Raw genomic sequence first — 57671 nt, forward strand, 5'->3', positions numbered from 1 at the left:
ACCCCGGGCGTCGCTCCCCGTCGGCCCGCGTGGACACCGTGATCAGCGATTCCGACGCGCCGTAGCGTTCGATGGGCTGATGCCCGGTGAGCCCGGCCAACCGGTCGAACACCGGAACCGGCAGCGGCGCGCTTCCCGAGACCAGCAGCCGCGCGCGGCGTAGTGCGCGGGCGGCCGGCTCGTCAGCACCCACCCGCGACCACACCGTGGGAACCCCGAAAAACAGCGTGCCCCCGTGCTCGGTTGCGGCCTGCGCGTAGCCCGCCGGTGTCGGCTTGCCGGTGTGGATGAAGCGGTTTCCGATCCGCAGCGAGCCGAGCAGGCCCAGCACCAGGCCGTGCACGTGAAAGAGCGGCAGGCCGTGGACCAAGACGTCATCGGCCGTCCATTGCCAGGCTTCCGCCAGCGCATCGAGGTCGGCCGCGATCGCCCGTCGGCTCAGCACCACGCCTTTGGGCAGCCCGGTGGTGCCCGAGGTGTAGATGATCATCGCGGTGGCGTCCGCCGACGGCTCGGCATAACGGTGCCAGGATCGGGCGTGCAGCCGCACCGGGATGTGCGGCAGGCCCTCGGGCTCCGAGTCTTTCGGGGGCGCTGCCCCAAGCCAAGCCCGCACCCCGGAGTCGGTGAGCATGTGCCGGCGTTCGACCGCGCCGACGTCCTCGGGCACCGGGACGAACGGCACCCCGGCGATGAGGCACCCGGTGACGGCGAGCACGGTCGCGGCGGTCGGGGCGGCGAGGATGGCAACTCGGCCCGCGCCGCCCGCGCGTTCGGCCACCGAGGTGGCGGCGCCGACGAGGTCGCTGCGGCTGAACACGGCGCCGTCGATGCGCACCGCATCGGCGATATCGGTGGCGGTGAGCGCCGCGGGATTCAGGGACGCCAGCAGCACGTGAGCAGGCTACCCGGAGACGGTCAGCCTCGCTCGTCCCAGATCTTCGTCAGGGTGGACAGGATCTCCTCGCCGCGGCCCAGCCCGCCGAGGTGGCTTTCGCCCGGGAGCACGATCAGCTCGCAGTCCGCCAGCTTGGACACGACGTGCTCGCCGTGGGCGAACGGCACGATGTGGTCGCTGTCGCCGTGCCACCAACGCACCGGGACCTTGACCTCGTCGAGCCGGAATCCCCAGTCCTGGGTGAACAGGATGATGTCGTTGAACGGGGCCGCCAGTTGCTTGCGGCTGCCGTTGAGCAGGTCGTCGAGGAACATGGCCCCGAACTCGGGCCGGGTCAGCAGGCGCCGGTCGCCCTCGGGCGATATCGCGGCATAGAGATAGAGCGCGGGATTCGCGACGGGGCGGATCGCCCGGACCACCAGGCTCGCACCGATCCGCAGCGGGTCGCCGCCCAGTTTCAGCAGGGGCGCCAGCCGCTTGCCCAGGTTCATCAGGCCGCTGGTGATCCCCTCGTCGCCGAGGAAGGGCGCGACGCCACCGAGCACACCGACGGCTACGACCCGATCGGGCAGCACCGCGGCGGACGCCAGCGCGTAGGGGCCGCCGCCGGACAGGCCGATGACCGCCATGTTGTCGATGCCCAGAATGTCCGCGATGGTCCGCAAGTCGTCGCCGAACGCCCGGATGTTCTCGTACCGATGCGGCGTCGACGAGCCGATCCCGGGGCGGTCCAGGCCTATCAGCCGGATCTTGTGCTGTTCGGCGTACAGGCGCGCCTCGGTGGGAATCTGGCGGCGGGCGCCGGGGGTGCCGTGCAGCCAGAAAAACGCCCGGCCCTGCGGGTCGCCGAACTCCGCGAAGCCGATCTGGCGGTCCTCGCCTACGGCGACGTTTCCTTCGAGCTTGGGGCGGGCGATCTCGATGACCATGTCGAGCAGCTTGGCACGTCAGGTGCGGTTCACGAAAGCGGGCTTAGTTGCCGGCGCTGGGGCCACCGGCGGCTATGCGTTGAGCACCCGCTCACCGATGATCCGCCGGTGCCGCAGGTCAGCCACCTCCGCCTCGGGCAGGCCCAGCTCGCCCAGGACCTCGTCGTTGTGCTGGCCGAGAGTCGGCGGGGCGGTGCGGTGGTGCCGCCGCGGTCCGGGGGTGATGCGAAACGGCCAGCCGGGATAGCGGTGCGCTCCGGTGATCGGGTGTTCGAGTTCTTCGTAATATCCCCGCGCGTCGAGCTGGTCGATGTCATACATCTGGTCTCCGCTGATCACCCGCTCGGCGGCAATCCCCTGTGCCTGCAGGGTTTCGACGATCGTCGCGGCGCTCTGCGTGCGGGTCCAGGCGGCGACGAGCTCGTCGAACAGGTCGTGGTCGATCGGCTGATCGGGCACGGACAACGCCACCCATTGGTCCTGCTCGGCGGTCGGGTAGACGCCTTGCAGATAGCCGCGCCGTCGGTTGCCCTCGCGCGGGCGGACCACACCGTTCATCGAGTACTCGATCACCGGTTCGGCCGTCACCGCGGCGGCGACCTCGATCTGGGCTATCTCGATGAGTTGTCCGGCGCCGGTGCGGTTGCGGTGCTCGAGCGCGGCCAGCAGCGCGACCCCGGCGTGCACGCCCACGATCGGATCGGCGGGGCCCTGCGGATTGCAGGGCGGACCATCGGGATAGCCGGTGGCGGCCGACATGCCCGACGTCTGCTCGAAATTCAGCGCCCAGCCGACATAGTCGCGCCACGGGCCGTGCAGACCGTATCCGGGCATTCGCACCACGATCACGTCGGGTTTGAGCGCTACCAGCGAGTCGTAGTCCAGGCCGAACTGCTCGACCACCCGCGGCGAGAAGTTCTCCACCACAACGTCGGCCCGGGCGGCCAGCCGGCGCGCGATGCCGAGGCCTCGCTCAGACGTCAGATCAAGCGTGAGGTCGCGCTTGTTCAGGTTGGTGCCCTGCCAGATGGGGCTGCGCTCATACCAGTCGTCGCCCTCGTAGGCGAAGGCCCCCGAATAGCGATGCCCGTCGGGTCGCTGGATCGACTCGACCTTGACGATGTCGGCGCCGAACGCCCCGAGGTAACAGGTCAGGTACGCCCCGGCCCAGAACGTGGTCAGGTCCAGCACCCGCAGCCCGGAAAAGGGCATCAGCCCCGCCGACTGGTGAACCGACCGGCCGTCCCCGGCCCACTTCGCGGGTGGCGACGTTCGAAAGCGCGGCGCCGGACGCGGCCGCGGCACAGGGGTTTTCGATAGCCTGAACGGCGGTCCGGGACGCCGAAACGACTCGTTTTCGGCGAAGAAGGCCCGCGCGGCGTATTGCGGGCAATCGAGCACGGTGGCGCCGTCGTTGACCGGGGCGGCCGGAATCCGCAGCGCCTGAGCGAGTTCCACGATCTCGGCGACGGTCTGACCGGCCAGCACCGGCTCGGCCTTGGCGAAGAAGTCGTCGCGCTCGGCACCACCCATCATGATCGCGAGCTGATGCTCGCCGAACTCGGGCAGGCCGAGCATCGCGCAGACGTCGAGCCAGTGCTGGCCCGTCAGGCAGTTGATGCCCACCCAGCCGTCGGCGGCCCGGACGACTCCCAGCATGGGCGCCGATCGCAGGTTGGCGGGCAGGCCGAGCCGGCGCATCCGCTGCGCCATCAACATCGGATAGGGCAACGTCGACAGCAGCGATTCCAGTTGTGAGACATCCACTTCGGCGACGCGGCCGGTGGGCCGCATCCGTAGTGCGGTCAGCGCACCGAGCGCGCCGTAGGCGCCGGCGACATACTCGGCGATTCGGGCGCCGACCTGAACCGGCGGGCGATCCGGATCCCTGGAGCTGACCCAGCCCGATGCCGCCTGCAGGGTCAGCGGCGTGGTCGGCCGGTCACGCAGCGGGCCGGACTGACCGAACGCAGAGATGCGCAGTAGCACCAGGTTTGGATTGATCCGCTGCAGGGCATCGACTCCGAGCCCCCTTCCCTCCAGCGTTCCGGGTTTGAGGTCGTCGATCAGCAGCTGCGCCCCGGCGATGAGTTCGCTCGCGGCCGCGACATCGTGTGTCTCCGAGAGGTCAAGCGTGGCAACGTGTTTGCCCGCGTTAAGATATTCGAACAAGCCGGACCGATCAGGGTCGACGACGCCCGAGGCGAACGGACCCCAGCGCCGCAGCGGATCTCCGGTGGGCGGCTCGATCTTGATGACCTCGGCACCCAGGTCGACAAGGAGCTTTGCAGCGTAGGGACCTGAGATCTCGCTTGCGATTTCGACGACGTGCAGCCCCGCGAGGGGTGCCGTCACGCGGGCACTCCGATCGCCATCTGTTCCATGTACTGATGCAACCCGCCGATGCCGCCGCCCTCGCGGCCCAGCCCGCTGAGCTTGAAGCCACCGAACGGCGCCCCACCGGGGCTGATGCCGTTGACCGCGATCTGGCCGGTCCGGATGCGGCGCGCCACGCCGACGGCGCGGTCCACATCTTCGCCCCACACCGCACCGGAGAGCCCGTATTGCGAATTGTTCGCGATGGCCACGGCGTCGTCGTCGTCTCGGTAGCGCAGCACGGTCAACACCGGCCCGAACACTTCCTCTTGCGCGATAGTCGAATTCGGCTCGACGCCGGACAGGATCGTCGGTTCGACGTAGTAGCCAACGTCCAAGCCCGCCGGCCGACCGCCGCCGGTCACCAGCTTCGCCCCATCGCTGCGCGCCCCGGCGATGTGCGCCTCGACCCGGTCGCGTTGCGCCGCACTGATCAGCGGACCCATCTGCACGTCGGGATCGGTGGGGTCGCCCACCTTGATCTCGCGGGCCAATGCGGCAAGGCGATCGACGATGTCGTCATGCAGCGAATCAGGCAACAGCAGCCGGCTGTGCAGGATGCAGGCCTGTCCCGCGTGCAGCGAACAGGATTCGAACAGCATCCGCTGCAGCATCTCGTCGGTGACGTGCGCGTCGTCGAGGACGATGCTGGCCGACTTGCCGCCCAGTTCCAACAGGATTCGCTTCATCGTGTCCCCGGCGGCGGACATGACCTGGCGTCCGACGACCGAGCTGCCGGTGAAGCTCACCATGTCGATGCGTGGATCGGTGGTCAGCAGCTTGGCCGCCTCGACACCCGAGGGCGTGACCACATTGACCACCCCGGGCGGAATGTCGGTGTGCTCGTCGATGAGACGCGCCAGCGCCAGGCCCGCCAACGGGGTCAGCGGAGAGGGCTTGAGCACGACCGTATTGCCCGCGGCCAGAGCATGATTCAGCTTCATCACGTTCAGGCAGTGCGGAAAGTTCCACGGCGTCAGCACCGATACGACGCCCAGGGGCGCATGGCGGAGCAACGTCATGCCGGCGCTGATGCCGCTGACCTCTTGGTCGGCCAGCTGGGTGGCGAGCTGGGCGGCATGCATGGACATGAACCCGGCACCGTCGATCTGCATCATGCGTTCATTGGCGATGCAGCCCCACTCCGCCTGGGACAGCGCGAAGAAGTCGTCGGCGTGCTTGGTCAGCGCCTCGCCCAGCTGGTTCAGGCACGAGGCGCGCTGCTCGGCGGACATCGTGCCCCACGGTCCGCTGTCGAAGGCGCGCCGCGCGGCCGAGATCGCGTCGCCAACCTGCGCGAGGCTCGCGTCGGGCGCGGTCGCGATGACGGCCTCGGTGGACGGGGACACGTCGTCGTAGCGGCCGTCCTGCGGCTCGACCCATTTGCCGTCGATGTAGAGCTGATAGGTCTGGGCGAGAGCGGGCGAATCGGCCATGTGTTCCTCCGGTCATCTGCTCACTTGGTGTACACCCCCGCGTGTCCCCCGTCAATCATCAATCCGGTGAAATCCGAGCTATTCGCAGATTTTGGCCTCGTATTGACAGCACGCGGCAGCGCGGAGTAGACACAGTCGGCAGACAGATTGCACCAATCTGTCGGATCGGGTGTCCTGCGAGAGGGGCTTGCCGTGCAGACTCATCCGCCGCTGCGCTCCCCGAGCTATCCGCTGCACTCGCCCGACTTCTATGCGGGCGACCCGTATCCCGCCTACCGGGAACTGCGCGCGACGACGCCGGTGTGCTGGAATGACGTCACCAACTTCTGGGCCCTGCTGAAATACGAGGACATCCGCTTCGTGTCGAGCAACCCGGCGCTGTTCACCTCGACCCAGGGCATCACGATCCCCGATCCGCAGATGCCCAATCCGGTGCAGCAGGGCAGCCTGATCTTCACCGATCCGCCACGGCACCGGCAGATGCGCAAGCTGATCAATTCCGGATTCACCAAGCGGCGGGTGGCCGTGCTCGAACCGAAGATCCGCGAGATCGTGCGCGGCATTCTCGACGGCATCGAACCCGGGTCCGTGCACGAGTTCGCCGAACACATCGCCGCTCCCCTGCCCACCCGGATGATCGCCGAATTGATCGGAGCCCCGCCCGACGACTGGGAGCAGTTCCGGGCGTGGTCGGACGCGGCCACCGGAACGGCTGATCCGGAGATCGAGCTCGACTCGCTGGTGGCGGCCGGGCAACTCTACGAGTACTTCCAGAAGTTGATCGCGGCCAGGCGCAGCCAACCCAGGGACGACCTGCTGTCGGTGCTGGCCAAAGCCGAGATCGACGAACACCAACTGACCGATGAAGACCTGCTCAATTTCGCCTTCCTGCTGCTGGTGGCGGGCAACGAGACAACCCGCAACCTGATCTCGCTCGGGACACTGGCTTTGATCGCGCATCCCGACCAATGCCGCCTGCTCGTCGACGATCCCGCGCGCATCCCGCTGGCCGTCGAGGAGATGTTGCGGTGGAACAGCCCCGTGGTGCACATGGCCCGCACCGCGACCGTCGACGTCGAGATCCGCGGTCAGCGGATCGCAGCCGGCCAGGCCGTGGTGATGCTCTATGGCTCGGCCAATCGCGATGAGGACGTGTTCGGCCCCGACTCCGAGGAGTTCAACGTGACCCGCCATCCGAACCCGCACATCGCCTTCGGATGCGGCGAACATTCCTGCGTGGGTGCGCAATTGGCACGCCTGGAGGCGACCGTGTTCTTCGACGAGCTGCTGCGCCGCTTCCCCAGCCTGGACCTCGTCGGTGACGTGGACAGGATGCGCGCCACCATGGTGCCCGGAGTCAAGCGCATGCCGGTGCGGATGGGGTCCTGAGCCGATGGACCTCGAATACACGCCAGAGCAGGAGAAGCTGCGCGCCGAGATCCGCGCGACGCTGGAAACCGTGATGACGCCCGAACGCGTCGCCGCGGTCAGCGAGCGGATGGAGGGCGGACCCGCGGTGCGTGAATGCGTCCGCGCCCTGGCCGCGGCCAACCTGCTGGGCGTCGGCTGGCCCAAAGAATATGGCGGACAAGGGTTCTCTGCTATCGAGCAGTTCATTTTCTCCGAGGAGGCGCGCCGGGTCAGCGCCCCCATCCCGCTGGTGACACTCAATACCGTCGGGCCGACGCTGATGCACTACGGCACCGAGGAGCAGAAGCAGCGCTTTTTGCCGGCGATTCTTAACGGCACCGTGGAGTTCGCCATCGGCTACTCCGAGCCCGGCGCGGGCAGCGACCTGGCCTCGGTGCGCACGACGGCGGTCCGCGTCGGTGACGAGTATGTGATCAACGGCCAGAAAATGTTCACCAGCGGCGCCGCCTATGCCGACTTTATTTGGCTGGCCGTGCGTACCGATCCGGATGCCAAGAAACACAAGGGCATTTCCATCCTCATCGTGCCCACCTCCTCGCCCGGATTCTCATGGCAGCCGCTGCACACCATGCCCGGCATCTCGACCTTCTACACCTTCTACGACGACGTCCGGGTGCCGATCAGCGCGCTGGTCGGTGCGGAAAATGAAGGCTGGCAACTGATCACCACGCAGTTGAACTTCGAACGCGCCGCCCTGGGCAACCTCGGCGCGCTCGAGCCGCTGTTCGAGAAAACGCTGGACTGGGCTGTCACCACCGAACTGGACGGCGGCCGCGTCATCGACCAGCCCTGGGTGCAGCAGGCGCTGGCCAGGGTCGAAGCCCAGGTCGCCGCATACAAGCTCGTGAATCTGCGGGTGAACGCGGCGATGACGAAAGGGGCGCTCAGCATGGGCGAGGCATCGGCGGCCAAGGTGTTCGGCACCGAGCTCACGCAGCAGGTTGCCCGGGAGCTGCTCGAGGTGCTGGACGGCAACGGGGTGCGGCGCGGCGCCCAGGCTCCGCTGCGCGGCGCGCTGGAATCCGCCTACCGCCAGGCCGTCATCAATACCTTCGGGGGCGGCGCCAACGAGATTCAACGTGACATCATCGCCATGGCCGGATTGGGCATGCCCCGGGCACCGCGCGACCTTCGGGCCGCGAAATAGCAAGGAGGACAGGACTAAGTGACCGACTCAGAAACCGTCAGCGCCAAAGTGCGGGCCCTCGTCGGCCAGCCGACCGGTGGCACCGGCAAGCCGTCGCTGGCGCCGGACCCGGTGAACCAGCCAATGATCCGGCACTGGGCGTACGCGATGGCCGACATGAACCCCGTCTACATCGATCCGGAGTTCGCCGCGTCGTCCCGGTTCGGCGGCATCGTGTCGCCGCCGGTGATGCTGCAGACCTGGACCATGCCGTCGCCGAAGCTGGAGGGAATCGGCGAGCGCGGCGGCGCGCCCGTCGAGATCCACAGCAATCCAACGGCATTCCTCGATGAGGCCGGCTATACCAGCACGGTGGCGACGAATTCGGAGTTCGAGATCGAGCGATACCCGGGACTGGGCGACGTGATCAGCGCGACGACCGTCTACGAGTCGGTTTCCGAGGAGAAGAAGACAGCGTTGGGCACCGGCTTCTTCCTGACCTGGCTGACAACCTACACCGATCAGCACGGCGAAGTGCTGGGGCGGCAGCGATTCCGGGTGCTGCGATTCAGGCCGGCGAGCTGATGGCGGCCCGTCTGGCTCCGGCGATCACCCCGGACACCGAATTTTTCTGGAATGGGTTGCGGGAGAACAAACTCCTGATCCAGCGCTGCGGTGGCTGCGGGCAGCTGCGCCATCCGCCCCGGCCGATGTGCCCGCACTGCCGGTCGCTGGACTGGGAGGCGATCGAGTCGTCGGGCCGCGGCACGGTCTACAGCTACGTGCTGCCGCACGAGCCGAAGTTCCCGTTCTTCGAGTACCCCTACGTCGTCGTGCTGGTGGAACTCGAGGAGGGGGTGCGGCTGGTGTCCAACCTGACCGGCATCGACCCGGCCGACGTGACGCCCGGACTGCCTGTCGAGGTCTACTACCAGGCTTTCGACGGTTCTGGCTCGCAAGACCTGGTGCTGCACCAGTTTCGGCCGGCCGGCTAGGCGCGTCATGGATTTCTCGTTCACCGAAGAGCAGGAGACGATCGCCAAGCTCGCGCGCGATCTGCTCGAGCGTCGCGCCACCCCCGGCCGGCTGACGGAGGTGGAAGCCGGCGACGTCCGCTACGACGAGGCGCTGTGGAAAGAGCTCGCGGCCGCCGACCTGTTGGGCACCGCCCTGCCGGAATCGGTCGGCGGCAACGGCGGCGGCTTCGTCGAGCTCGGTGCCCTGCTGGCCGAGGTCGGATACGGCGTCGCGCCGGTACCCGCCTACGCCACACTGGTATTGGGCGCCGACCCGATCGCGCGGCACGGCAACCACGAACAACAACAGCGATTCCTGCCCGGCGTGATCGCCGGATCCCGGATCCTGACGGCGGGATTGACCGAACCCGGCCGCTCGGACCCGGTACTCCCGGTCACCACCGCCCGTCGTGACGGCCTGGATTGGCGACTCGACGGCGCCAAGGAGTTGGTGCCGGCCGCGCAGCTCGCCGACACGATGCTCGTTCCCGCCGCTACTGATGACGGCGTGGTCCTGTTCCTGCTCGCGACGGACGCCGCCGGTGTCGAGGTTCGTCCGGTTCGCACGACCAGCCGCGAACCACACGCAGACGTATTACTGGACGGTGCAATGGTTTCCGATGCCGACGCGATCCACGGCGCCGGGCTGGTCGAGTCGCTCCATACCCGTGCCCTGGTGGCGCTGTGCGCGATCCAGCTCGGCGTTGCCGAACGTGCGCTGCGCATCGCGGCCGAATACACCGCGGGCCGTGAGCAATTCGGCCGCCCGATCGGCAGCTTCCAGGCGGTGCAGCAGCGCATGGCCGACGCCTTCATCGATGTCGAGGCCATTCGGTGGACCACCTGGCAGGCGGCCTGGCTGATCGCGCACGGGCGACCTGCCGACCGGGCGGCGCGCATCGCGAAGTTCTGGGCCGCCGAGGCCGGCGCGCGCGTGGCCGCCACTGCACAGCAGGTGCACGGCGGCATCGGCATCGACGTCACCTACCCCCTGCACCGCTATTTCCTGTGGGCCAAGCACAACGAGCTGACCCTGGGTCCGGCTTCGGCCCAGCTGGCACACCTCGGCGCAACCTATTCGGAAGGACCCGCATGACGACCGCCTCCACCCGAACCTTGCAATGGCAGGACATTTCGATCGGCGACGAGGTCGCCCCGCTCGAAATCCCGATCACCACAACGATGATCGTCGCCGGCGCGATCGCCACCCGTGACTTCATGCCGGTGCACCACGACCGCGAGTACGCCAAGCAGCAAGGCTCACCCAACCTGTTCATGAACATCCTGACCACCAACGGGTACTGCGTGCGCTTCCTCACCGACTGGGCCGGCCCAGAGGCGATGGTGAAGAACCTTTCGATTCGCCTTGGGGTGCCGTGCTTTCCCGACGATCCGCTGCGGTTCACCGGCAGCGTCACCGGCAAGACCGAAGGCTCCGATGGCGAGAACTTCGTCGAGGTGACGTTCAAGGGTTCCAACAGCCTGGGCGACCACGTGTCCGGCGCCGCGGTGCTCAGCCTGCTCGACGGGTCGGGCGCATGAGCCGGACGCTGCCCGGCGCCGCGGCCATCGTCGGGATCGGCCAGACGGAGTTCTCCAAGGAATCCGGGCGCAGCGAGCTGCAATTGGCATGCGAAGCGGTGAGCGCCGCACTCGACGACGCCGGCCTGGCCCCCAGTGACGTCGACGGCATGGTCACGTTCACCATGGATGCCAGCGATGAGATCGACATCGCCCGCAACGTGGGCATCGGCGACCTCAGCTTCTTCTCCCGCGTGCACCACGGCGGCGGCGCGGCCGCCGGCACCGTCGTCCACGCGGCGATGGCCATCGCCACCGGTGTCGCAGACGTCGTGGTCTGCTGGCGCGCATTCAACGAGCGGTCGGGTTTCCGGTTCGGTGGCAGCGGCCGCAGCATGGCCGAAACACCCTTGTTCATGGCGCATTACGCGCCGTTCGGGCTGCTGACCCCCGCGGCATGGGTCGCCGTGCACGCCCAGCGTTACATGTCGACGTACGGCGTCACCAACGAGGACTTCGGCAGGATCGCGGTCGTCGACCGCAAACACGCGGCGACCAACCCCGATGCGTGGTTCTACCAGCGCCCGATCACCCTGGAAGACCACCAGAATTCGCGCTGGATCGTCGAACCCGTACTCCGCCTCTTGGATTGCTGCCAGGAGAGCGACGGCGGCGTCGCGCTTGTCGTCACCAGCGCCGAGCGCGCCCGTGACCTGCGCCAACCGCCGGCCGTCATCGCCGCCGCCGCCCAGGGCGCGGCCCACAACGGCGAGATGATGACGAGCTACTACCGCGACGAGATCACCGGGCTGCCCGAGATGGGGGTGGTGGCCCGTCAGCTGTGGCGCGACTCGGGGTGCAAGCCCCAAGACATCCAAACCGCGTTCATCTACGACCATTTCACACCGTTCGTGTTCGCCCAACTCGAGGAACTCGGATTCTGCGGGCGCGGCGAGGCCAAGGACTTCGCCACCCTCGAGCGGCTGTCGCTAGGCGGAGAATTCCCCATCAACACCAACGGCGGCCTGCTCGGCGAGGCCTACATTCACGGCATGAACGGCATCACCGAGGGGGTGCGCCAGGTGCGCGGCACCTCTTTCAACCAGGTCGACAACGTCGAACACGTGCTGGTCACGTCCGGCACCGGCGTGCCCACCAGCGGGCTGATCCTCGCACCGGCAGGCTGAGGGGACCGATCATGCCGAGGCTCGCGCTTTTGACCGCCCATGGCGGGCCCATCGAGCTTGCCGAATTCCCCTTGAGCACACCGGCACCGGGCACCGCGGCGCTGCGGCTGCGGATGGCCGGCATCTGCGGGTCCGACCTGCACATCTTTCGCGGCGAGCTGCCACTGCCGTGCCCATTCGCGATGGGCCACGAAATGGTCGGCGAGATAGCCGAACTCGGCGAGGGCCTGACCACCGATGCGACCGGTCAGCCGCTGGCCGTCGGCGATCGTGTGGTGGCGCCGTACTTTTGGTTCTGCGGCAGTTGTCACGCGTGTGCGCGGGGGCGGTCATACGCCTGCCAGAACCTGATGGCCGGCGAATATCGCACCCACGAGCAGGCGCCGCACTTCGTCGCCGCCTACGGCGAGTACTACTACACCAGCCGCCGTCAGCCGTTGTACAAGGTTCCCGCAGACCTGCCCGACGAGGCCGTCGCGCCCCTGAATTGCGCGCTCGCCCAGGTGCTTTTCGCGCTGCGCGACGTGCGGCTCGGGGACACGGTCGTCATTCAGGGCGCCGGCGGGCTGGGCATCAACGCCGCTGCCGTGGCGCGGACGGCGGGCGCCGCCGCCGTCGTCGTCATCGACAAGATCCGCGAACGACTCGACGTCGCCGCCGACTTCGGCGCCACCCACTGCATCGACGCCAGCGGCGTCTCGGTCGCCGAGGTCACCGAGCGGGTGCGCCAACACACCGACGGCATCGGCGCGGACTGGGTGCTCGAGGTAGTGGGCGTCCCGGGCGTCATCCCGGAGGGGATCGGGTTTCTCAACAACGGCGGCACGTTGCTCGAGGTCGGCAACGTCGGAATGGGACGCACCTTCGAGCTCGACCCGAGCGCATTGGTGTACGGCAACAAGTCCGTGCGCGGCGTGATGCTCTACGACCCGGTCACCCTGGCCACCGGTCTATCGTTCCTGGAACACACCAGTTTTCCGTTCGAGCGGCTGATGCCCACGCCGTTCCATCTGGCCGACGTCAACGCCGCCTTCGCCTCGGCCGATGCCGGGCTGGTCCCTCGGGGAGCGTTGATCCCGTGACGGCCCAAGTTTCTCAGGTGACCGACACCCGCGAGCTCATCGTGGAGTCCGCGTTCGCGTGCTTCGGCAAGCAGGGACTACAGAAGGCGACCATCGTCGACATCGCCAAGCGGGCGGGCGTGTCCCGCAGCACCATCTACGAATACTTCTCCGACAAGGCCTCGATCGTCGAGGCGTGCGCCGAACACGCATCCGAACGGTTCTACCGCGAGATGACCAAGGCGATGGACCGCGGCGGCACCCTGGAAGACAAGCTGTGTTCGGCAGCGGTCTTCGTCACTCAGGCGCGGCGGGTCATCGCGTCCGAGAAGTACTTCGACGAGGACGCGATCAGCCTGCTGCTGACCAAGGACGCCGCAGTGCTGCTGCGTGAATGCGTCGAGTTCTTCGCGCCTTACCTGTCGGCCGCCAGGCTCACGGGCGAGGTGCGCAAGGACCTCGACATCGAGGCCGCCGGCGAATGGTTTGCGCGCATCCTGTTCTCACTGTTCAGCACGCCGTCTTCGACGCTGGACATGGATGATCCGGACGTGGCGGCGGAATTCGTTCGCGCCCATGTGGTGCGCGGCTTCGCCAGTGATCGTCCGCGGCCGCGTCGCGGTTAGCGCTCGCGTCCAGCGTGCATCCTTGGCGGGAATTATCGCCGTGTCGCCCGCCCTGTGTGCACACTCAAAGCCCAGGATGCACGCTCAGTGGCCGCGCTGCGCCAGCGCCCGCAGGAAAAACGCCAGATTGGCCGGCCGCTCGGCCAGCCGTCGCATGAAGTAGCCGTACCACTGCGTGCCGAACGGCACGTACACCCGCAGTTGGTCACCCGCCGCGGCGAGGCGTCGCTGCTCGTCGTCGCGAATGCCATAGAGCATCTGGTATTCGAATTCGTCGCTGCGGCGGGCGGATTCGCGCGTCATCTCGGGCACCGCGCTGATGATCTCCGGATCGTGGGTGGCCACCATCGGGTAGCCGGAGCCGGTCATCAGCACCCGAAGGCAAGCCAGGTAGGAGCCGGTGACCTCGGCCGGTTCGCGGTAGGCCAGCGAGTCGGGTTCGTCGTAGGCGCCCTTGCACAGCCTGATCCGGGCGCCGGAGGCGGCGAATTCCTGGCAGTCATCCAGGGTGCGCCGCAGGTACGCCTGCAAAACCAGACCCAGCCACGGGAATTCGGTCCGCAGGTCGCGCACGATGCGCAGCGTCGAATCGGTCGTGGTGTGGTTCTCGGCGTCGACGGTGACCCACACGCCCGCCCGCTGAGCGGCGGAGCAGATCGACCAGGCATTCTCCCGCGCGATCTTGTGCCCGTCGCGTCCCAGCGATTGTCCCAGCGCCGACAGCTTGATCGAGACTTCCCAAGGACGGACTACGCCGCCCGCGCCACCGAGTCCACCCAACGCGTCGATCAGATCCAGGTAGACCCGCACGGCCGCATCGGCGTTGTCGGCGCTGGCGACGTCCTCGCCCAGATAGTCGATGCTGGCGAAGCGTCCCGAACCGCGCAGAGAGGCAACGCAATTCAGCACCGAATCGACCGTCTCCCCAGGAACGAACCGGTGCACCACTTTACGGGTGATCGACAGCCGCTCGGCGGTGCGGCGCAGGCCTTCGCGGTGGCTCGCGGCCATGATCGCCGGGCGCAGCGTGGTGGCGAACAGTCCGGCCATCAGCCGGTGCCCATATGCGGATAGGAGTGCTCGGTTGCGGGGATGAAGGTCTCCTTGATGGTGCGAGCCGACGTCCAGCGCAACATGTTCAGCATCGATCCGGCCTTGTCGTTGGTGCCCGAGCCACGCGACCCCCCGAACGGCTGGCGCCCGACGACCGCGCCGGTCGGCTTGTCGTTGATGTAGAAGTTGCCGGCCGCGAACCGCAGCCGGTGCTGGGCGGTGAGCACGGCGTTGCGGTCGTCGGCGATGATCGCGCCGGTCAGCGCGTACCGGGACCCGGTGTCGACGACGCCGAGGATTCGCTCGTAATCGTCGTCAGGGTACACGTGCACCGACAGCAGCGGGCCGAAGTATTCCGTCGCGAACGACTCGTCGGTCGGATCGTCGGACAGCAATACTGTAGGCCGCACGAAATAGCCTTCGCTATCGTCGTATTCGCCACCGACGGCGATGGTGACGTGTGCAGCGCCCTTGGCCCGCTCGATGGCGTCGACGTTCTTGATGAAGGCACGACGGTCGATCAGCGCTCCCCCGAAGTTGGTCAGATCGGTGACGTCGCCGTAGCGCAGCGCCGCGGTCTTGCCCAGGAAGTCGTCACCCATGCGGCGCCACACCGACTGCGGTATGAAGGCCCGCGACGCGGCCGAGCATTTCTGCCCCTGGTAGTCGAACGCGCCGCGAATCAGCGCCGTGCACAACACCTCCGGGCGTGCCGAGGCGTGGGCGACGACGAAGTCCTTGCCGCCGGTCTCCCCGACCAGCCGCGGATAGCTGTGGTAGCGGCCGACATTGGCGCCCACCCGCTGCCACAGCTGCTGGAAGGTGGCCGTCGACCCGGTGAAGTGGATGCCCGCCAGCCGCGGATCGGCCAGCGCCACATCGGAAACGGCGAGGCCGTCGCCGGTCACCAGGTTGATCACCCCGGGCGGGAGTCCCGCGGCCTCGAGCAATTGCATGGTCAGGTAGGCCGACAACGTCTGGGTGATCGACGGCTTCCACAGCACGGTGTTGCCCATCAGTGCGGGGGCGGTCGGCAGATTGCCCGCGATCGAGGTGAAGTTGAACGGCGTTATCGCATACACGAAGCCGTCCAGCGGCCGGTATTCGCTGCGATTCCACTCCCCCGGCCCGCTGATCGGCTGCTGCGCCAGGATCTGTCGCGCGAACGCGACGTTGAATCGCCAGAAGTCGATCTGCTCGCAGGGCGAGTCGATCTCGGCCTGGTAGACGGACTTGGATTGGCCGAGCATCGTCGCGGCGGCGATCTTCTCCCGCCATGGCCCGGCCAGCAGGTCGGCGGCGCGCAGGAACACCGCCGCGCGTTCGTCGAACGGCATTGCCGCCCAGCCGCTTTTCGCCGCCATGGCTGCTTCGATCGCCGCCGTCGCGTCGGCGTGTCCGGCGTTGGTCAGGATGCCCAGCTTCGCGGCGTGCCGGTGTGGCTGGACGATGTCGACGCGCTCACCGTCGCCCAGCCGGTGGGTGCCGCCAATGACATGCGGAAGGTCGATCGGATTGTCGGCCAGCAGCGCCAGTTCGGCGATGAGGCGGGTCCGCTCCGGGGAGTGCGGTGCGTAGTCGTGGACCGGCTCATTGGCCGGCATGGGGACCTGAGTTATCGCGTCCATGCTGCCAGGGTCCTCGCACACAAGCCGCAGCGTATTAGCCGATCGAACAATACAGCGCGCTGCCCGTAGTAAAATCGAACAACATGGCCGGCGTGGGGCTGGGACAGCTGCTACTCGCGCTGGATGCGACCCTGGTGAGCCTGGTTGACGCGCCCCGGGGCCTGGACCTGGCGGTGGAGTCGGTGGCGTTGGTCGACTCCGACGACGTGCGACTCGGGCTAGCGGCCGCGGCGGGTGCCGCCGATGGCTTTTTTCTGTTGGGGATCGCCGACGACGACGCGCTGCGCTGGATGGACAGGCAGGCGCGCGAACGCGTTCCGGGGGCCATCTTCGTCAAAGAGCCGTCGAATGCCTTGGTGGCCAAGGCGATTGCGGCCGGCTCGGCCATAGTGGCGGTCGACCCGCGGGCCCGCTGGGAGCGGCTCTATCACCTGGTCAACCACGTCCTGGAGCATCACGGTGACCGCGATGATCCGACGGACGATTCGGGCACCGACCTGTTCGGGCTGGCGCAGTCGCTCGCCGACCGCATTCACGGCATGGTCAGCATCGAAAACCCCCAATCGCACGTCCTGGCGTATTCGGCGTCCAACGACGAGGCGGACGAGTTGCGCCGCCTGTCCATCCTGGGCAGGGCCGGCCCGCCCGAGCACCTCGAGTGGATCGGCCAATGGGGCATCTTCGATGCGTTGCGGTCGGGCGGTGAGGTGGTCCGCGTCGCCGAGCGGCCCGAGTTGGGGCTGCGTCCCCGGTTGGCCGTTGGGATCCACCAGCCCGCACCCGATGCGCGGCGTCCGCCGATGTTTGGCGGAACGATCTGGGTCCAGCAGGGCTCGCAACCGCTGGCCGACGACGCCGAGGAAATGTTGCGCGGCGCCGCCGTGCTGGCCGCCCGCATCATGTCGCGGCTGGCGGCCCGGCCCTCGACCCACGCGCGGCGGGTGCAGCAACTCCTCGGCCTCGCCGACGCGGAAACCCTTGCGCACGTTGACGTGGCCGCGATCGCCCGCGAACTCGGTCTTGCCGCCAACGGCGACACGGCCCTGATCGGCTGGGACGCGACGGACAGTTCACCCCGTAATGCTCGCCTGGTTGACGTCATCGCGTTGAGCGCCAGCGCTTTTCGTCACGACGCTCAGGTCGCCTCATCCGGTGCGCGAACGTATGTACTTCTCCCGCAGACGCACAACCGGGTGGTCACCTCATGGGTGCGCGGCACCATCGGCGCCATGCGCGCCGAACTCGGGGTGCAGCTGAGGGCGGCCATCGCCGCGCCGGTCGCCGGCCTTGCCCGTGCCGCCGCGGCGCGCATCGAGGTTGACCGCGTGTTGGACAGCGCTGGGCGGCACCCGATTTCGTTCGGACAGGTGACGTCGTTGGCCGAAGCGCGTACCACCGTCCTACTCGACGAAATCGTGACCCTGGTCGGTAGCGACGAGCGATTGATCGATCCTCGGATTGTGGCGCTGCGCGATGACGATCCGGCGCTGGCCGAGACGCTGCGGACCTATCTGGATGCCTTCGGGGACATCGCCGCGGCCGCGCAATCGTTACGAGTGCACCCGAACACGGTTCGCTACCGGGTGCGCCGGGTCGAGAAGTTATTGTCGGCGTCGCTGGCCGATCCCGAGGTGCGGCTGTTGTTTTCGCTGAGTTTGCGGGTGCTGGACAGCGGATAACGCGGGCGGCGACAGCCCCTATTGGCTATTGGCCGTCTGGGACTCCTCGAGAAAGTGACCCACCACGTCCGGGCCGGTGGAGCGCATCTTGATAGACAGCTCGAGCAGCCTGTCCTTGGCCTGCTTCGGAAGCAGTTCGATCGAGCGAGTGGTGGCCGAGTCGTACTTCGCCCCGGGAAAACGCTGCAGTAGAACGTCTTTCTGCTCATCGGTGGTGTAGATCTCGAGCAGCTTCATCCCGGCGAACGCCTCAATTGCCCGGTCGGCCATTCCGGCATTGGCCAGCGCTTCCAGCCGTTCCTCGTTGATCCAGACGTTGATCTTGATCTTCTTCTCGCCAGTGCTCATGAGTTCTCCAATTGATTCAGCGTAAAGACCGGCAGCCTGTCTTTCAGATACTCCTCGGTGACGAACGGCGAGCCCTGCCCGTACTTGGCGGCGCTGTCCATCACCACTTCGAACACCTCGTGCCGCATCACCTTTTGGGTGGGCTTGACCTCGTCGGTCAAGATGCTGCGAATCAGGCTGCCGCTGAAGCTTTGTGACTGTTCGTCGTGGCCGCACAGGGCCGAGTTGGTGACCTCCTGGCACACCGGGCAGTACCAGTTCTCGCGCAGGAACACCGGCTTGATCCCCAGCTCGCTGCGGTGCTCCTTGAGGATGTTCTGGGAATCGTACGGGTGGTAGAAATCCCCGACGCCGGCGTGGTCCCGGCCGAACATGTGATGCGTGCAGCCGAGGTTCGTCCGCAGGATCGCGTGGAAGATGGCCTCCCGGGGCCCGGCGTAGCGCATGTCCCACAGCGTGAACGACACCAGGTGGACGTCCTCGCGAAAATACCCGCTGGTGCGTAATTCATTCTGTGCCAACAGGATTGCCTCGTCGATATAGTCGCCGACACGTTTCTGGCCGATGATGGCATTGACCAGCACACCCGTGTTCAGGTTGTCGACGGGCTGGTCCTCGTTGGCCGCCAGCCAGGCTTGCTTCATCAAGGCCTCGTGGCCGGTGTGCGGAACGTTGCGGGTTTGATGGGCGACGGCACGCTTCCAGTTCTTTTTCGCCAGCGCATCCTTGTGCTGCCTGGGCGTCAGCCAAAAGCTTTTGAAAGGCTCGTTGAACACCGGCTCGTTGATGAGCGTGATGTCGCCGCCGATGAATCGATTCGCGTAGGCCAACGTCTTCTTGACGCCCGGGTGCCGCGGATCGCTCGTCCCATAGGTCTTCTCGGCCATGCGCTGCAAGTCGTATTCGTAGATCTCGGAGACCTCGAAGATCGCCATCGGGGCATCGAGATATTCGAGAACGACGCGCTTGCCCTCTTTCACCCCGAATTTTTCGACGTCCTGCGCGGAAAGATCGAAAACGATCGGGATGCTCCACAGCGTGCCGTCGGGCAGTTGAAAGTCGTCCAGCGTGCCATCCACCTCGCGCCGGCCCATGAACCCCGACAGGGGGGTGAAAAACCCGTATGACAGGCTGATCACCTCGTGCGCGGTGGCTTTCGAGATCGGGATGCGCGGCAGCCCCTCGATCTGACTCGCCGCATTCTGCGTGGACACCCGTTCCACGATCGGCTTCCCGCTATGACCCTGGTAGCTCATGAAAATGACCTCGTTTCGGTGATCAGCGGCTGGCGGCTCCCGACGCCGCCACTGCCGGGATGTCCGCTAAGCGTCTCGGCGCACCGCGGCCGAAATGACGCCCACCTGCTCGAGATGGGCGATCACCTCCTCGGCCAGCGTGTCCGCGTCCTTGGTGCCCCCGTCGAGCCGCAGTTCCGGCCGCGCCGGCGCCTCGTAGGGGTCGTCGATTCCGGTGAAACCCTTGATCTCGCCGGCCCGGGCCTTCTTGTAGAGCCCTTTCGGATCACGCTGCTCGCAAATCTCGATCGGGGTGTCGATGAAGATCTCCTGGAAATCACCCTCGTGCAAGGTGGCCCGAATAGCGTCACGATCGCGAACGTAAGGGCTGATGAAGGCCGTCAAAGCGATGACCCCCGATTCGCAGAAAAGCTTCGCGACCGCGCCGATTCGGCGAATGTTCTCCTCGCGATCCTGGGCGGAAAATCCCAGGCCGAACCGCTTCGCGAACTCGGGCCCGTGGCGCTCTTCGAGCAGTTCAGGGCCGGCATTGAGCCCGTAGCGGACGTTGTCGCCGTCCAGCAGAAAGCTGCGTACGCCGCGCTCGTAGAGCTTCTGCTCGACGACGTTGGCCACCGTGCTCTTGCCGCTGCCGCTCAAGCCGGTGAACCAGATGACACAACCCTTGTGGCCGTTGAGGACCTCGCGCTCGCCGCGGCTTATCTGGTGTTCGTGCCAAGTGATGTTGTTGGCCATGCTCAGCTCCTGTTCACGACGTTTCGGCCGCGTGTGGACGCGTGCGCGCCGCGGCGAACGACCGTCTCGACGACGCGCGGTGACGAAACCCTAACGGCCACTTACCATCCTTCGCATCACCATTCGCTGCACGGGGTGGCCAAGCCTGGCAGCGCGTCCGCTCGACGAACATCCGTGCTGTCGGCACAGCGCCCGGCTTCGGCGCGGCGACCCGCCGCATCTAGCCTGGCCACACCTACCCATATTGTTTATCAATCAATCCGGATCAGAACCAGTCCACAAGTAAAGATGGCCAACTTAGCGGGTTTTAGTGTGCGGCCCGCGCGGGTTGATCCGCCGAGCGGGCGCGACGCTACGTCTCGCTGGTTTGTTCGGAATCCTCGGACTCGGCGTCTGTCGCAGGATCCTCGATGACGTGATAAGTCGGGTCAATCAACGACATAGGCCGGTTGCCGGATTGCTTAGGCTTGCCCGTGATCCGCAGAACCTGACCGGGCGCGATGTCGGCCCCACCGTGCCCGGAGCGGAACGTGACACAGATCTCGCCGCTGTTGTCGCCGACGACGACATGGCGGCGAGTTCGCCTGCCTTCTTTGATGTCCTCAATTTGATTCACCCGTCCTTCAAACGTGGCGCGCTGGCCGGGTATCAGACCCGACACCGTGATCGACTCTGGCCCGCGGTCGGGGTGCTCATAGGCTTCGACGTTGTGCTCGTCGTCCTCGTTAATCCAGGCTTCCACCTTGTCGAGCTCGCGGGCGATCCGTTGCTCGAAGTTGTCCGGATACGCCTGCTGGATCCGGGTCTGCACGTCGTAGGGCACGATCGTCGCCGCGGCGTCCGGTATCAGGCTGACCGCGCGGGAGACCTTGTCCGCGGTGCGGTCGTGTAGCAACCGACCCAGCAGTGGTGCATACGTGCGGCGTGGCAGCAACACCGTGACGTTGGCGTTCCGCTGCTCACCGCGGGCCTTTGCGACCAACACCTGCGCGGCCCGGGTGATCCGCCGGTCCGGGCAGTCCACCACTCGCAGCGGGGTGTCGAGTTCGAAGTGATCCCAACGCTTTCGGATCAACTGGGCGTGGGCTTCGTCGACCATGAAGTGCACCGCGACCAGCTCGTCGGCCCGTAATCCCCTGCCGTAGCGCAGCGCCTCGATGACCGCGAGGTCAACCGAGTTGACAAACACGAAGACCTTGTGCCGGGCGTACTTCACCAACTCCGGGCGATCGGTTCGGAACATCTCGAGAATGGCTGCCTCGGCGCGATATTCGCGGTTGAGTCGCATCAGCACGAACACCAATATCGGGAAGACGACGACCACCAACCACGCGCCCTCGGTGAACTTCGCCACCGCGAAGATGCCGACCACGATGGTCGACAAGATCCCGGCGGACAGGTTGATCGCCAGCCGGCGTCGCCAACCCGGTTCCCGCTGCGTCAGATGATGTTTGGTCATTCCGTAGCCGGCCATCGAGAACCCGGTGAACACGCCGATCGCGTAGAACGGGACCAACGCGTTGACCGAGCCCCCGGTCACCACCAGTAACAGCACCGAGAGCGCGGCGAGCGCGATGATGCCGTTGGAGAATACCAGCCGGTGCCCACGTTTCATCAGCTGCCGGGGCAAAAAGCGGTCTTCGGCAACGAAACTGGCCAACGCCGGAAATCCATTGAAACTGGTATTCGCACCGGTGAACAGGATCGCGGCGGTAGCCGCCTGAACCAGGGTGAACAGGACGTTCCCAATCACGCCGTGCCCGAAGACTGCCCGCCCGATCTGCGACAAAACCGATGGATATTCATCCAGATACGGGGTGGCATGGGTGACGTGCGCGAGATAAGCCACACCGGCCAGCAAGAAGCCGAGAATGGCGGCCATCGTGGTCAACACTCGGCGTGCGTTGCGGCCCTGCGGTTTCCGGAAGAGGTCGACCGTGTTAGAGATCGCCTCGACACCGGTCAGTGACGAGCCCCCGTTTGCGAACGCGCGCAATAACACCAGGACCGTCGCGCCCATCACCAGGCCGTTGCCCTGATGAACCGGCACCGTTCCGGGCAAGTGTGCGGGGTCGTAAACCGGTAGATCCCCGAATAGCGCTCGCAGCACACCGACAATGATCGTCAGGCCGACCATGACGACGAAAAAGTAGGTCGCAAACGCGAACTGCCATCCCGCTTCTTTCAGCCCGCGCAAGTTCAGATAACAGATCACCAGCACTACGCCGACCGTGATCTGCAGGCTGTGCGGGCCCAGTGCCGGGATCGCCGAGACCACCGCAACTGTCCCGGCCGCCGACTGCACGGCGACGGTGACCACGTAGTCGATCAACAACGCCGCGGCGGCAACCTGCGCCACCTTGGGTCCGAAATTCTCCCGCGCCACGATGTAGGACCCGCCGGCGCGGGTGTAGGTCATGACGACTTGGCGATACGACGCGGCCACGAGCACCAGAATCAGCAGGATGGCACCGGTGATGGGGAGCAACAACGCGAACGCGGCCACCCCGGCAGCTGGCAAGAGTTCGATCAGGATCTGCTCGGTGCCATAGGCGGTAGACGAGATCGCGTCTGGCGAAAGCGCTCCTAGCGCAACCGGATTCGACAGTTTCTCGGACGATAATTCCTCCGTGATCATGGGCTTACCTAGGAACACCCGCTTGGCGATGTCCCCCACCGAGAGCGGGATGCGCAACTTGCCCGTCGAACTGGTCACGACCACCGTCCTTACCCCGAGAACGTGAAATGCCTCCGATGCATTGTGCACGCAAGGCGGGCTCTGGATGCCCAGGCGGTGGAGTCGGCTAGGAGAGTCGCTGCACTGCGGCGGCGATCCGTTCGTCGTCGGCGGTCAGCGCGACCCGCACGTGCTGCGCGCCGCGAGGGCCGTAGAAATCACCGGGCGCCACCAAGATGCCACGCTGCGCCAGCCAGGCGACGCTGTCGTGGCACGGCTCGCCGCGCGTGCCCCACAGATAGAGGCCGGCTTCGGAATGGTCGATGGCGAAGCCGGCCGCACGCAGCGCGGGCAGCAGTGCCGCACGGCGCCGTTCGTAGCGCTCCCGCTGCGCCAGCTCGTGGGCGTCGTCGTCCAGGGCGGCAACCATGGCCGCCTGCACCGGCGTCGGCACCATCATCCCGGCGTGCTTGCGCACCGCCAGCAGCTCGGCAATCAGCTCGGAATCCCCGGCGACCAAGGCCGCCCGGTAGCCGGCCAGCGACGAGCTCTTCGACAGGGAGTGGATCGCGAGCAAGCCCGTATGGTCGCCGTCGCACACCGAGGGGTGCAGGATCGACAGCGGTTGATTGTCCCAGCCCAACCCCAGATAGCACTCGTCGGAGGCCACCAGGCAACCCCTGTCGCGGGCCCATCCGACCACTTTGCGCAAGTGATCGACGCCCAAGACGCGGCCGGTCGGATTGCTCGGCGAGTTCAGGTAGTACAGCGACGGCGATTGCGGGCCCAGCTGGGTCAGTGAATCCGCGCGCAGCACCCGCGCCCCGGCCAGCCGGGCCCCGACGTCGTAGGTGGGATACGCCAGCTCCGGAACCACAATCACGTCCGCGGGTCCCAGGCCCAGCAGCGTTGGCAGCCAGGCGATCAGCTCCTTGCTGCCGATCACCGGGAGCACGGCCGCCTCGGTCAGCCCGGCGATGCCGAACCGGCGGTACAGCGCGGCGACCGCCGATTCCCGCAGCCGGGCGGTGCCGGCGGTGGCCGGATACCCCGACGCCGAAGCGGCCGCGGCCAGCGCCTCCTGGATCACCGGAGCGACCGGATCGACCGGGGTGCCCACAGACAGGTCGACGAGCCCGTCCTGATGGGCACTGGCCAGCGCTTTCGCGCCGGCCAGGGTGTCCCAGGGGAACTCCGGAAGGAACGCCGACACCGCCGGCCGGCGCTTTTTGAGCTGGTGGGGCACCGGGCCGCTCAGTCGCCTTCACCCTGCGGTGGCAGATCCTTGACCACTTGCGGATCGTTCTCGGTCATACCGACCTTGGCCGCGCCGCCGGGCGAGCCCAGCTCGGCGAAGAAGTCGGCGTTGATCTGCGTGTACTGGCTCCACTGGTCCGGCACATCGTCTTCGTAGTAGATCGCTTCGACGGGGCAGACCGGCTCGCACGCCCCGCAGTCGACACACTCGTCGGGGTGGATGTAAAGCATCCGAGCGCCTTCATAGATGCAGTCGACCGGGCACTCCTCGATACAGGCTTTGTCCTTGATGTCGACACAGGGTTCGGCGATCGTGTACGTCACAGACGTCTCCTCCATGTACTTAGGCCATCTCGTGGGCTGAAATGTGGGCTGGTGTTCAGCTCGCACCGGCGCGTACGACCGCTTCCGGTGAAGCTTTCGGTTACTGATACTAGACGTTGCAGATACAGGTCAACTATTTGGCGCGCCTGTCGTTTCACCGATTTAAGACCGTCAGTCTCGGACCCCGCGAGGCGACCCCTTTTCGCCGAGCGCGAACGGCGTGAACAAGCGGCTGACCTGCATAGAGTAACGGCCCAGCGGCAACCTTCGATATCCGTTGCGTCACAAGCACCCTCGCGGGGCCTGGTAATCTCGGTCGAGAGCCGGCAACCGCTTGGCAGATGTCACCGCCCAAGCGCGGTGCATTAATTGGGGAAGGGTTCCACACATGAGGCTGTCGTTGAGCAAATTGGGCGTTGCGGTTGGCAGCGCAGCAGTGGCGTTGACCGCCGCGGCCGGGGTCGCATCGGCCGACCCGGTCACCGACACCACCTGCAACTACGGGCAAGTCATGGCCGCGCTCAACGCGACGGACCCGGCCACTGCCGCGCAATTCAACCAGTCGCCGGTCGCCCAGAGCTATTTGCGCAAGTTCCTCGCCGCACCGCCGGCGAAGCGCGTGCAGATGGAGCAGGAGATTCAGGCGATGCCGCAGGCCGCGGCGTTCATGGGGACCATCCAGCAGGTCGCGGTCGTCTGTAACAACTACTAGGCCGACCCGCGCGGACTGCTCAGTACCCGCTGAGCAGTCTGCGCACCCGACCTAGGGCTTCGGCCCCGGCGCGGCTGCGAATCCGAGATGGATCGGCTGGCCGACGGCCCCACAAGAGCAGCACGCGCGCGGCGGCGTCGGTTTCCAGGGTGGCGGGGCCTTCCGGTTCGGCGAGGCCGATGGTGACCTGAGTCGGATCGGCGGCCAGGACAACGTCGTCGGTACCGTCGGCTCGCAGCCGAGCCTCGACGCGCTCTCCCGGGCTCAACAGCTTGGCCCCTTTCGCCAACAATGGCTTGCCGACGGCGACGACGCTGTGGGTCGTCATCCAGCGCTCGGCCAGCCGGGACTGGGCGGCCGGCTCGTCGCCGGTGATGTCCCAGCTGTGCAGGACGAGCTCTTCGCGCATGTGCTCGGCGAACCAGGGGACCTTCATGGTGCGCCCCGTCCAGGCGACATCGGTGTCGGAGGGCACTCCTTCGGCCGCCACCGCGACCTCGTTGAGGATGGCCATCCGGTCCAACAGCGCGTCCCACAGATCCGCGTCGTTCAAGGCGCGTAACGGGCCCTCGCGCTCCTCGAAGTTGCGGGTGGCCACGGGCTGACCGTTCAGGTGGCCGCCGAGCACACGCGCGAGTTCTTCGGCGTTTCCGGCCTGATGCACGACGATGTCGCGTACGGTCCAGGCCTCACACCAGGTGCCGGCGTCGGGCCCGTGCCTGCGTACCGCATCCACGAACGGTGCCCACTCGGGAAATCGATCGTCGTCGATTCGTCGCTTCACAGCTTCGGGTATACCCGCCGCCTGTGACAAGAATGCGAACTACGCGGCCAGGGGCGTGTAGTCGGTAGTGCGCTGCCGCGCCGGGCGACCGATGCCCGCGGCGATCGCGGTCAGCTCCGCCACCGTCTTGGACGAGCCGTGTTCCGAACCGGCCATCCGCGAGATGGTCTCCTCCATCAACGTGCCGCCCAGGTCGTTGGCGCCACCGTTGAGCATCACCTGCGTGCGCTCGACGCCGAGCTTGACCCAGCTGGTCTGGATTTGAGAAATGCGGCCGTGCAACATGATTCGCGCCAGCGCATGCACCGCCCGGTTGTCACGATGGGTGGGCCCAGGACGCGACGCGCCGGCCAGATACAGCGGTGAACTCTGGTGCACGAACGGCAACGGCACGAACTCAGTGAAACCGCCGGTGCGGTCCTGGATGTCACGCAACACGTTGAGGTGGCCGACCCAGTGCCGCGGGCTGTCGACGTGGCCGTACATCATGGTCGACGAAGACCGCAGCCCCACCTCGTGTGCGGTGCTGACGACTTCGATCCACAGCGACGTCGGCAACTTGCCCTTGGTGAGCACCCAACGCACTTCGTCATCCAGGATCTCTGCGGCGGTGCCGGGGATGGTGTCCAGGCCCGCTTCGCGCAGACTGGTCAGCCACTCACGAATGCTCAACCCGCTCTTGGTCACACCGTTGGCGATCTCCATCGGCGAGAACGCGTGCACGTGCATCGACGGCACCCGCGCTTTGACGGCGCGAACCAGGTCGGCGTAGCCGGTCACCGGCAGCTCGGGGTCGATGCCGCCCTGCATGCACACCTCGGTGGCGCCTTGAACGTGCGCTTCCCACGCGCGGTCGGCGACCTCGTCGGTGGACAGCGAGAATGCGTCGGCGTCGCCCTTGCGCTGCGCGAACGCACAGAACCGGCACCCGGTGTAGCAGATGTTGGTGAAGTTGATGTTGCGGTTCACCACAAAGGTCACGTCATCGCCGACGGTCTCGCGGCGCAACGTATCGGCAAGCGCGACAACCGCTTCCAGGGCCGGACCGTCGGCGGTCGCCAGCGACAGGTATTCGGCGTCGGAGCAGCCGGCCGGGTCGCGCTCGGCGGACCGCAGCGCGGCAAGCACGTCGGTGTCTAGGCGTTTTGGCGCTTTGGCGCCTTGCGCGGCCAGTTCGTGGACATGGGCGCGGATCGATTCCCAGTCGCCGAAGGCACTGTCGATATCGCTGCGGGTTTCCGTGTTGCGGCCCTCGCTGTCGATCGCCGCGTTGAGGTCGACCCGGCCCGAGGAGCCGACGTCGTCGGGCTCCTGCCAGGGCAGCCCTACCGGGTTGACGTCGCGGGCCAGCCCGGTCGCCGGATCGGCCAACGCCGTCACGTGTCCCTGCACGCGCGGGTCGATCCAGGCAGAGCCGGCCTGAACGTATCTGGGCTGCGCGGTCAACCGCTGAACCAGCTCGTAGCCGGCCGCGGCGGTGACGGCGGCCAGGTCGTCCAGGGCCGGCCACGGCCGCTCCGGGTTGACGTGGTCGGGCGTCAGCGGCGAAACCCCACCCCAGTCATCGACTCCGGCACCGATCAGCGCCAGACACTCGTCGCGCGAAACCAGGTTCGGCGGCGCCTGGATGCGCATCCCGGGCCCGAGCACCAGTCGCGCGACCGCCACCGTCGCCAGGTAATCCTCGATGCCGGCGTCGGGGACGGCGGCCATCGCGGTGTGTTCCTTGGCCCGGAAGTTCTGCACGATGACTTCCTGCACGTGGCCGAACTCCTTGTGCGACTTGCGGATCGCATGCAAGGTGTCGGCTCGCTCGGCGAGGGTCTCGCCGATGCCGACCAGCAGGCCGGTGGTGAATGGTATCGACAACCGGCCCGCGTCGGTCAGCGCGCGCAGGCGGACGGCCGGGTCTTTGTCCGGGCTACCGTAGTGCGCAAGCCCTTTCGTCTCGAACAGCCGCCGCGATGTGGTCTCGAGCATCATGCCCATCGACGGCGCCACCGGCTTGAGCCGCGCCATCTCCGACCAACTCATCACGCCTGGGTTCAAGTGCGGCAACAGCCCGGTCTCTTCGAGCACCCGGATCGCCATCGCCCGCACATAGGACAGCGTGGAGTCGTAGCCACGCTCCTCCAGCCACTCGCGCGCTTCCGGCCAGCGATCCTCTGGCCGATCGCCGAGGGTGAATAGTGCTTCCTTGCAACCGAGTTCGGCACCGCGCTTGGCGATGTCGACAATTTCGTCTGGCTCGAGATACATGCCGGCCCCTTGGGCACGCAGCTTGCCGGGGACGGTGACGAAGGTGCAGTAATGACAGCTGTCCCGGCACAGATGAGTGACCGGGATAAAAACCTTGCGCGAGTAGGTGATCGGCAGCCCGCCGCCCGGGCCGCGCCGGCCGGCCGACTCCAGACCCGCGTCGCGCACCCGCGCCGCGCTGGCACACAGATCCGCGAGGTCCGCGCCCCGCGCGGTCATCGCGACCGCCGCCTCATCGACGTTCAGCGCAACGCCATCCCGAGCCCGTCGCAGTACCCGTCGCAGCGCCGAGGCGCTGACCTCAACGGAGGCCTTACCCGGGACCACCGGGTTGGGCAGAGCGGTAGGCTCGTCGCCCGGAGTCAACAGCACCTTCGTGTAACTTCCCCACGATCGAATTTCATCCGTGCGTCCCAACATGTGAAATCGTGGCACCCGCTGGCGGGTCCCGTCTGGGCAACTGTCAACAGTAGCGGCACACCCGCGCGGGCACGCGGGCGACATCCCGGCTCGACGTCAGGCGCCCTGGCCGCGCCGCCATAGCACCCATACGGGTGGTACGACGCCCAGGACCAGCAGCAATAAGGCCCCGTATGCCATCAGGCCGCGGCCGCCCAGGACGACGTCGTCGGCCGGTCCGCCCATGCTGATCACCGCGACCGTCAGCAGCCACGTCCACAACGGCAAGGCCGCCAGGCGGGGCGATCCGGTCCAGCGACCGGCAGCCCACACCAGCGCCGCATTGACCAGTCCAGAGACCAGCCCGCTGATGGGAAAGGGAACCGTACCGATGTAGAGCGGCAGCAGCAGAGCTCCGGCAAGAGCGGAGAGCACCCCGTCGACCGCCAAGAGGGCCAACACGACGAAACGGATCGCGGGGTCGGTGGCACCGCTGTCGTCGACGGATGCGACGCGTGGCTTGGTTTCGGTCAGGTCGGGACGCTGTCGAGGTTGGACAAGATGGAGCCGATAACCCACTGAAAGCTGTCCAGCCGGTCCTGCCAGTGCTGCTGGTTAGGGTCCAGGTCGGGGTCCATGCGAATTCCTTCCGTGGCTGCCTGATTGGCAGCTTACCGCGTCGAGGCAGGGGGGAAACCAAGCCCTGCGAGCAGGTCGGTTTCCCAACCGCGCTCGTCGCGCTCTCCCGCGGCACCGGCGGCGAGCACGTAATGCTCGTCCCCCGATATCGGTATCGCCACGTTGTTCGACAGCGCGCAGGCCCGACCGGTCGGCCCGACCACCACCTGGGTGGCGTGCGCGGCCAGCGCCGCCCGCTTGGCCGCCAGCGCCTTCGGTCCGGTCTCGACGACGGCGTCGATGTCGTCGTCGGCGTAGCCGAAGGTGAACTCCTCTTTGGGCGGGATCGACCATTCCGGCCGCAGATCCTCGGGCGTCAACTCCGCCACGGCCGCCTCGAATGTGCGCTTCGCGAAGACCGACCAGTACAACTTCGGTGCGGCCCAGGGCTGGCCGGGGAAGTCGGCGGCGCCGGCTCCCGGGGCGGCCGCCGCCACGGCGGCCACCGTAACCCGGTGCGCATGCACGTGATCGGGATGGCCGTAGCCTCCGCCGGGGTCGTACGTCACGACGACGTGCGGGCGCTGCTCGCGAATGACGGCCACCAGCGCGCCGACGGCCTCGCGCTCGTCGGCGTCGATGAAGCGTTGCCGGCGCCGTTGGGGGGTGCCACGCATGCCCGAATCCCGCCACCGGCCGGCACCGCCGAGATAGCGGGGCTCGCTGACGCCCAGCCCCCGCAGCGCGGCGGTCAATTCACCGATCCGGTAGCCGCCGAGTTGGTCCGCGCGATCGACTGCGAGTTCGGCCCACCGCTCGCCGATCACCTCGCCCTCCTCGCCCAGCGTGCAGGTGACGACGCGGACATCCGCCCCACGGGCGGCGTAGTGCGCGATGGTCGCACCGGTGCCGAGGCTCTCGTCGTCGGGGTGCGCGTGGACGAACAGCAGCCGCGGCGTCTCAGGCATGGACGGCACCCTACCGTCAGCGGCGAGCGAGTCGGCATCCGGGCTTAGTGTCCGGCACCGTTTCTTATGTTGGCCGTCGGCTGGCCGTGTCGCCGGGACCTCGGCGGATAGGAACGCGCACGGCTACTATCAAGGAGTGCCCCAGCTCACGGACGCAGACCAGACCGGCAACCGAAGCCGCCGGCGAGGTGAGGTCCTCGAACGCGCGCTGTACGAGGCCACCCTGGCCGAGCTGACCGAAGTCGGGTACGGGGGCCTGACCATGGAGGGAATCGCGGCGCGCGCCCACACCGGCAAGGCCGCGCTCTACCGGCGCTGGGACACGAAGTGCGAACTGGTGCACGCCGCTTTGGTTTTCGCGCTCCCGCCGCTGCCCGAGCTGCGTTCCGGCCGTTCGGCCAGAGAGAACCTGCTGGCGATGTTCACCGCCCAGCGTGACCTGCTGGCCGGCAAGACCGGCTTCCCCGGTCTGGACGTCATCCATCAGCTGTTGCACGAGCCCGAAATGCGGGCCATCTTCGCCGATGCGGTGGTGCGGCCGAGGATGAAAATCGTGGAATCGATCCTGCAGGCCGCCATCGAAGACGGCGACCTCGATCCGAAGGTCGTCACGCCACTCACCGCCCGCATCGGGTCGGCTCTGATCAACCAGCACTTCCTGCTGAACGGTGCGCCACCGAACCGGCGCGAGCTGGCGCTGATCGTCGACACCGTGATTCCGCCCCGGGCGGCGGAGCCCGCCGGCTGACGATGCGGGTTACGGCCCGGTCTTGATCCATTGGCCGGCGTCGCCGACGATGCCGACCGGAACCGCGCCGGACAAGCTGACGTTCTGCACGCTCGGACCGGCCCCGACGATCGTGGTGTCCTGCAGGATCGGCAGGACGGTGGACATGTTCCACAACCGCGGTTCGACCGCGGTGATCACGTCGTTGATGTTCTTGGTGCCGTTGAGGGCGGCATCGATGTTCGACTGGATGCTGCGATCGCAGATCCCGGTCAGGTTCGACGGCGCTTGCACCAGGGCGTTGGGATCGGCCGGGCGGCTGGGCGGCGGCGTCGTGGTCGGTGTCGTCGACGTCGCGGCCGGACCCGTGGACGGCGTGGGGCCGGCGGGGGCCGACGGCGCGGGCGCCGGTCCATTGGAAACGGGCACCTGGGTCGATTCCAGTGCGCGACAGCCGTACCGGGAGGCGAGCCGGGCCGCCAGATTTCCGCCCGCCTGGTGCCAGCCGACGATCGCGTCCACGCGGTTGTCGTTCAGCGCGTCGTGGTAGAGGGTGACCGGGTCCAGCGCCAGCACGGTCGCGGCGATGCCGACGTTGCGCAACCGGTCGGCGGCGGTGTTGGCCACCGCGACCGAGGTCGGGTCATTCGCCGCGACCCCGATGACCAGTGAGAGCTCTTGGCCGTCCTTGCTGATCCGCCCGCGGATGACCTCGGGCGGCCCGGTGTTCGGCGGGGCAGGCGCGGGCGATGCCGAGGAGTTGGGTTCCACCTTGTAGCCGGCCCCCTCCAGCAGCGCCAGCGCCGCCGGCGTCGACATCGCCGGTGGCGCGGTCGGCTCGTATCCCGGGTCGCTCGGCGCGCGGATCTGGGCCTGGTCCAGGGTGACGGTGTTGTCGCTGCCCGCGCCCACGGCCGCGAGCAGGTCCACGTCGAGCAGCCCCAAGATCGCCTTGCGGACCTGTGTGTCGGCCAGTTTGGGCTCGTTGGCCCGCAGCGTGAGCTGCATGACCCGCGGCGTCACGATCCGGGCGGTCCGGACATCGGGTATGGCGGACAGCTGCGCGAAGGCCGCCGAGCCGCCATGCACCTGCGCCACCTGGGTGTCGCCGTTGCGCACGGAATCGGCCAGCGCGGCCGGCGCTCCGGCGCGCCGGAACAGGATGAGCGCGGGTTTCGCCGGTAGCCCCCAATAGCGGTCGTTGCGGGCCACCAGGATCTCGTCGCGCTGCGGGTCGATGCTCTCCACGCGGAACTGCCCGCCGGTGACCGGAAGCGCCCGGGCCAGGCCGGCGGCGAACCCCCCGGGCACGTCCTTGACGATGTGCGCCGGGAGGATGTCGCTGAACAACTCCCGCCACGCCGGGTACGGTTCGGCGAAGGTGACCACTGCCTGCTTGCCGCCTTCCAGCGACTGCACCCCGGTGATGAGGTCATAGCCGGCCGGGTCGACGACCCCGGGCTGGCTGACCATCTGGTGCCACAGGTACCAGAAGTCGTCGGCGGCTATCGGCGCGTTGTCGGTCCACTGCGCCTCGGGCCGGATCTTGTAGGTGACCGTGAACGGATTCTGACTGGTCACCTCGGCCGACACCAACAGGGTCGGATCCATCTCCCAGCGTGAGCCGGTCGACGTGTTGGTGTCGGGGACCGGCCGAAACGCGCTCGGCAGCACCAGCGCGCTGATCGCCGCGTTCACCGGGGACAGGTCGGACAGCAGATGCGGATTGAAGCCCGCCCCGATCGAGTCGATGCCCATGATGATCTCGCTGACCCGGGGCGGCGCTGGCACCGAGTTATGCGGCGTATCGGTGCTCTGCGGCGCCGGCGGCGGGTTTACGGTGCAGGCCGAGAGAACCAGTCCGACCAGCGAAATCAGGCCGGCGAGCACCATCAACCAACGGCGGACTCGTCTCGGCACGCTGCTCAGGGTATCGAGCAGCCGTACAGCGGCCCGTCCGACCACCCGATGTCAACCCCGTGCCTTGGCGCGCGACCGGCTGCGGGCCCGGGAGGTGGCGTCCAGCTCGACCTTGCGCACCCGCACGATCTCCGGGGTCACTTCGACGCACTCGTCTTGGGCACAGAATTCCATGGCCTGCTCGAGATCGAGTTCGAGCGGCCGGGCCAACGTTTCGATGACATCGGCGGTCGACGACCGCATGTTGGTCAGCTTCTTCTCGCGGGTGACGTTGATGTCGAGATCCTCTGCGCGCGGGTTGATTCCGACGACCATGCCCTCGTAGGTGTCCTGGCCGGGTTCGACGAAGAACTGGCCGCGGTCGGCGAGCTGGATCATGGCGAACGGTGTGATCGTGCCGGCGCGGTCGGACACCAGCGACCCGGTGTGGCGGGCCCGAATCTCCCCGGCCCAGGGCCGATAGCCGTCGAACACGGCATTGGCGATGCCGGTGCCGCGGGTCAGGGTGAGGAAATCGGTGCGGAAGCCGATCAGGCCACGGCTGGGCACGATGAAGTCCATCCGGACCCAGCCCGCCGCGTGGTTCGTCATCTCTTCCATGCGGCCCTTGCGGGCGGCCATCAGCTGGGTGATTGCGCCGACGAACTCCTCGGGGCAGTCGATGGTCATCGCCTCGAACGGCTCGTGCAGCTTGCCGTCGATTGTCTGCGTGACGACCTGCGGCTTGCCGACCGTGAGCTCGAAACCCTCGCGGCGCATCTGCTCGACGAGCACCGCCAGCGCGAGCTCGCCGCGGCCCTGCACCTCCCAGGCGTCGGGCCGGTCGATATCGACGACCTTGATGGAGACGTTGCCGACGAGTTCGGCGTCCAGCCGCGACTTCACCATGCGAGCGGTCAACTTGTGGCCCTTCACCTTGCCCGCCAGCGGCGAGGTGTTCGTGCCGATGGTCACCGAGATGGCGGGCTCGTCGACCGTGATGCGCGGCAGCGCGTGCGCGTGGTCCGGATCGGCCAGCGTGTCGCCGATCATGATCTCCGGAATGCCCGCGACGGCGACGATGTCCCCGGCGATGGCTTCGTCGGTGGGCGTACGTTCCACGCCCTCGGTCACCAGCAGTTCGGTGATCTTCGCGTTCGTGATGACCGGATGCCCGTCCACCTCGCGCATCCAGGCCACCTGCTGGCCCTTGCGGATCCGGCCCTTGTAGATGCGGATCAGCGCGAGCCGTCCCAGGAAGGCCGAGGCGTCGAGGTTGGTGACCAGCGCCTGCAACGGCGCCTTGGGATCGCCCTGCGGCGGCGGGATGTGCTCGAGCAGAACGTCGAACAGCGGGTCGAGGTTGTCGCCCTGAGGGTTCTCGCCATTGGCCGGTTCGGTCGTGCTGGCGATGCCCGCCCGCCCCGAGGCGTACAGCGTCGGCAGGTCGAGGGCGGCCTCGGCGGCCTTCTGCGCGTCCTCGTCGAGGTCCGATGCGACGTCGAGCAGCAGGTCGTGGCTCTCCGAGACGACCTCGGAGATCCGGGCGTCCGGGCGGTCCGTCTTGTTGACGACCAGGATCACCGGGAGGTGGGCGGCCAGGGCCTTGCGCAGCACGAAACGGGTCTGCGGCAGCGGGCCCTCGGAGGCGTCGACCAGCAGCAGCACGCCGTCGACCATGGAAAGTCCGCGCTCCACCTCACCACCGAAGTCGGCGTGGCCCGGAGTGTCGATGACGTTGATGACGGTCGTCGTTCCGTCCGCATGCTTGCGATGCACGGCCGTGTTCTTGGCCAAGATCGTGATGCCCTTTTCCTTCTCCAGGTCACCGGAGTCCATCAGGCGCTCGACCGTGTCGTCACCTCGGTGATGCAGCGCGCCCGACTGCCGCAGCATCGCGTCGACCAAGGTGGTTTTTCCGTGGTCGACGTGGGCGACGATGGCGACGTTGCGAAATAGCACGTCGGTGATTGTGGCAGCGGGCGCGCGGGATAGCGAACCGGCTGGTGACGTGGCGCCCTCAGCGGGCGGCTGCCGGCGTCGAGTGTGCGGTGGCGTTGAGTGTGCGGTGGCGACGGACCGGGTCGGCGTGTCGTCGCCCTAGCCGCACCACCGAAGCGCAGGTTGGACGCTTACCAGCCGCGGCGGCGCGGTGCGGTACCGACGAGTTCGCCCTTGGCCGCGGCCTCGCGGCTGCGGTACACGATGTAGGGCCTGAACAGGTACACGACCGGGGCGCTGAACGCGTGCACCAGCCGGGTGAAGGGCCACAGCGTGAACAGCACCATGCCGATCAGGGTGTGCAGCTGGTAGTCCAGCGGCGCGTTGATCATCACCTCGCCGTGCGGCTGGAATATCCAGATCCGGCGGAACCACATCCCGACCGTGTAGCGGTAGTGGAACTCGCCGCCGTGCGGGCCGGTGCCGATCAGGTCGCAGTACAGGCCCACCACGATCGCCAGCAGCAGCACCACGTACATCACCTTGTCGCTGCGGCTGGTGGCCATGGTCACCGCCGGGCGGGTGAACCGCCGGTAGATCAGCAGCCCGATGCCGATTAGCGTCGCGATGCCGGCGATCGACCCGGCGATGACCGCCTGCAGGTGGTAGAAGTGGTCGCTCACCTTCATCATCTGGGTGACCTTCGGCGGGACGAACAGCCCCATCACGTGCCCGGCGAACACCGCCAGGATGCCGAAATGGAAGATGGGACTGGCCACGCTCAGCAGTCGCGACTCGTAGATCTGCGACGAGCGTGAGGTCCAGCCGAACTTGTCGTAGCGGTAGCGCCACCAGGTGCCCACGATCAGCACCGACAGCGTGACGTAGGGCGCGATGTCCCAGAACAGGACGTTGCTAAACACTTGGCGTTCCTTTTCGGGGTGGCACGGTCAGGGTAAAGGGTTGCAGCCCAACGGCTTCCGCCGGTGGTCCGGCTTTTGACAGCCGCTCGGCGCGGCGCGCTTCCTGATCTGTTGCGGCGGGCAGGGTCTCGCAGACCGCCGCTACCGTCGGCTCGTAGACCGACTTGGCGTCCGCGAGGGCGCCACGCAGCACCTCGATGGGCACGCGATGCTGGTCTAGCAGTCGCCGGCCGACCTCGGGATCGACGGTGGCGGCGAATTCGAGCACCACGGTCAGATGATCCGGGGCCTCGCCGCCCGGCGGTTGTACACCCGCCTCGCGGTAGGCGGTGGCGAACGCCAGCATCTCCCGACCCCGGTTGCGGGTGTCCCCCGCGGTCCAGTAGGTCAGGTACATCGTGCAGCGCCGGCGCATGTCGAAGGTGGCGACGTAGTCCATCCCGGCGGCCATCGGCTCGCGGGTCCGCAACGACGCCACCGTTTCCCCAAGAAGCGCCGCCGCGGAACCGCTGATATGGCGCAGCAACTCGTCGACGGCGTCCAGTCGCTCGGCCAATCCGTCGTCCGGGTAGGCCAGCAGCAGCGATGCCGCCTGCCATACCAGGCGATCCTGCATCGCCCTGCCGCTGGAGCGCTCACGGAGCGCCGAAAGCAATTTCATCGGTGCTGCTCTTCGGGAAACATTCCGGCGGGCACCTGGCCGCCGTCCCAGTTGAGCAGGTTCACCCGCGTCGATCGACGGCTGTTGGCCGGATCGTCGCCGCGCTGCTTAAGGGTGTGGAAGGTCTCCACCGACACCACCGCATCCGACTCGTACATCCCCGGCCCGCCCTCACCCGTCAATGAGCAGCCCATGTCCTCGAGCTCGCGGGCCTGCGGCGCGAACGCGGTCGGAATAACATAGCGCTCTTCGTATTTCGCAATGGCGAGCAACCGGTACATCTCATAGATCTCTTCTTCGGTCAGGCCGACCGAATGCGGGATGTGGGGCTGAGTTTCACGACCGAGGTTGATGTCGCGCATGTAGGAGCGCATCGCCGCCAGCCGCCGCAGCACGCCTTCGACCACGGCGGTATCACCGGCGGTGAACAGTTCGGCCAGGTACTGCATCGGAATGCGCAGCGCGTCGAGCGCGCCGAACAGGTTGCCGATGTCTTCCCCGTCGTGCCCGTCGCGGCTGACCGCGTCGACCACCGGCGACAGCGGCGGGATGTACCAAACCATCGGCATGGTCCGGTATTCCGGGTGCAGCGGCAGCGCCACCTTGTAGGTGTGGATCAGCGCATATATCGGGGAACGCTGCGCGGCCTCGATCCACTCGTCCGGGATGCCCTCTGCCCGCGCGCCCGTGATGACCTGCGGATCGTTGGGGTCCAGGAGGATCTCGCACTGCGCCTGGTAGAGATCGGTGTCTTTTTCCACCGACGCCGCTTCCAGCACCCGATCGGCGTCGTAGAGGACCACTCCCAGGTAGCGCAGCCGCCCCACGCAGGTCTCCGAGCAGATGGTCGGCAGGCCGACCTCCATCCGCGGGTAGCACAGCGTGCACTTCTCGGCCTTGCCTGTCTTGTGGTTGAAATAGACCTTTTTGTAAGGACATCCGGACACACACATCCGCCAGCCGCGGCAGCGGTCCTGGTCGACCAGCACGATGCCGTCCTCGCTGCGCTTGTACATCGCGCCCGACGGGCACGACGCGACGCAGGAGGGGTTGAGGCAGTGCTCGCAGATCCGGGGCAGGTAGAACATGAACGTTTCTTCGAGCGAGAGTTTGATCTCCTCGTTGATCTTCTTCAGGATCGGGTCTTCGGCCAGGATCTCCGACGAGCCGGACAGGTTGTCGTCCCAGTTCGGTCCCCACGAAATCTTCATCGGCTCACCGCTGATCAGGCTTTTGGGTGCGGCTGTCGGGAAGGTGTCCCCCGCGGGTGCGGTGGTCAGGTTCTCGTAGTCGTAGGTCCACGGCTCGTAGTAGTCGCCGATGACGGGCAACTTCGGATTGGCGAAAATCCGCAACAGCTTCTGGATGCGGCCGCCGTCCCGCAGCCGCAGCCGGCCCTTCTTGTCACGGATCCAGCCGCCGCGCCACTTCTCCTGGTCCTCGTAGGTGCGTGGATAGCCTTGTCCGGGACGGGTTTCCACGTTGTTGAACCACACATACTCGGTACCGGGTCGGTTGGTCCACGCCTGCTTGCACGTCACCGAGCAGGTGTGACAACCGATGCATTTGTCGAGGTTCATCACCATCGCCAACTGCGCCATGACCTTCATCGCGGTCCCCCATCCCGCGTCGTGTTGGTGCGCATCAGTACTGCACCTCCTGGCTGCGGCGGCGCACGACGGTCACTTCGTCGCGCTGGTTGCCGGTCGGACCCATGTAGTTGAACGCGAACGCGTGTTGCCCGTAACCCCCGGCCAGGTGGCTGGGCTTGATGCGCACCCGGGTGAGCGCATTGTGGTTGCCGCCGCGCTTGTTGTTGATCTCCGAACGCGGGGTGTCCACCGTGCGCTCCTGGACGTGGTAGACGAAAACCACCCCGTCGGGCATCCGGTGCGAGACGATCGCCCGGCACACGTAGATGCCGTTGGCGTTGACGGCCTCGACCCAATCATTGTCGTGCACTTGAATTTTCGCCGCATCGCCTGGGCTCATCCACATCGTCGGGCCACCACGGGACAACGACAGCATGTACAGGTTGTCCTGGTAGGTGGAGTGGAACGACCATTTCGAGTGCGGCGTCAGGTAGCGCACCGTGAGCCCGATTCCGTCCTCGGTCGGGCCCAGCGTGGGCTGGCCGAACAACCGGGTCATGTCTAGGGGCGGGCGGAACACCGGCAGGTGCTCGCCGAGTTCCTCGACCCAGTCGTGCGCCAGATAGAAATGCATCCGGCCGGTCAGGGTGTGGAACGGTTTGAGGTTTTCGATGTTGATGGTGAACGGCGCGTAACGGCGGCCGCCCGTCTCGCTGCCGGACCATTCCGGGCTGGTGATCACGGGGACCGGACGTGCCTGGGTGTCGGCATAGCTGATACGGCGGTCTTCGCTGCCCTCGGCCAGATGCACCAGCCGCTGCCCGGTGCGCTTCTCCAGTTCGTGGAAGCCTTCGACCGCGAGGCGGCCGTTGGTCGTCCCCGACAGCAACAACAGCACGTCGGCCATCCGTGCGGCGGTGGTAATGGCCGGACGACCCGCGGCCACACCGGACTTCAGCACCCCGAACTTCGCCGACAGTTCCTCGACCTCCCGGAAGGGGTGCACCGTGACCCCCTTGGTGGTCACGCCGAACTTGTCGACAAGCGGACCCAGCGCCAGCCACTTGTCGTAAATGGCGGTGTAATCTCGCTCCACCGCGGTGAGCTTGCCCATTGTCCGCCCCGGCACCGGCGTCGCACCGGTGTGCAACCAGTCGTCCTCTGTGCCGTCGGGATAGGCCATCGCCTCCGGGGTGTCATGCTGCAGCGCGGTGAGCACGACATCGGTGCGAGTGCCCAGATGATCCTTGGCCATGGCACTGAAGGCGCGGGCGATGGCACCGAAAGCGTCGAAGTCGGAACGCGTTTCCCATGGCGGATCGGTTGCGGCGCTGAACGCGTGGACGTAGGGGTGCATGTCGGTGCTGGAGATATCGGCCTTCTCATACCAGGTCGCCGCCGGCAGCACGACGTCGGACACCAGCGTCGTCGAGGTCATCCGGAAGTCGATCGACATCATCAGGTCGAGCTTGCCCTCGGGAATGTCCCCGTCGCACGTCACATCGACGGGCCGTACCCCGTCCTCGGGAGGCTGCGCCTGCACATTGGAGTCGGTTCCCAAGAGATGGCGCAGAAAGTATTCACCGCCCTTGCCCGACGACCCAATCAGGTTGGCGCGCCACACGGTAAGGACTCGCGGCCAATTGACGGGATTATCGGGATCGGTGACGGCGAGCTTGAGTTTGCGCTGGCCGAGCTGTTCGGCGACGTAGTCGGCGATGTCGCGATCGGCGGCGCGCGCCTCGTCGGCGACATCGAGGCTGGACCGGTCGAACTGGGGATAGAACGGGCTCCAGCCCATGGCCGTCGCCGAGGCCAGCAAGTCCATGGTGTGCTTGCCCGCGAATCGGCCCCGGCCCACCGGGCTGGCCAGTTTATCGGCCGCGTAGCCGTCGTAACGCCATTGGTTGGTGTGCGCATACCAGTAGGAGGCGCCGGGCACCTGGCGCGGCGGCCGCACCCAGTCGGTGGCCATCGCCATCGTCTGAAAACCGGTGAGCGGGCGTACCTTTTCCTGGCCGACGTAGTGGGCCCAGCCCCCGCCGTTGCGGCCCATCGACCCGGTCAGCATCAGCAGCGCCAGCACCGCGCGGTAGATGGCGTCGCCGTGAAACCACTGACAGATTCCGCTGCCCATGATGATCATGGAGCGGCCGCCGGATTCCTCCGCATTGCGCGCGAATTCCCTTGCCACCCGGATGGCCTGGGCGGCCGAGACGCCGGTGATCGCCTCCTGCCATGCCGGGGTGTTCTGCTGGGTCGCGTCGTCGTAGCCGGTGGGCCATTCGCCCGGCAATCCCGGCCGTGCCACCCCGTATTGGGCGAGCATCAGGTCGAAGACGGTGCACACCAGGTGCTTACCGATGCGGCGCACCGGAACGCCGCGCGTTACGGTCGTGCCCTCGCCGTCGACCGTGTCAAAGCTGGGCAGGTGGACGAGCGCAGTGCCGTCATCCCCGTTGCGGCCGTGCGCGTCTCGCACGCTGAGTGCGGGAGTCAGGTCGCCGAGATCGAGGTTCCACTTGCCGACCCCCGACTCGCCATACCGGAATCCCAGGGAACCGTGCGGCACCACAACCGAATCGGTCGTCTCGTCCAGCACCGCTGGCTTGAGCGCGGCGTTCTCGACGGCCTCCCCCAAATCCGCTGCCGTGAGGTTCTTTCCCGGCACCAGCATGTCGCCGCGTTCTTCCAGCTTGATCAGGAACGGCAGGTCGGTGTAGCGGCGGGAATAGTCGATGAAGAACGGAACCTGCTTGCGCACATAGCATTCCGAGAGGATGACGTGGCCCATCGCCATGGCCAGCGCCCCGTCGGTGCCGGCCGCACAGGGCATCCACTCGTCGGCGAATTTGGTGTTGTCGGCGTAATCGGGGCTGACGGTCACCACCTTGGTGCCGCGGTAGCGCGCCTCGGCCATCCAGTGCGCATCGGGCGTGCGGGTGATCGGGACATTGGAGCCCCACATCATCAAATACGCCGCGTCCCACCAATCGCCGGATTCGGGCACATCAGTCTGGTCGCCGAACACCTGCGGTGAGGCCACCGGGAGATCGGCGTACCAGTCGTAGAACGACGTCATGGGAGCGCCGATCAACTCGAAGAACCGCGACCCGGCGGTGTAGGACACCATCGACATCGCCGGGATCGGAGAGAAACCGGCGACGCGGTCCGGACCGTAGGTTTTGATCGTGTGCACGTGGGCGGCGGCGATCAGCTCGGTGGCCTCGGCCCACGTGACCCGAACCAGCCCGCCCTTCCCACGGGCCTGCTGATAGCGGCGACGGCGTTCGGGATCGGCCTGGATGTCGGCCCATGCCAGCACCGGATCGCCGAGCCGTGCCTTGGCCTCCCGGTACATTTCGACCAGCACGCCGCGGGCGTAGGGGTAGCGCACGCGGGTCGGCGAATAGCTGTACCACGAGAACGACGCACCACGCGGACAGCCGCGGGGCTCATACTCGGGCCGGTCCGGCCCCACCGACGGGTAGTCGGTCTGCTGGGTCTCCCAGGTGATGATCCCGTCTTTGACGTAGATCTTCCACGAGCACGACCCGGTGCAGTTCACCCCGTGCGTCGAGCGCACCACCTTGTCATGGCTCCACCGATCGCGGTAGAACACGTCGGCTTCGCGGCCGCCCTCGCGCGTGACCGTGCGCAGGTCGGCCGAGATCTCGCCCGGCGTGAAGAAGCGCCCGCTCCGCTCCAAGAGCTCCTCGAGCGCTCCGCCAATGTGAGGTGTGACAGTCAAGAAGTACTCCTCCTATTCGGTAGCGTCGCGCCTCGTCGCCATGCCGTGCGTTCGGCCCCGTGGACGTTGTGTCCGGCACTCAGCCCAGTGATCCACGCGCCCGCACCAGCTCGGATCGGCTCAACGCGGCAGTGCAGGCCCACGGGCTGGAAGGCAATACAGCACCAGCATAGGTCTGCACCGGGTGCGAAATCAGGTCCACCGCGCGTGGGCAGTTCTTCGAAAAAAGCATCATGAGCATGGGTTTTTGCGCACGGGTAAGCCGCCCGGCCCGGCACTGTGGCCGCGGCGGCACAGTCTGAACAAACATTCGGCTCGCTATCGGCACGCACATTCAGGACAGCTTCGTGTGGCGTCGTTATTACAAGTCATATTGTTCTATTCAGTTCACCGCGAAGACCTGCAACGCGCCTGTACATAAGCTGCCGGAAGTCTGTGGACTTGTTATGAGGCAGCCGTCAAAGGGCCCGGGTCAGGTCTTCCAGCCAGCCACGATCGGCCGGCACCCAGTCGAGATCGTGCAGCTCAGCCGCCGTAATCCAGCGCAACGCCCGGTGGTCTCGGGCGTCGGGTTCGCCCCCGATCAGTCGCACACGGTAGGCCCGCAGCGTGAGGCCCTCCACCGCGATGTCGTCGCCCAGCCGATCGCCCACTGCGAGGTCGCCGGCCGCAAGGCCCAGCTCCTCGACCAACTCGCGGGCCAGCGCGTCGCGCTCCGTTTCACCGGACGCCACCTTGCCCCCGGGCAGTTCCCAGCGACCGGCCAGCTCCGGCGGACGGGCGCGCTGTGCCACGAAGACCTTGGAGTCGCAGATCAAGGCGCCGGCGACGACGATCTGGGTCGGCATGGCCAGTGACGGTATACCGTCGGGGCCCTCGGCTGGGCGACGCCCTCGGTCCGCGCAGGCCGACGTCGGCCCCCGGCGGCACCAAACCCCCGGTGAGGTGAATCGAATTTCCTTGCAGCACAACGGCTCTCTTACGTTTTGAGCGCGACCGTGGGATACTCGATTCTAGTCGTTCCTTATCTCTAATGGGCACTTCCAGGAATGGGGTTGGCAATGAGCACCGGACCCGCAAAGACGTTCTCCCGCACCTTCAGGGGCTATGACACGGCCGCGGTCGATGCCTACATCGAAGTGTTGCTCGCCAAGCAGCAGTTCCTCATCGAGGAGGTTCAGAACCTCAGGGCCCAGCGAAACGAGGCCGGCGATGAAGCGGCCGCGCTGCGGATTGAAGTCGCGTGCCTCACGGATGAGGTTGCGCTCCTCTCGGACACCTCGCCGTCGCCGTACGCGATGCAACATCGGATGGCGAAGTTGCTGCGGCGTGCGCTCGATGAGATCTCCCAGATGCAGAGCGAATCGCGTGCCGAGGTAGAAGCCCTGATCGCCCAGGCCGAGGCCGAGACCGAGGTCGCCCAGCGAGAGCACCGGGAATTGCTGGCCGACATCGCCGCGCAGCGCAAGGCGCTGGAGACGGAGTGCGCGGCCACCAGGAGAGAGTTCGACGCCGAACTCGCCCGGATGCGTGCTGAAGCCCAATCATCGATCGATCAGGCGTGGCAGGAAGCCCAGCAGGAGCGCGAACAACTTATCGCCGACGCAAAACAGAGAGCTCGTCATTCCGATGAGCAGGCGCGCGCAACGCTGACCGAGGCGAATCAGCAACGAATCATGATCCTGGAGGAATTGATGGGCGTCGCCCGCGACCTGCAGCGGGTTCCGGACATCCTCGAGTCGGCATACCAGGAACGAAACAACCCGCCGGAGGAAAGCGTCGTCGTGCAGCTGGATCCGAAAACTCAGACGCCGGGTCCCGCCGTTGCCTCCTAGATAGACCACAGCGTCGGGAGGGCCGCAGATTTCCGGGTCTGTCTCTAACCCACGATCAGCTGCGAAATCATCTCCTGGCCGGTGACGGTATACCGTCGAGCTATGGCTGTGTTAACGGATGAGCAAGTGGACGCCGCACTGCCCGATCTCACCGGATGGGAGCGCGCCGACGGCGCCCTGCGCCGCTCGATCAAATTTCCGAGCTTTCTCGCCGGCATCGATGCCGTGCGCCGGGTGGGCGAGCACGCGGAGAGCAAGGACCATCATCCCGACATCGATATCCGTTGGCGGACGGTAACTTTCGCTCTCGTCACGCACTCCGAGGGCGGCATCACCAAAAACGACATCGACATGGCCCGCGACATCAACGGCATCGTCGACAACTAGAGCGCGGCCGGGCGCTGCTGCTCGGCCTCTCGGCTACCGGTTGCCGCGACCCAGATCAACGTCGCGATGGCCGCCACGATGTAGATCAGCCCGGCCCACGCCAGGTACCACGGCCGGCTTATCTGCCAGATGGTCGGCTGGGCGAAGCTCAGCAACCACGGCACGCCGATCAGGGTCAGGGCGAGCCAGCCCCAGCCGACAATGCCCGCTCCACTTCGCTCGCGCGCCGGGCCGTGGATCGCCCAGATCATCAGCGGTACCAGCCACACCCAGTGGTGGGTCCAGGAAATCGGTGAGAGCAGCAGCCCGAACAACTCCACCACCAGCAGCCTGCCCAGCCGATCCGAGGAGTCCAGGGCGCGCCAGGCCAGCACGGCCAGCACCGCGGTGACGGCGACGGCGACCACCAGCGACGGACCGAATCCGACGTCGTGGCCCAGGATTCGCGAAATGCCGCCGCGCCAGGATTGATTGAACGAAGTGGCGATGGGGCCTACCCGGTGGGCATCGCCCAGCAACTCGGTGAAGTAGTACCGCGTCTGATCGCCGACGACCAACACCGAAATCCCAATCGTGGCAACGAAAACGACCGCCGAGAACACCGCCGCAGCCCACCGGCGGGCGCCGAGGAGATAGACGCCGGTGATCGCGGGGGTCAACTTGATTCCCGCCGCCACGCCGACCAGCAGCCCCGACAGCCACCACCGCGTGGTGCACACCGCCCACAGGACCGCGGTCATCAGCAACACGTTCACCTGGCCGTAGTCGAATGTGCTGCGCAGCGGCTCGATCCAGATGGCGACCGCCGTCCACAACATCGCGACGCGCCGGGCGGCGGGGGTTACCTCGCCCATCAGACGCTGGCTGAGCCGTATCGCGCCATACAGCGCGGCCATGGTCGCGATCTGCCACAGGAAGGCAACGAGACCGAATGGCAGCAGGTGCAGCGGGTAGAAGACGACGGCCGCGAACGGCGGGTAGGTGAACGGTAGCGGGAAGTCCGGCGTCTGGTCTGCGTAGACGTAGCTGTACAAGGTGCCGGGGTGATCGATCGCGGCGGATCCGCCGAGGTACACGTGCAGGTCGACGAAGTTCGCGCCGTTGGGAGCCAGGTACGTCCAGGCCAACCGAACGGCGATGCTCGCGATGAGCAGCATCGGCGCGGCCACCTGAAGGGCGCCCGCCAATCGCTGGGGCTTGGATGCCGCCGGAGCGGCCGAGGTGGTGTCTATGCGGCCGACTTTAGCGAGCGGGCTTCGCGCCGCAGCGCCGTCGTTCTTACGGCCATCGATAAAGGGCCGTTGAAGCGCTTTTCCGGCGCATTCGGTCACCGATCTCACTCGTATCCGTAACGAGTCTATAAATGCCACACGTGTCACTTGTGTCCCATCTGCATCAAAGTAACTTCAGCGGCGGGACCTGTAATCGATCAATCAGGGAGAGTCATGCCAACCATCTGGACTTACATGCGTGCAGCCGCCGTCGTGGTCGGTTCGTCCGCAGCGCTATTGACGGGCGGTATCGCCCACGCCGACCCCGTGCCCGCCCCGGCCCTGCCGAACATTCCGCAGCAGCTGATCAGTTCGGCGGCCAACGCACCTCAAATCCTGCAGAACCTCGCGACCGCACTCGGCGCCACGCCGCCGGCGGCTCCGGCCACCCCGGGCATCAACTTCCCGGGCGTTCCGGCGGCCACCTCGCCGGCGACCGCGGCGGCTCCGACGGCGGGTCTTCCGTCGATTCCCGGACTGACCGTGGCGACAAGCGCCGCCCCGGCGTCGTCTCCGGCGACCAGCCCCCTTGTTCCCGGGCTGGCGCAGTCGGCGACCCCGGCCGCGCCATCGACGGCGACCGGCGGGATTCCGGGAATGATTCAGGGCCTCACGGGTGCGCAGCCGGCGGCTGCGGGCCCCGCCGCTCCGGCCGCTCCGTCGATTCCGGGCCTGCCGGCCATCCCGGGGCTGTCGTCACCCGCGGCACCGGCCACTCCGCCCGCTCCGCAGTTACCGCAGGCGCAGGTCAACATGCCGGCGATGCCGGCCGGCCTGCCGGTCAGTGTGCCTCCGAAAGTCACGCTCCCGCAGGATCTGCCGGCGCTCACCTCGGGTCAGGCTCCTGCCGCGCCCGGGGCACCCGCGCCGGCGCCCAGCCTGGCAAGTCCGGCGGCGCCGCTGCTGGCCGCCCTGCCCTGATCAGTTCGTAAACGGCTAAACCACTACTGAGAACCGGAGGACACCGTGGCAACCACTTGGAATCTGTCCAAAGGTTTGGCCGCTGTCGTCACGGCATCGGCTGTCGCGTTCGGGCTCTGCCCGAACGCGGCAGCCGACCCGGCGGCGCCGCAGCCGATACCGCAACCGAATGCGGCCCAAGGGCTGCCGGGTCTGCCCGCCTTGTCGCAGCTAGCCCCGCTCATCCAGCAAGCGGCCACCGACCCGCAGCAAGCGACGCAGCTGCTGATGGCCGCGGCGCAAGCCTTCGCCCACAACCCGAGCACGCCCAACGAGTCCAAAAACGTTGCGGCGGCGGTCAATCAATTCGTCGCCGAGCCCGTCGCACCGGCGCAGCACGTGCCCGCGACAGGGGTGGAACCCGGCTTGCAGGCCCACCTGCCGGCCGGCATCGACCCGGCCCATGCGGCCGGCCCGGCCCCCGCTGCGGCACCCGATGCCGCTGCGGCGCCCGCTGCGGCCCCGGCGCCCGAGGCGCCTGCTACTCCGGCGCCCGAGGCACACCTTCCGGCCGGCATCGACCCGGCCCACGCAGCCGGCCCGGCCCCCGCTGCGGCACCCGGCGCACCGGGTCCCGCCGAATGGTCGAAGGTGCCCGCCGCCGCGCCGGTCCCGGCACCACCGGCACCGGCCGCGGCACCACCGGCGGCCCCTCCCGCACCGCAGGCCGCACCCGCGCCGGCGCCCGCTCCCGCGGCGGCGGCACCGGGATTCGGCGCCGACACCCCGCCCACGCAGGATTTCATGTACCCGTCGATCGGCACCAACTGCCTGGCGGACGGCACCAGCGCCATCGCCACCGCGCTGTCGGTGGCGGGGCCGGCCAAGATTCCGCTGCCCGGCCCGGGGCCCGGCCAGACCGCCTATGTGTTCACCGCGGTCGGCACGCCCGGACCCGCCGAGGTGCAGAAGCTGCCCTTGAACGTCACCTGGGTGAACCTGACCACCGGCAAGTCGGGGACCGTCGCGCTCAAGCCGCGTCCGGACATCAATCCGGAGGGGCCGACGACGCTGAGCGCTATCGCCGACACCGGCTCCGGCAGCATCATGTCGACGATCTTCGGGCAGGTCACCACGAAGGAAAAGCAGTGCCAGTTCATGCCCACCATCGGCTCGACGGTGGTGCCGTAGCGGACCGGCGCCGCCACCGTCTCGTCGCCCTGAATGCGCGTGTCCCCGAGCGGGGCACGCGCATTCGCGTTGGTGCCGCTCTAGTACGCCATGAACAGGATGGCGTCGCGGTCGTACTCCAGACCAGGATGGACGCTGGCGAGGTGAGCTTGGGTCAACTCGACCAGTTCGTCCTCGTCCTTGCCGACGATGGCTTCACCGCACGGACACGTTATGTGCGTCTTCACGTTGTCGCTTTTCCCTTCTGTGGACCTTCTACTTCGCCCCTTTGGCTGCCGCTTTCATCTGCTTTTTGTAGGCGCGCACTTTCCCCATCGATTGGGCGTCGACGATGTCGGCGACGGAGATGTGCGCGCCGGCCCGCCCGAAGTCGCCGGCGGCCGCCCGCCAGCCTTTCGGTGTGACGCCGTACTGCTTGCCCAGCAGTGCCACAAAGATCTGCGCCTTCACATCCCCGAATCCAGGCAATCCCTTGATCCGCCTCAGCAGCTCGCTTCCGTCGGGGTCGCCGGCAGTCCACAATCCGGCCGCGTCGCCGTCGTAGCGGTCCACGATGATCTGCGCCAGCGTTTGGATGCGCTTGGCCATTGACCCCGGAAAGCGGTGTATCGCAGGCGTTTGCGAGCACAATTCGGCGAACTTGGCCGGGTCGTAGTCCGCGATGTCGGCGGCATCGAAGCTGCCCATCCGGTCCGCAATCTTCTTCGGTCCGGCGAATGCGGTCTCGAAGGGCACCTGCTGATCCAGCACCATCCCGATCAGCAACGCCAAGGGGCTGTCGTCCAGCAGCTTGTCGGCCTCAGGATCTTGCGCGAGGCAAAGTTTCACCGTCAACGATCTTCCTTCCGCTGCACACCCTGGCACCGTTGGTCGCAAGAGTACTCACCAGCAATGACGGCGTTATCGTGGCGTGGTGGTGGATGAGGCCAAACTGGCGCTGATGCTGGCTCGGGACGAACTGCATCAGCTCGTCACCGCCTATTGCCGGGCCGTCGATCGCGCCGACTACGACACGCTGCGTAGCCTGTACCACCCGGAGGCGACCGATTCGCACGGTTCGTTTTCGACCGGGGGCGTCGAACAGTTCATCGCGCAGCTGCAAGCCGCGGAGCCGTATGTGCGTGTCTCCCAACACAACATCACCACAACGAACTTCGCGGTCAACGGCGACACCGCCCGCGGTGAGATCTACTGCCTGGTGTTCCACACCTTCGCGGGCCCCGAACACGACGTCGACGTCATCATCGGCGGGCGATACCTGGACACGTACACCAAACACGACGGCCGCTGGACGTTCGGCCAACGCACCATCGTGGCGGACTGGGCCTACCAAAATGACCCGTCCCGGGTGAACTTCGAACATCCCAGCACCCGGGGAAGCCTGCGCGGCAAACCCGGCCAAGCCGACCCGTCGATCGGCCTATTCGCAGCGCCGGAGGGGCTGAGGCCGTCTCAGTGAACTGATATGGCGCACAACATGATTCGCCCAGGGGCGCGGCGGCCGTCAGCCGCTCTTGCGGCGGAATTCCCGGCGGTTCCCCACCGCGCCGTGCGCCCGCGATTGCTTGGCGGAACCGTTCTTGTGGTCGGATCCGCTGGATGAGTTCGCAATCTTGCGGTCCAGGGCTTCGCGGAATTTGCGCTTGGTGTCGTCGTCCCCCCCGGGCGCTCCCGCGCCGCCCGAAGACGCCGACGACTTCGAATTCCGCCGGGCATTCGATTCAGCCATAGGGGGCAGCCTAGCCGGGTTTGCCGAAACGGTTCGCCTACGCGCCGCGGCTACCGCTTGCCCGGCGGCATGCCGTACAGGTGAGAGATCGGCAGCGTCAGCAGCACCCGCCGGTCGGTGACCATGGCTTGGCGGTATTCGTCCCAGTCCGGGTGTTCACCGGCGATGTTGCGATACAACGCAATCAGCGCCTCCACGGTGTCGTCGGTGGGCGCGGCCGCCGGGGGCGTCAGCTCGGCGGTGCCCTCCGCGACGGCGTATGACCAGCCGTCGTCGGCGTCGACCAGGATCGAGGCCCGCGGGTCCCGACGCAGGTTGCGGGTCTTGGCCCGCGGCTCGGTGATCGACACCTGGATCGCCATGCTGCGCGGGTCGAAGTGGTAGCTCACGTTCGACAGCTGAGGCCGCCCGTCGCGCTTGATGGTGGCCAGCACCCCAAGGGAGTGTCCGCTGATCAAGGCCAGCAATTTGTCGTCGAAGACTTGGCGTCCCATGACGAAAGCCTACGTCTCGCAGGCCCAGGGCGGCCCGGGGTATTTGTTGGGTGGCCGACCTGGTGAAATCGGGGCATGACCAAGTACGCGGCCTTCCTGCGTGGCGTCAACGTCGGGGGCGTCAATCTCAAAATGGCCGACGTGGCGGCCGCGCTCACCGAGGCGGGGTTCACCGAGGTCCGGACGATCCTGGCGACCGGCAACGTGCTGCTGGAATCGTCCGCCGGCGTGGCGTCGGTGCGCAAAAAGGCCGAAGCCGCGCTGCGGGAGCGGTTCGGCTACGACGCGTGGGTGCTGGCCTACGACATCGACACGGTGCGCGGCGTGGTCGATGCCTACCCGTTCGAGCGTGAGCTCGATGGCTATCAGTCCTACGTCACGTTCGTCGCCGACTCCGCCGTGCTGGACGAGCTCGCGGCGCTGGGCAAGGACGCGGGTGCCGACGAGAAGATCCGCCGCGGTGACGGCGTGGTCTATTGGCAGGTGCCCAAGGGCAGCACGCTGGACAGCAGCATCGGCAAGACGATGGGTAAGCCGCGGTACAAGTCGTCGACCACGACGCGCAACCTGCGCACGCTGGAGAAAGTGTTGCGCTGAGCGGCGGTACCAGACAGCTTGTGCAGCAAGGGGTTTCGACGCCCGTCTTATTCGTCGGGCACCGCTTCGATGTAGCGAACCGCGTCGTCCTTGTCCAAGCCGAGTCCGCGCGCAACCCGAACGTACTCGCGCGCCGCGGCCGCCATCGCGGCGTCGGTCGGGTCGTAGCGGGCGATGAAAGTGCCGAAACGCCCGCGCGTTTCGACGATGGCGGAGGTCTCCAGCTCCCGGTAGGCGCGCGCCACGGTGTTGACGGCGACGCCGAGTTGGCCGGCCAGGTCCCGAACGGTAGGCAGTCGGGTGCCGGGCGGCAGCGCGCCCTCCCGGACCCCATCGATGACCTGCGTCCTGAGCTGGTCGAACAACGGCTTTCCCGCCTTCATGTCGACCTTCAACCAGTCACCCAGCTCCACCCGTCCAGTATCCCCCACTCCCGGCTATGTTGGGTGGATGCGAATTGCCGTGCTCAGCGGCGCGGGGATCTCCGCGGAAAGCGGCGTGCCGACCTTCCGCGATGACAAGAACGGGTTGTGGGCGCGCTTCGACCCTTACGAGCTGTCCAGCACGCAGGGCTGGCGCGACAACCCGCAGCGGGTTTGGGGCTGGTATCTGTGGCGCCACTACTTGGTCGCCGACGTCCAACCGAATGCGGGCCATCGCGCCATCGCCGCCTGGCAGGACGACGCCGAGGTCAGCGTCATCACCCAGAACGTCGACGACCTGCATGAGCGCGCGGGCAGCGACATGGTTCATCATCTGCACGGCAGTCTGTTCGAATTCCGTTGTGCGCGTTGCGATAAGCGCTACTCCGATGCGCTGCCCGCGATGCCCGAACCGGCGCTGGAGGTGGATCCCCCGGTGTGTCGCTGCGGGGGCCTGATTCGGCCCGACATCGTGTGGTTCGGTGAACAGCTGCCCGACGAGCCGTGGCGGCGCGCCGTCGAGGCGACCGAGGCCGCCGACGTGATGGTGGTCGTCGGGACCTCGGCGATCGTCTATCCGGCGGCCGGGCTGGCCGAGCTGGCCCTGTCCCGCGGCACCGCCGTCATCGAGGTCAATCCCGAGGTGACCCCCTTGTCGGACAGCGTGACGGTCAGCATGCGTGAGACGGCCAGCCAGGCCTTGCCCGGCCTGCTGCAGCGGCTACCGGCCCTGCTGAGCTGACGGGACGCCCGGTCAGGGCCGGCGCGCGCGGCCGAGCAGTAGCTCGGAGACCGGCATCGGCGCCCAGGACGGCAACGTGAACTCCCGCCGCGACGTGTCCACTTCGAATCCCGCCTCGACGATCGAACGCTCGGTATCGCGATGGGTGTGGCAATTGCCGAAGAGCCGCGGCCACAACGTCGCATCGACGAACCGCTGAAGACGGCCGCGCGCACCGGCACTCGCGACGTGCTCGAGATATCGCAGCTCCCCGCCGGGCCGCAGCAACGAGTACAGACGCCGCAACACATCGCCGGGGTCGTGCACCGAGCACAACACCAGCGAGCACACCACCGCGTCGAACGGCTCGACGCCGCCAATCGCTTCGACCGTTTCGCCGGTCACCACGACGCGGGTGGGCGCCGCGTCGGCGGTTGCACGGGCCAGGGCCGCCAGCCGCGGTTCGGGCTCCATCGCGATCACCTCGTCGACGGAGTCCGGGTAGTACGCAAAGTTCGTGCCGATTCCCGCGCCGACCTCCAGCACCCGGCCGTGCAGGCCGGCCAGATTCTCCCGGCGCATGGCCCGGATCGCCTCGACTTCATGGGCGGCGACAAATGGCCAAATCCGCGCAAAGAACGGGTTGTCAACCGCCGCTGTCATACCAGCCCTCCGATTCAGATGAGCCCCACAATAAGGTCCCGGCGAACGGCGGCGCTAACCGATATTGGCCACCGGCTCGGGGAGTTCGGCGGGTATTCCGGTCGGCTCGAGGCGTTCGACGGTCTCTGCGGTCGCTTTCTCACTGATGCCGAACCGGTCGTGCAGCCACGCCAGGGGTTTGGGCGCCCACCAATTCCACTTCCCCATCACATGCATGAAGGCCGGAACGACCACCATCCGCACCAGGGTGGCGTCGGCGAACACCGCGAGCGTCAGGCCGAGGCCGAACATCCTCATAAACGAGACGTGCGCCGCGATCAGCGCGGCGAACGACATCGACATCACCAAGGCGGCCGCGGTGATCACCCGGCCGGTGCGGGCGACGCCGAGCGCCACGCTCTCGTCGTTGGCCGCGTGGGCCTGCTTTGCCGTCGGCTTCGCCGGTCGGGCGGCACCGGACGCCAGCCAGTACTCGCGGATCCGGGACAGCAGGAACACCTCGTAGTCCATGGACAACCCGAAGGCGATGCAGAACAGCAGCACCGGCATGTTGGCCACCAGCGTTCCGCTCGGCGTCGTTCCCAGCGCACCCAGATGGCCGTCCTGAAAGATCCACACCAGCGCGCCGAACGCCGCCGTCAGCGACAGGATGTTGCAGGCCAGCGCCTTGGCAGGCAGCAGCACGCTGCCGGTGAGCAGAAACAGCAGCACGAAGGTGATCGCCGCCATCAACCCGAGGACCAGCGGTAGCCGGTCCGTCACGCCATCGACGCTGTCGCGGTTGACCTGCGCCAGTCCGCCCATCTCGACGGCTCGGCCCGCGGGCCCGGGCACCTCGTGCAACCGGCCGAGTTGGGCGCCGTTCGCCTGGGAAAACAGCGGCGCCGCGCTGCTGACGGTCAGGAACGCGCTGCCGCCGGCCACCCCGGTCGGCCCGGCGGGCGGTCCCACGCGGTTGCCCGCCGTGAAGGTGCCGCCAGGGCTTGACACCGCCGAGACGTCGGCAACGCGCGACAGATCAGCGGCGTAGTGGTCGAAGTCCGACGGGCTCAGGCCGGTGGCGTCGGGGATGACGACGGGCACCGACGTCGCCGAATCGTGCGCGAAATCGTTGCGCAGCCGGTCGCCGACCTGATGCGACGACGCTGACCGCGGCAGCACCCGATCGTCCGGAAAGCCCCAGGTCACACGGAGGAACGGATACCCGAGCAACAACAGCAAAGCGACGACGGTCAGGCCGATCGGCGCCCAGCGGCGCATCACGAACCTGCTGGATCGATACCAGAACCCCAGCTCGACGGGCCCCTGCACCGGTTCGGGGCGCCGCGATATCCGCCGCGCCAGGCGGCGCACGTCCAGGGCGTCCAGGCGGGGGCCCAGCAGGACGATCGCGGCCGGGGTGATCACGATCGAGGCGGCCGCGACGAAGGCAACGGTGGCCACGCCGGCGTAGGCGAACGACTTGAGGAAGTACATCGGGAACGCCACCGTCGCCGACATCGACAACGCCACGGTGACCGCTGAGAACAGCACGGTGCGGCCGGAGGTGGCCATGGTCCGGATGAGCGCTTCGTCGCGGTCGCGGCCTTCGGCCAACTCGTCGCGATAGCGGCTGACGATCAACAGGGTGTAGTCGATGGCCAGGGCCAGGCCCAGAGCGGTGCTCAGGTTGAGGGCGAAGATCGAGACCTCGGTGGTGAAAGTGATCAGGCGCAACACCGACATCGAACCGACGACGGCCAGCGCGCCCAGCGTCATCGGCAACGCCGCTGCCAGCAGCCCGCCGAACACCCAGATCAGCACCAAAAAGCTCAGCGGCAGGGCGATCAACTCCATCGACAGCAGGTCGGCCTGGTTCTGCGTGTTGATCTGCGCGTACTGCATCGCCTGGCCGCCGGCCCGCACGGTGACGCCGTCGCGGTCGTGGACGAACTGGTCCGCCAACGTCTGGGCGTTGCTCTGGGCATAGTCCTCGCCGCCTTTGAGGTTGACCACGATCAGTCCGGACTTGCCGTCGCGGCTCACCAGGTCCGCCGCAGCCGGTGGGGGCGCGGTCCACGGCGAGGAGACGATGTAGACCAGTGGGGACTTGCGCAGCCCGTCGACGAGGTCGGCGCCCACCTTGCGGGCCGGTTCGCTGTTGGTGCCACCCGGCGCGGTCACCAGGATCAGCACCTGCTGGCCGCTCTGGCCGAACTTGTCGCTCAACACGCTGATGGCGCGGCCCGACTCGGCGTTCGGGTCCTGAAAGCCACCGGGCGACAGGCTCTTGGCGACGGGAACGCCGAAGACGGCGGCGGCGATGAAAACCAGGACACCGATGGCGATGATGCGGCGGGGCGCCCTGATCGCGACTCGGGCGGTTTTCTGCAGCATTTCAAGCCCCTCCGCTGCCGGTGCCCCATTGCGCTGGCCGCTCGCTTGGCCGCGACAACCTAACAAACGCTAATGTGCACACGTCAAACAGTGCACTGCGTTTAACACGCAGCGCCCGCCCGAATGGTTCAACACCGCTTTTCAAACCGTTTGGACCATAAGAGTCCGGCCAGAAAATGTGCGACAAGTAAGCAGCTCACGGCCCAAATCGCGTGGTGGACGCCGGTCAACCTACTGGCCGGTAAATTGCCAAGGTTTTCCGAATCGTGACTCAAAGATTCCTTAATGGTGGCCCATACGCTCAGTGTCATGTGGATCGACGACACAAGTGCCGACGTCATCAAAGTTGACTTCGATGCCCTCTACCACGGCGACGTCCTGGTGGAAGGCGAGACCTCGGAGCAGTTCGACGAACTGCAAGCCGCGAGCTGAGGCGGCCATGAGCATGCTTGCTCGGCTGTTGATGGCCGAACCGAATGTCAGTCGATGGTTCCGCAAGTAACCATTCATCCTGGTTGTCACGAATGCCCCCCGCCGATGCGGGGGGCATTCGTTTTGTCCGGGGGCGGTGCGGCTCAGCGAGGCGCCATGCGAATGGCGCCGTCCAGGCGAATGACCTCGCCGTTGAGCATCGGGTTCTCGACGATGTGGACGGCCAGGGCGCCGTACTCGTCGGGATCGCCAAGCCGGGCCGGGTGCGGCACCTGTTTGCCCAGCGACGCCTGCGCCTCCTCGGGCAGCGATCCCAGCAGCGGGGTCTTGAAAAGGCCCGGCGCTATGGTCACGACGCGGATGAGCTCGCGGGACAGGTCGCGCGCGATCGGCAGTGTCATGCCCACGACGCCGCCCTTGGACGCCGAGTAGGCGGCCTGGCCGATCTGGCCCTCGAATGCGGCGACAGATGCGGTGTTGATGATGACGCCACGCTCTTCGCCGACTGGCTCGGTCTTGGCGATGCGCTCGGCGGCCAGCCGCAAGACGTTGAAGGTACCGATCAGGTTGACCCCAATCACCTTCTTGAACCCGTCCAGCGGGAACGGGCCGTCCTTGGACAGGGTCTTGATGGCGTTGCCGATGCCGGCGCAGTTGACGTTGATTCGCAGCGTGCCCATCGACTCCGCGGCGTCCAGCGCCTTGCCGACGGCGGCCTCGTCGGTGACGTCGGCCTCGACGAAGCGCGCGCGATCGCCCAGTTCACGGACCGCTTCCTCGCCACGCAGATCGATCACCACCACCTGAGCACCGCGGTCGAGCAATCGCTTGGTGGTGGCCAGGCCCAGGCCTGACGCTCCCCCGGTGACGACGGCAACGGCGTCTTTGATCTCCATCCGACTCCTTCCTGATTCGCTCGAGTCCAGCCAACTGGTTGGTTGGGACTATACCCAGTCCCTGAGGACGACTTCGGCGTCGGTCACCGGCGCCGCGGGCCGCGGCGTCTCCGGAGCGGTGCGGGAGAACCGCGGCGCGGGCAGCGGCTGCAGGCCCCCGTTGACCTCATAGAACGTGTTGCGCTCGGTGATGTGCGGCTCGGTCTGCACCTCGCCGAAGGCCAGCACGGGCGTCACGCACGCATCGGAGTCGGCGAACGCCTTGGCCCAGTGGTCGCGGTCCTGACTTGCGAACTTCTCGGTCAGCAGGGCCCGCAGCTCGGGCCAGCGGCCGACGTCATTCTGTCCGGGCAGGTCGGCGCCGTCCAGGCCGAGGCCGGCCAGCATCGCGGCGTAGAACTGCGGTTCGATGGCGCCGACCGCGACGTAGCGCCCGTCGGCGCATTCGTAGGTGTCGTAATAGGGGGCGCCACCGTCGAGCAGGTTGGTGCCGCGCGCGTCGGTCCACATCCCGGAGGCACGCATCTGCCACATCATCTGGATCAGCACGCTCGAGCCGTCCACCATCGCGGCGTCGACAACCTGCCCCTTGCCGGAGGTCTGCCGCTCCCACAGGGCGGACAGGATGCCGAGCAGCAGGAACATCGAGCCGCCGCCGAAGTCACCGACCAGGTTCAGGGGCGGCACCGGCCGCTCGTTCGCCCGGCCGATCGAATGCAGGATGCCGTTCAGCGAGATGTAGTTGATGTCGTGACCCGCCTGCTGGCTGCGAGGGCCGGTCTGGCCCCAGCCGGTCATCCGGGCGTAGACGAGCCTGTCGTTGACCGCGGCGCAGTCCTCGGGCCCCAGGCCGAGCCGCTCGGTGACGCCCGGGCGGTAGCCCTCGATCAGCACGTCGGCCTTGGCGATCAGTTTGAGGACGAGGCCGCGCCCTTCGTCGGACTTCAGGTCGGCGGTCACCACCCGCCGGTTGCGCATCATGGCGTCCTTGGCGACTCCCCCAGGACCCGAAGACGGGCGATCGATACGCACGACGTCGGCGCCCAGATCCCCCAGGATCATCGCGGCGTGCGGCCCGGGGCCGATGCCGGCCAACTCGACAACACGCAGCCCGTTCAACGGTCCAGCCACGATCCACCGACCTTTCGTCCGCTTTGACGCCCCTTGACCGTTCGCAACCAAACAACCGGTCGTTCGACATCTTCGCAGCCGTGCCGAAAGGCCGCACACCCCGGTCACTTATGGTGAGCCGATGACTTCATCCGCGATCGCCACCCTGACACCCGTCGCAGGCCTTGACGTCACGCTGTCCGACGGCGTGCTGTCGGTGACCATCAACCGACCCGACAGCCTGAATTCGCTGACCGTTCCGGTGATCACCGGAATCGCGGACGCGATGGAGTACGCGGCCACCGACCCCGAGGTCAAGGTGGTGCGGTTGGGCGGGGCCGGACGCGGCTTCAGCTCCGGTGCGGGCATCAGCGCCGACGACGTCTCCGGCGGCGGCGTCCCGCCGGACGAGATCATCCTCGAGATCAACCGGCTGGTGCGCGGGATCGCCGCGCTGCCGCACCCGGTGGTCGCCGTGGTCCAGGGACCCGCGGCCGGCGTCGGCGTCTCCATCGCCCTTGCGTGTGACGTCGTATTGGCTTCGGAGAGCGCGTTTTTCATGCTCGCCTTCACAAAGATCGGGTTGATGCCCGACGGTGGTGCGTCGGCGTTGGTGGCGGCCGCGATCGGCCGGATCAGGACCATGCAAATGGCGCTGCTTCCGGAACGGCTTAGCGCCGCGGAGGCCTTGTCGTGGGGCCTGGTCACCGCGGTCTATCCGGCCGGCGACTTCGATGCCGAAGTGGACAAGGTGATCGCCCGGCTGTTGAGCGGTCCGGCGGTGGCCTTCGCCAAGACCAAGCTGGCGATCAACGCCGCCACGCTGACCGAGTTGGACCCCGCCCTGCA

At 67.1% G+C, this 57671-nt stretch carries 54 protein-coding genes (1 of these 54 running past the window's edge); 21 read left to right on the forward strand and 33 right to left on the reverse strand.

The window, feature by feature from the left end; all coding sequences use genetic code 11:
* The 4 genes from A5753_RS03545 to A5753_RS03560 form a co-directional block, all read right to left on the reverse strand.
* Positions 1 to 895, reverse strand: an 895-nt coding sequence (locus A5753_RS03545) for an AMP-binding protein (RefSeq protein WP_156655926.1), incomplete at its 3' end; no start/stop codon positions are given.
* Positions 896 to 918: 23 nt separating this feature from the next.
* On the reverse strand, positions 919 to 1827 hold the full coding sequence (locus tag A5753_RS03550; protein WP_067123504.1) for an alpha/beta fold hydrolase: 909 nt from the start codon (positions 1825 to 1827) through the stop codon (positions 919 to 921).
* Between the two features lie 72 nt (positions 1828 to 1899).
* On the reverse strand, positions 1900 to 4182 hold the full coding sequence (locus A5753_RS03555) for a CaiB/BaiF CoA-transferase family protein (RefSeq protein ID WP_067123506.1): 2283 nt from the start codon (positions 4180 to 4182) through the stop codon (positions 1900 to 1902).
* Complete coding sequence (locus A5753_RS03560) at positions 4179 to 5639, reverse strand: aldehyde dehydrogenase family protein (protein ID WP_067123508.1); 1461 nt, start codon at positions 5637 to 5639, stop codon at positions 4179 to 4181. The genes A5753_RS03555 and A5753_RS03560 overlap by 4 nt, the downstream gene beginning before the upstream one ends.
* 192 nt (positions 5640 to 5831) lie before the next feature.
* Between A5753_RS03560 and A5753_RS03565 the strand changes: the two genes are divergently transcribed.
* From A5753_RS03565 to A5753_RS03605, 9 genes are read left to right on the forward strand one after another with little or no spacing between them, the layout of a single operon-like run.
* On the forward strand, positions 5832 to 7028 hold the full coding sequence (locus A5753_RS03565) for a cytochrome P450 (RefSeq protein WP_067123510.1): 1197 nt from the start codon (positions 5832 to 5834) through the stop codon (positions 7026 to 7028).
* 4 nt (positions 7029 to 7032) lie between these two features.
* Positions 7033 to 8217, forward strand: a complete 1185-nt coding sequence (locus A5753_RS03570; RefSeq protein ID WP_067123511.1) for an acyl-CoA dehydrogenase family protein — start codon at positions 7033 to 7035, stop codon at positions 8215 to 8217.
* 18 nt (positions 8218 to 8235) lie between these two features.
* Positions 8236 to 8781: a MaoC family dehydratase N-terminal domain-containing protein gene (locus A5753_RS03575; protein ID WP_067123513.1), complete on the forward strand. Its 546-nt coding sequence runs from the start codon at positions 8236 to 8238 to the stop codon at positions 8779 to 8781.
* Entirely contained in the window at positions 8781 to 9191 is a 411-nt protein-coding gene (locus A5753_RS03580; RefSeq protein WP_067123515.1) for a Zn-ribbon domain-containing OB-fold protein, read from the forward strand. Before A5753_RS03575 ends, A5753_RS03580 begins: the two co-directional genes overlap by 1 nt.
* A 7-nt stretch (positions 9192 to 9198) precedes the next feature.
* Positions 9199 to 10308: an acyl-CoA dehydrogenase family protein gene (locus A5753_RS03585; RefSeq protein WP_067123517.1), complete on the forward strand. Its 1110-nt coding sequence runs from the start codon at positions 9199 to 9201 to the stop codon at positions 10306 to 10308.
* Positions 10305 to 10754 carry a MaoC family dehydratase gene (locus A5753_RS03590; protein ID WP_067123519.1) on the forward strand — a complete coding sequence of 150 codons (450 nt, stop codon included), beginning with the start codon at positions 10305 to 10307 and terminating at the stop codon, positions 10752 to 10754. Before A5753_RS03585 ends, A5753_RS03590 begins: the two co-directional genes overlap by 4 nt.
* Positions 10751 to 11920, forward strand: coding sequence for a lipid-transfer protein (locus tag A5753_RS03595; RefSeq protein WP_067123521.1), 1170 nt, complete (start codon positions 10751 to 10753; stop codon positions 11918 to 11920). The genes A5753_RS03590 and A5753_RS03595 overlap by 4 nt, the downstream gene beginning before the upstream one ends.
* 11 nt (positions 11921 to 11931) lie before the next feature.
* Positions 11932 to 13002, forward strand: a complete 1071-nt coding sequence (locus tag A5753_RS03600; RefSeq protein WP_067123523.1) for a zinc-binding dehydrogenase — start codon at positions 11932 to 11934, stop codon at positions 13000 to 13002.
* On the forward strand, positions 12999 to 13607 hold the full coding sequence (locus tag A5753_RS03605) for a TetR/AcrR family transcriptional regulator (protein ID WP_067123525.1): 609 nt from the start codon (positions 12999 to 13001) through the stop codon (positions 13605 to 13607). Before A5753_RS03600 ends, A5753_RS03605 begins: the two co-directional genes overlap by 4 nt.
* A gap of 84 nt (positions 13608 to 13691) precedes the next feature.
* Here the strand turns inward: A5753_RS03605 and A5753_RS03610 are convergent, their stop codons facing one another.
* Both A5753_RS03610 and pruA read right to left on the reverse strand, forming a co-directional pair.
* On the reverse strand, positions 13692 to 14657 hold the full coding sequence (locus A5753_RS03610) for a proline dehydrogenase family protein (RefSeq protein WP_067123527.1): 966 nt from the start codon (positions 14655 to 14657) through the stop codon (positions 13692 to 13694).
* On the reverse strand, positions 14657 to 16288 hold the full coding sequence (gene pruA / locus A5753_RS03615) for an L-glutamate gamma-semialdehyde dehydrogenase (protein ID WP_067123698.1): 1632 nt from the start codon (positions 16286 to 16288) through the stop codon (positions 14657 to 14659). The genes A5753_RS03610 and pruA overlap by 1 nt, the downstream gene beginning before the upstream one ends.
* Before the next feature lie 83 nt (positions 16289 to 16371).
* Here pruA and A5753_RS03620 point away from each other — a divergent pair, with 83 nt between their 5' ends.
* Positions 16372 to 17967, forward strand: a complete 1596-nt coding sequence (locus A5753_RS03620) for a CdaR family transcriptional regulator (RefSeq protein ID WP_067123529.1) — start codon at positions 16372 to 16374, stop codon at positions 17965 to 17967.
* Positions 17968 to 17985: 18 nt separating this feature from the next.
* On the opposite strand, the gene A5753_RS03625 is transcribed toward A5753_RS03620, so the two are convergent.
* The 6 genes from A5753_RS03625 to fdxA form a co-directional block, all read right to left on the reverse strand.
* Complete coding sequence (locus A5753_RS03625) at positions 17986 to 18315, reverse strand: hypothetical protein (RefSeq protein WP_067123531.1); 330 nt, start codon at positions 18313 to 18315, stop codon at positions 17986 to 17988.
* Positions 18312 to 19571 (reverse strand): sulfate adenylyltransferase, encoded by a 1260-nt coding sequence (gene sat / locus A5753_RS03630; RefSeq protein WP_067123533.1) that lies wholly within the window; start codon positions 19569 to 19571, stop codon positions 18312 to 18314. Before sat ends, A5753_RS03625 begins: the two co-directional genes overlap by 4 nt.
* Before the next feature lie 66 nt (positions 19572 to 19637).
* Positions 19638 to 20306, reverse strand: a complete 669-nt coding sequence (gene cysC, locus A5753_RS03635) for an adenylyl-sulfate kinase (protein WP_067123535.1) — start codon at positions 20304 to 20306, stop codon at positions 19638 to 19640.
* Between the two features lie 352 nt (positions 20307 to 20658).
* Positions 20659 to 23022, reverse strand: coding sequence for an amino acid permease (locus tag A5753_RS03640; protein WP_067123700.1), 2364 nt, complete (start codon positions 23020 to 23022; stop codon positions 20659 to 20661).
* Between the two features lie 88 nt (positions 23023 to 23110).
* A complete protein-coding gene (dapC, locus tag A5753_RS03645) occupies positions 23111 to 24196 on the reverse strand; it encodes a succinyldiaminopimelate transaminase (protein WP_156655933.1) in 1086 nt (361 codons plus the stop codon).
* Positions 24197 to 24237: 41 nt separating this feature from the next.
* Positions 24238 to 24564 (reverse strand): ferredoxin, encoded by a 327-nt coding sequence (fdxA, locus tag A5753_RS03650; protein ID WP_007773662.1) that lies wholly within the window; start codon positions 24562 to 24564, stop codon positions 24238 to 24240.
* Positions 24565 to 24952: 388 nt separating this feature from the next.
* Between fdxA and A5753_RS03655 the strand changes: the two genes are divergently transcribed.
* The gene (locus A5753_RS03655; RefSeq protein ID WP_067123539.1) at positions 24953 to 25276 is read left to right on the forward strand and encodes a hemophore-related protein; all 324 of its coding nucleotides are present in this window, start codon (positions 24953 to 24955) and stop codon (positions 25274 to 25276) included.
* A gap of 19 nt (positions 25277 to 25295) precedes the next feature.
* Here the strand turns inward: A5753_RS03655 and A5753_RS03660 are convergent, their stop codons facing one another.
* The 4 genes from A5753_RS03660 to mshB form a co-directional block, all read right to left on the reverse strand.
* Positions 25296 to 26060 carry a maleylpyruvate isomerase N-terminal domain-containing protein gene (locus A5753_RS03660; RefSeq protein ID WP_067123541.1) on the reverse strand — a complete coding sequence of 255 codons (765 nt, stop codon included), beginning with the start codon at positions 26058 to 26060 and terminating at the stop codon, positions 25296 to 25298.
* Between the two features lie 39 nt (positions 26061 to 26099).
* On the reverse strand, positions 26100 to 28739 hold the full coding sequence (locus tag A5753_RS03665) for a bifunctional FO biosynthesis protein CofGH (protein WP_156655928.1): 2640 nt from the start codon (positions 28737 to 28739) through the stop codon (positions 26100 to 26102).
* Positions 28740 to 28835: 96 nt separating this feature from the next.
* Positions 28836 to 29297: a hypothetical protein gene (locus tag A5753_RS03670; protein ID WP_067123545.1), complete on the reverse strand. Its 462-nt coding sequence runs from the start codon at positions 29295 to 29297 to the stop codon at positions 28836 to 28838.
* A 92-nt stretch (positions 29298 to 29389) separates the two neighbouring features.
* Positions 29390 to 30304: an N-acetyl-1-D-myo-inositol-2-amino-2-deoxy-alpha-D-glucopyranoside deacetylase gene (gene mshB / locus A5753_RS03675; protein WP_067123547.1), complete on the reverse strand. Its 915-nt coding sequence runs from the start codon at positions 30302 to 30304 to the stop codon at positions 29390 to 29392.
* A 136-nt stretch (positions 30305 to 30440) separates the two neighbouring features.
* Between mshB and A5753_RS03680 the strand changes: the two genes are divergently transcribed.
* A complete protein-coding gene (locus A5753_RS03680) occupies positions 30441 to 31052 on the forward strand; it encodes a TetR/AcrR family transcriptional regulator (protein WP_067123548.1) in 612 nt (203 codons plus the stop codon).
* Between the two features lie 9 nt (positions 31053 to 31061).
* Here A5753_RS03680 and A5753_RS03685 read toward each other — a convergent pair whose 3' ends face one another.
* The 7 genes from A5753_RS03685 to A5753_RS03715 form a co-directional block, all read right to left on the reverse strand.
* Positions 31062 to 32924 (reverse strand): ABC transporter family substrate-binding protein, encoded by a 1863-nt coding sequence (locus A5753_RS03685; RefSeq protein WP_197694579.1) that lies wholly within the window; start codon positions 32922 to 32924, stop codon positions 31062 to 31064.
* Between the two features lie 78 nt (positions 32925 to 33002).
* On the reverse strand, positions 33003 to 34892 hold the full coding sequence (typA, locus tag A5753_RS03690; protein ID WP_067123552.1) for a translational GTPase TypA: 1890 nt from the start codon (positions 34890 to 34892) through the stop codon (positions 33003 to 33005).
* A gap of 170 nt (positions 34893 to 35062) precedes the next feature.
* Positions 35063 to 35794 (reverse strand): respiratory nitrate reductase subunit gamma, encoded by a 732-nt coding sequence (gene narI, locus A5753_RS03695; protein WP_067123554.1) that lies wholly within the window; start codon positions 35792 to 35794, stop codon positions 35063 to 35065.
* On the reverse strand, positions 35787 to 36455 hold the full coding sequence (narJ, locus tag A5753_RS03700) for a nitrate reductase molybdenum cofactor assembly chaperone (RefSeq protein ID WP_067123556.1): 669 nt from the start codon (positions 36453 to 36455) through the stop codon (positions 35787 to 35789). Before narJ ends, narI begins: the two co-directional genes overlap by 8 nt.
* On the reverse strand, positions 36452 to 38065 hold the full coding sequence (gene narH / locus A5753_RS03705) for a nitrate reductase subunit beta (RefSeq protein ID WP_067123558.1): 1614 nt from the start codon (positions 38063 to 38065) through the stop codon (positions 36452 to 36454). The genes narJ and narH overlap by 4 nt, the downstream gene beginning before the upstream one ends.
* 34 nt (positions 38066 to 38099) lie before the next feature.
* Positions 38100 to 41798, reverse strand: coding sequence for a nitrate reductase subunit alpha (locus tag A5753_RS03710; RefSeq protein ID WP_067123560.1), 3699 nt, complete (start codon positions 41796 to 41798; stop codon positions 38100 to 38102).
* A gap of 458 nt (positions 41799 to 42256) precedes the next feature.
* Complete coding sequence (locus A5753_RS03715) at positions 42257 to 42646, reverse strand: (deoxy)nucleoside triphosphate pyrophosphohydrolase (protein WP_067123562.1); 390 nt, start codon at positions 42644 to 42646, stop codon at positions 42257 to 42259.
* Between the two features lie 213 nt (positions 42647 to 42859).
* Between A5753_RS03715 and A5753_RS03720 the strand changes: the two genes are divergently transcribed.
* Together A5753_RS03720 and A5753_RS03725 are read left to right on the forward strand one after the other, a co-directional pair.
* Positions 42860 to 43633 (forward strand): DivIVA domain-containing protein, encoded by a 774-nt coding sequence (locus A5753_RS03720; RefSeq protein ID WP_067123564.1) that lies wholly within the window; start codon positions 42860 to 42862, stop codon positions 43631 to 43633.
* A 102-nt stretch (positions 43634 to 43735) separates the two neighbouring features.
* Entirely contained in the window at positions 43736 to 44020 is a 285-nt protein-coding gene (locus A5753_RS03725; protein ID WP_067123565.1) for a 4a-hydroxytetrahydrobiopterin dehydratase, read from the forward strand.
* Here A5753_RS03725 and A5753_RS03730 read toward each other — a convergent pair.
* Positions 44017 to 45351 (reverse strand): mannosyltransferase, encoded by a 1335-nt coding sequence (locus A5753_RS03730; RefSeq protein WP_369829289.1) that lies wholly within the window; start codon positions 45349 to 45351, stop codon positions 44017 to 44019. The genes A5753_RS03725 and A5753_RS03730 overlap by 4 nt on opposite strands.
* Positions 45352 to 45465: 114 nt before the next feature.
* Here A5753_RS03730 and A5753_RS03735 point away from each other — a divergent pair, with 114 nt between their 5' ends.
* Both A5753_RS03735 and A5753_RS03740 read left to right on the forward strand, forming a co-directional pair.
* Complete coding sequence (locus tag A5753_RS03735; RefSeq protein WP_067123567.1) at positions 45466 to 46212, forward strand: hypothetical protein; 747 nt, start codon at positions 45466 to 45468, stop codon at positions 46210 to 46212.
* Positions 46213 to 46257: 45 nt separating this feature from the next.
* Positions 46258 to 47382, forward strand: a complete 1125-nt coding sequence (locus A5753_RS03740) for a hypothetical protein (RefSeq protein ID WP_067123569.1) — start codon at positions 46258 to 46260, stop codon at positions 47380 to 47382.
* Between the two features lie 80 nt (positions 47383 to 47462).
* Here the strand turns inward: A5753_RS03740 and A5753_RS03745 are convergent, their stop codons facing one another.
* Complete coding sequence (locus A5753_RS03745) at positions 47463 to 47609, reverse strand: hypothetical protein (RefSeq protein WP_003875447.1); 147 nt, start codon at positions 47607 to 47609, stop codon at positions 47463 to 47465.
* Between the two features lie 28 nt (positions 47610 to 47637).
* Entirely contained in the window at positions 47638 to 48210 is a 573-nt protein-coding gene (locus A5753_RS03750) for an HhH-GPD-type base excision DNA repair protein (protein ID WP_067123571.1), read from the reverse strand.
* Positions 48211 to 48292: 82 nt separating this feature from the next.
* Here A5753_RS03750 and A5753_RS03755 point away from each other — a divergent pair, with 82 nt between their 5' ends.
* A complete protein-coding gene (locus tag A5753_RS03755; protein ID WP_067123573.1) occupies positions 48293 to 48841 on the forward strand; it encodes a nuclear transport factor 2 family protein in 549 nt (182 codons plus the stop codon).
* Between the two features lie 45 nt (positions 48842 to 48886).
* Here A5753_RS03755 and A5753_RS03760 read toward each other — a convergent pair whose 3' ends face one another.
* Positions 48887 to 49111 carry a DUF5302 domain-containing protein gene (locus A5753_RS03760; RefSeq protein ID WP_067123575.1) on the reverse strand — a complete coding sequence of 75 codons (225 nt, stop codon included), beginning with the start codon at positions 49109 to 49111 and terminating at the stop codon, positions 48887 to 48889.
* 50 nt (positions 49112 to 49161) lie between these two features.
* Positions 49162 to 49605: a PPOX class F420-dependent oxidoreductase gene (locus A5753_RS03765; protein ID WP_067123576.1), complete on the reverse strand. Its 444-nt coding sequence runs from the start codon at positions 49603 to 49605 to the stop codon at positions 49162 to 49164.
* Between the two features lie 75 nt (positions 49606 to 49680).
* Here A5753_RS03765 and A5753_RS03770 point away from each other — a divergent pair, with 75 nt between their 5' ends.
* Complete coding sequence (locus A5753_RS03770) at positions 49681 to 50202, forward strand: DUF1697 domain-containing protein (RefSeq protein WP_067123578.1); 522 nt, start codon at positions 49681 to 49683, stop codon at positions 50200 to 50202.
* Positions 50203 to 50249: 47 nt separating this feature from the next.
* On the opposite strand, the gene A5753_RS03775 is transcribed toward A5753_RS03770, so the two are convergent.
* A complete protein-coding gene (locus A5753_RS03775; protein ID WP_067123580.1) occupies positions 50250 to 50615 on the reverse strand; it encodes a GntR family transcriptional regulator in 366 nt (121 codons plus the stop codon).
* Between the two features lie 37 nt (positions 50616 to 50652).
* Here A5753_RS03775 and A5753_RS03780 point away from each other — a divergent pair, with 37 nt between their 5' ends.
* Positions 50653 to 51366 carry an NAD-dependent deacylase gene (locus tag A5753_RS03780; protein WP_067123582.1) on the forward strand — a complete coding sequence of 238 codons (714 nt, stop codon included), beginning with the start codon at positions 50653 to 50655 and terminating at the stop codon, positions 51364 to 51366.
* A 12-nt stretch (positions 51367 to 51378) separates the two neighbouring features.
* On the opposite strand, the gene A5753_RS03785 is transcribed toward A5753_RS03780, so the two are convergent.
* Positions 51379 to 52008, reverse strand: a complete 630-nt coding sequence (locus A5753_RS03785) for a class I SAM-dependent methyltransferase (protein ID WP_067123583.1) — start codon at positions 52006 to 52008, stop codon at positions 51379 to 51381.
* A gap of 54 nt (positions 52009 to 52062) precedes the next feature.
* Positions 52063 to 54384, reverse strand: coding sequence for an MMPL family transporter (locus tag A5753_RS03790; RefSeq protein ID WP_082971159.1), 2322 nt, complete (start codon positions 54382 to 54384; stop codon positions 52063 to 52065).
* 309 nt (positions 54385 to 54693) lie between these two features.
* Here A5753_RS03790 and A5753_RS25025 point away from each other — a divergent pair, with 309 nt between their 5' ends.
* Positions 54694 to 54816 carry a hypothetical protein gene (locus A5753_RS25025; RefSeq protein ID WP_156655929.1) on the forward strand — a complete coding sequence of 41 codons (123 nt, stop codon included), beginning with the start codon at positions 54694 to 54696 and terminating at the stop codon, positions 54814 to 54816.
* 143 nt (positions 54817 to 54959) lie between these two features.
* On the opposite strand, the gene A5753_RS03795 is transcribed toward A5753_RS25025, so the two are convergent.
* Together A5753_RS03795 and A5753_RS03800 are read right to left on the reverse strand one after the other, a co-directional pair.
* Entirely contained in the window at positions 54960 to 55712 is a 753-nt protein-coding gene (locus A5753_RS03795; RefSeq protein WP_065056030.1) for a 3-hydroxyacyl-CoA dehydrogenase, read from the reverse strand.
* Positions 55713 to 55760: 48 nt separating this feature from the next.
* Positions 55761 to 56843 carry a CaiB/BaiF CoA-transferase family protein gene (locus A5753_RS03800; protein ID WP_067123585.1) on the reverse strand — a complete coding sequence of 361 codons (1083 nt, stop codon included), beginning with the start codon at positions 56841 to 56843 and terminating at the stop codon, positions 55761 to 55763.
* A 121-nt stretch (positions 56844 to 56964) separates the two neighbouring features.
* Here A5753_RS03800 and A5753_RS03805 point away from each other — a divergent pair, with 121 nt between their 5' ends.
* A protein-coding gene (locus A5753_RS03805) for an enoyl-CoA hydratase (protein ID WP_067123587.1) crosses the window boundary here: on the forward strand, positions 56965 to 57671 show its 5' portion. 103 nt of this gene lie beyond the right edge of the window; the window shows 707 of its 810 coding nt (coding positions 1-707); the start codon lies at positions 56965 to 56967; the stop codon falls past the right edge of the window.

It is taken from the genome of Mycobacterium sp. 852002-51971_SCH5477799-a, from assembly GCF_001667145.1.
Classification (GTDB): Bacteria; Actinomycetota; Actinomycetes; order Mycobacteriales; family Mycobacteriaceae; genus Mycobacterium.

What these genes read in the sequence shown, in the direction of transcription:
- A5753_RS03785 (WP_067123583.1), bottom strand. Translation starts at nt 52,008, where the DNA reads ATGACAGCGGCGGTTGACAACCCGTTCTTTGCGCGGATTTGGCCATTT.
- A5753_RS03715 (WP_067123562.1), bottom strand. Translation starts at nt 42,646, where the DNA reads ATGCCGACCCAGATCGTCGTCGCCGGCGCCTTGATCTGCGACTCCAAG.
- A5753_RS25025 (WP_156655929.1), top strand. Translation starts at nt 54,694, where the DNA reads ATGTGGATCGACGACACAAGTGCCGACGTCATCAAAGTTGACTTCGAT.
- A5753_RS03720 (WP_067123564.1), top strand. Translation starts at nt 42,860, where the DNA reads ATGAGCACCGGACCCGCAAAGACGTTCTCCCGCACCTTCAGGGGCTAT.
- pruA (WP_067123698.1), bottom strand. Translation starts at nt 16,288, where the DNA reads ATGGACGCGATAACTCAGGTCCCCATGCCGGCCAATGAGCCGGTCCAC.
- A5753_RS03620 (WP_067123529.1), top strand. Translation starts at nt 16,372, where the DNA reads ATGGCCGGCGTGGGGCTGGGACAGCTGCTACTCGCGCTGGATGCGACC.
- A5753_RS03725 (WP_067123565.1), top strand. Translation starts at nt 43,736, where the DNA reads ATGGCTGTGTTAACGGATGAGCAAGTGGACGCCGCACTGCCCGATCTC.
- A5753_RS03610 (WP_067123527.1), bottom strand. Translation starts at nt 14,657, where the DNA reads ATGGCCGGACTGTTCGCCACCACGCTGCGCCCGGCGATCATGGCCGCG.
- A5753_RS03590 (WP_067123519.1), top strand. Translation starts at nt 10,305, where the DNA reads ATGACGACCGCCTCCACCCGAACCTTGCAATGGCAGGACATTTCGATC.
- A5753_RS03625 (WP_067123531.1), bottom strand. Translation starts at nt 18,315, where the DNA reads ATGAGCACTGGCGAGAAGAAGATCAAGATCAACGTCTGGATCAACGAG.
- A5753_RS03760 (WP_067123575.1), bottom strand. Translation starts at nt 49,111, where the DNA reads ATGGCTGAATCGAATGCCCGGCGGAATTCGAAGTCGTCGGCGTCTTCG.
- A5753_RS03780 (WP_067123582.1), top strand. Translation starts at nt 50,653, where the DNA reads ATGCGAATTGCCGTGCTCAGCGGCGCGGGGATCTCCGCGGAAAGCGGC.
- A5753_RS03790 (WP_082971159.1), bottom strand. Translation starts at nt 54,384, where the DNA reads ATGCTGCAGAAAACCGCCCGAGTCGCGATCAGGGCGCCCCGCCGCATC.
- narJ (WP_067123556.1), bottom strand. Translation starts at nt 36,455, where the DNA reads ATGAAATTGCTTTCGGCGCTCCGTGAGCGCTCCAGCGGCAGGGCGATG.
- A5753_RS03595 (WP_067123521.1), top strand. Translation starts at nt 10,751, where the DNA reads ATGAGCCGGACGCTGCCCGGCGCCGCGGCCATCGTCGGGATCGGCCAG.
- A5753_RS03585 (WP_067123517.1), top strand. Translation starts at nt 9,199, where the DNA reads ATGGATTTCTCGTTCACCGAAGAGCAGGAGACGATCGCCAAGCTCGCG.
- A5753_RS03550 (WP_067123504.1), bottom strand. Translation starts at nt 1,827, where the DNA reads ATGGTCATCGAGATCGCCCGCCCCAAGCTCGAAGGAAACGTCGCCGTA.
- A5753_RS03665 (WP_156655928.1), bottom strand. Translation starts at nt 28,739, where the DNA reads ATGTTGGGACGCACGGATGAAATTCGATCGTGGGGAAGTTACACGAAG.
- A5753_RS03765 (WP_067123576.1), bottom strand. Translation starts at nt 49,605, where the DNA reads ATGGGACGCCAAGTCTTCGACGACAAATTGCTGGCCTTGATCAGCGGA.
- narH (WP_067123558.1), bottom strand. Translation starts at nt 38,065, where the DNA reads ATGAAGGTCATGGCGCAGTTGGCGATGGTGATGAACCTCGACAAATGC.
- A5753_RS03770 (WP_067123578.1), top strand. Translation starts at nt 49,681, where the DNA reads ATGACCAAGTACGCGGCCTTCCTGCGTGGCGTCAACGTCGGGGGCGTC.
- A5753_RS03655 (WP_067123539.1), top strand. Translation starts at nt 24,953, where the DNA reads ATGAGGCTGTCGTTGAGCAAATTGGGCGTTGCGGTTGGCAGCGCAGCA.
- A5753_RS03795 (WP_065056030.1), bottom strand. Translation starts at nt 55,712, where the DNA reads ATGGAGATCAAAGACGCCGTTGCCGTCGTCACCGGGGGAGCGTCAGGC.
- A5753_RS03685 (WP_197694579.1), bottom strand. Translation starts at nt 32,924, where the DNA reads ATGGTGCTCGCCGGCCTGATTTCGCTGGTCGGACTGGTTCTCTCGGCC.
- A5753_RS03570 (WP_067123511.1), top strand. Translation starts at nt 7,033, where the DNA reads ATGGACCTCGAATACACGCCAGAGCAGGAGAAGCTGCGCGCCGAGATC.
- A5753_RS03580 (WP_067123515.1), top strand. Translation starts at nt 8,781, where the DNA reads ATGGCGGCCCGTCTGGCTCCGGCGATCACCCCGGACACCGAATTTTTC.
- mshB (WP_067123547.1), bottom strand. Translation starts at nt 30,304, where the DNA reads ATGCCTGAGACGCCGCGGCTGCTGTTCGTCCACGCGCACCCCGACGAC.
- A5753_RS03560 (WP_067123508.1), bottom strand. Translation starts at nt 5,639, where the DNA reads ATGGCCGATTCGCCCGCTCTCGCCCAGACCTATCAGCTCTACATCGAC.
- sat (WP_067123533.1), bottom strand. Translation starts at nt 19,571, where the DNA reads ATGAGCTACCAGGGTCATAGCGGGAAGCCGATCGTGGAACGGGTGTCC.
- cysC (WP_067123535.1), bottom strand. Translation starts at nt 20,306, where the DNA reads ATGGCCAACAACATCACTTGGCACGAACACCAGATAAGCCGCGGCGAG.
- A5753_RS03600 (WP_067123523.1), top strand. Translation starts at nt 11,932, where the DNA reads ATGCCGAGGCTCGCGCTTTTGACCGCCCATGGCGGGCCCATCGAGCTT.
- A5753_RS03735 (WP_067123567.1), top strand. Translation starts at nt 45,466, where the DNA reads ATGCCAACCATCTGGACTTACATGCGTGCAGCCGCCGTCGTGGTCGGT.